The sequence below is a fragment of the Methylosinus sp. R-45379 genome (genome assembly GCF_001644125.1).
Classification (GTDB): domain Bacteria; phylum Pseudomonadota; class Alphaproteobacteria; order Rhizobiales; family Beijerinckiaceae; genus Methylosinus.
The window spans coordinates 112329-168546 of record NZ_LUUM01000309.1 but is presented as its reverse complement, the minus strand read 5'-3'; the positions used below and the strand labels follow the sequence as shown (position 1 = coordinate 168546).

The window sequence follows — 56218 nt, the reverse complement described above, 5'->3', positions numbered from 1 at the left end:
AGACCAAAGTTCTGTTCGAGACCGGCTACGGCCCCTCCGGCCTGCCGCATATCGGCACCTTCGGCGAGGTGGCGCGCACCTCCATGGTGCGCCACGCCTTCGAGGTGCTGACCGAGGGAAAGATCGAGACGCGCCTGCTCGCCTTTTCGGACGATATGGACGGGCTGCGCAAAGTGCCCGACAACATCCCCAATAAGGAGCTGGTCCGCGCCCATCTCGGCAAGCCGCTGACCAAGGTGCCGGACCCGTTCGGCACGCATGAGAGCTTCGGCGCGCACAACAATGCGCGGCTGCGCGCCTTTCTCGACGCTTTCGGCTTCCGATACGAATTCGCCTCCTCGACGGACTATTACACCTCCGGCCGCTTCGACGCGGCGCTGCTGCATATGCTGGCGCGCTATGAGGAGGTGATGAAGATCATGCTGCCGACGTTCCGCGAGGAGCGCGCGGCGACATATTCCCCCTTCCTGCCGGTTCACCCGCATACGGGAATCGTCATGCAGGTTCCGCTCGATTCCATCGACGCCGCGGCGGGGACGATCTCCTGGCGCGATCCCGAGAGCGGCGAAGCCTTCGTCACGCCCGTCACCGGCGGCCATTGCAAGCTGCAATGGAAGCCGGACTGGGCGATGCGCTGGTATGCGCTCTCTGTCGATTACGAAATGGCCGGCAAGGACCTCATCGACTCGGTGAAGTTGTCGAGCGCCATCGTGCGCGCGCTCGGCGGGCGGCCGCCGGAGGGCTTCAATTACGAGCTCTTCCTCGACGAGAAGGGCCAGAAGATTTCCAAGTCCAAGGGCAATGGTCTGACGATCGAGGAGTGGCTGACCTACGCCAGCCCCGAGAGCCTCGCGCAATTCATGTTTCAAAAGCCGAGCGCGGCGAAGAAGCTCTATTTCGACGTCATTCCGCGCAATGTCGACGATTACCTCTCCTTCCTCGAGGCCTATCAGCGACAGGCGTGGAAGGAGCGGCTCGGCAATCCGGCGTGGCACATTCACTTCGGCGCGCCGCCGGCGCCGGAGACGCTCGCCCATGACGGCGACGCCAAGGGGACGACGATCTCCTTCTCCATGCTGCTCAATCTGGCGACCGTCGCCAACGCCGAAGATTCGTCGGTGCTGTGGGGCTTTCTGCGCCGCTATGCGCCGAATGTGTCGCCGCAGAATCATCCGCGCCTCGATAAGCTCGTCGGCTATGCAGTCGCTTACTTTCGCGATTTCGTGCGGCCGGCGAAAAAATATCGCGCGGCCGACGATGTGGAGCGCGACGTGCTGACGACTCTTTCGGAGACGCTGGCGTCGCTGCCGAAGGACGCCAGCGCCGAGGATATTCAGACCGCGCTCTATGATGTCGCGCGCGCCGTGCCGCGCTATCAGGATTTGAAGGCGAAAGGCGCGACGCCGGAGCGGCCGGGCGTGTCGAACGACTTCTTCAACATGCTCTATGAGGTTCTTCTCGGCGAGAGCCGCGGCCCGCGCTTCGGCTCCTTCGTCGCGCTGTTCGGCGTGGAGGAGACGCGCTGCCTCATCGCCAAGGCGCTCGCCGGGGAGTTGACGAAGGCCGCTTAGGCCGCCGCTGGCTTCGGCCGTCATTGCGAGCGAAGCGAAGCAATCCAAAAGCCGTGAGGCGGCCCCTGGATCGCTTCGTCGCTTCGCTCCTCGCGATGACGATGTCCTAGAGCAATGGAACAGGAGCGACGAACATGCGCGCTGCGGATGCGGACATTCTGATCCTGCCGGGGCTCGGCGGCTCCGGCCTCGAGCATTGGCAGACGCGCTGGGCGAAGAAGCTCTCCACCGCGCGCTGCGTGGCGCAGGCGGATTTCGACGCGCCGCGTTTTCCCGAATGGATCGAGAGCATAGAGCGCGAGATCGCCGCGGCGACGCGCCCCGTGGTGCTGGTCACGCATTCGCTCGGCGGCATAGCGGCGCTGCATGTCGCCGCGCGCGCGAGCGACAAGATCGCCGCCGGCTTCCTCGTCGCGCCGCCCTCCGAGCGCGCGATTGCCGAGCTAACGGCGATCGATCCCGCCTTTCTGCCGATTCCGCGCGAGCGGCTGCGCTTTCCGACGCTTCTCGTCGCCAGCTCCGACGATCCTTATGCCGAGGCGGAGTTCTCGAGGACATTGGCGCAGGACATAGGCGCGGAACTGGTCGACGCCGGCGCAGCCGGGCATATCAACGCCGATAGCGGCCATGGGCCTTGGCCGGAGGGCTCGCTGCGTTTCGCGGGCTTTCTTTCCAAGCTGTAGAACGCGCGCCCCTCAGCGCCCGCGCATCGCCTCTATCTCCCTGCGCGCCCGCGCCTCCAGCGCATCGGCGGCCTCTCTCGTCATCAGCCGGCGCGGCGTCGCCACGTCGAGCGTCGCACCGACATGCGAGGGGCGCGGCGACAGAAGAAAAATCACATCGGCCAGCTCGATCGCCTCGCGCAGATCATGGGTGACGATCAGCGTCGTCACATGACGCTCGTCGATGAGCGCGGCGATGCGCGCGCGCAGATCGCGCGCCAGCGCATCGTCGAGCGAGACGAAAGGCTCGTCCAGCAGCAGCAGATCGGGCTCGATCGCCAGCGCCCGCGCAATGGCGACGCGGCGCGCGAGGCCGAGCGACAATTCGCCGGGAAAATGCTGCGCATGCTCCTCGAGCTCGAGCGCGGCGAGCAGAGCGGCGAGGGCCTCCTCGCTGGCCTGCGGCGCGGCGATGCGCAGATTGTCGATCACGCTGCGCCAGGGCAAGAGGCGCGGCTCCTGAAACACCATGCCGAGCCGCCCGCCGGCGGGAAGCGTCACCGCGCCGGAAAATTCCGTGTCGAGCCCGGCGATGATGCGCAGCAATGTCGTCTTGCCGCAGCCCGACGGACCGACCACCGCGCCGGCGCGGCCGACGGGGAGAGAGAAGCCGAGATTTTCGAGCGCGCGCTGCGGCCGGCCGCCGCCGGAGAGATAGTCCTTATGCGAAACCCTGACCTCGAGCAGGGCGGCGGCGCCATCGCGAGACATGTCGTTCAAAGGGCTGCACCAGGAGAGTTTCGACGGCGAGCATCAGCAGGACGAAGGGAATCGCATAGGCGAGCAGCAAACGCACGTCGAAAAGCTGAAACGCCATATTGATCTCGAAGCCGACGCCATTGGAGCGGCCGATCAGCTCCACCACCAGCACGATTTTCCACACCAGCGAAAGCCCCGAGCGCGTCGCCGCCGCGATATAGGGCGCGAGCTGCGGCAAGACGATATGCCGCAGCCGCGCCGCAGGGCGCAGGCGGAAGACCTCGGCCATCTCATCGAGCTCGTGATCGAGCGCGCGGACGCCCTCCCGCATCACGACGATGGCGTTGGGCAGCTTGTTGAGCGCCACCGCGCCCACCGCCGCCGCCTCGGTGAGGCCGGCCCAGAGATAGGCCAGCACGATGACGACCAGCGCCGGCAGATTGAGGAGGATGACCAGCCAGGGATCAAACAGCCGATCCAGCGCCGGCCGTCGTCCCATGGCGTAGCCGAGCGCCGCGCCCAGACTCATGGCCAGCAGAAAAGCGGCGACGACGCGCGCCAGTGTCGCCGCGAGATTGGTGAAGAGCGCGCCGCTCTCGGCCTCATGGGCGATCGCCTCGAAGACAGGGAGCGGCCCGGGCAAGCGGCGCGGATCGGAAAACAGCGCCGCGCCCTGCCAGAAAGCCAGCAGCAGCGCCAGCGACAGGAGGCGGATCACCGCACCGCGCTCGCCGCGGGCTCGTAGAAAGTGCCCGCGGGCAAGGTCTTCGCCGCGCCGACCAGCGCCGCGCCGCCGATCTCCGCGAGAGTGGCGTAGAGCCCGGCGGCGTCCTCCCGCTCCTCCGCGACGCTGCGGGCGGGAATGCCCTCCACATAGCTCTTGCGATAGAGCGCGAGCACGGCGGGGTCCTTGGCCGGAATGCGCTGCATGGCGACGCGCCAAGCGGCGTCGGAGGCGGCGATCAAATGGCGCGCCTTGTCGATCATGGCGAAGAAGCGCGCCAGCGGCGCGGGGCTTTTCGCGGCGAAGCCCTCGTCGAACACATAGCCGGTGACGACCGGCGCGCCCTTGGCGCCGAGCGCCGTTTCCACCTTGCGCAGATCGATGACGTGAGAGAGGCCGCGCGCCTCGAGATCGGCGGCGAAATTCCAGAATTCGAGCGCGGCGTCCAGCTCGCCCTCGGCGGCTTTCTCGGCGATGAGCGGCGGCGCGCCGTAAACGATGGTCGCCGATTTGGTGAGATCGACGCCCTGACGTTGCGCATAGGCGCGCAGCAGCAGCCAGCTCTTGTCGAGCGGGCCGCCGGCGACGCCGAGCTTCTTGCCGGCGAGATCGGCGACGCTCTTCACCGCTTTGTCGCGCGCCATCAACGCGCCTATGGCGGTGGAATGCGGATAGAAGGTGAGCTTGGCGCCGTCGGCGCGCTGGCGCGCCACCCACAGCCAGTCGGAGACCACGATATCGACGGAGCCGCTCTGAATGGCGATCTTGGCGGCGTCGGTATTGGCGAGCTCTGTGACCGCCAGCTCGAGCCCCGCCTCCTTGTCCAGGCCGAAGGCGGAAATGACGGCGAGCTCCCAAACGCCCGAGCCGGTCTTCTGCAGGCCGAGACGGAGCCGGTCGGCCGCGCGCGCCGGCGCGACGGCGAGAAGCGCGACCAGCGCCGCGAGCAGGAGCGTTTGGAAGATCGGTCGCAAGATGAATCCCGCCTCTGTGCAGGGCGATCGCGTGAACGACAAATCGGGCGCCTTCACCCTCCCCTTTACGGGGAGGGTCGGATGACGCAGCCATCCGGGGTGGGGTCGCACGGCAGAGACTCGGCGGAAACACCCCCACCCGATCGCCTTCGGCGCTCGACCTCCCCCCTCGTCGAGGGGGAGGTGGAAACGCCTCTTTAGGCGCCAATTCTCGTTCACCCCGCGCCTCTTTGATTATTTCTCACGAGGCAGGATAGCACAATTCCTGGAGCAGACGCGCAAAACGCCCGCGACGCTGCGTCGCTCACGCCGCCTTGCAGCGCCGCAGCCCCCGCCACGCCAGCACGGCGAGCAGCAGAGCCGGCAGCCCCACGCCGGCCGCGAGCGCGGAGGCGACGCCGGCCGAGGCGCTCGCCACATCCGCGCTCGCGGGGAAGCGCGGCAGAGCGGCGTAATCGGCCTGCGTCAACGACTGGCCCGCATGGGCGCGCGACCAGAAGAAATCGCGCCAACGCTTGTGGAAGTCGTCGAGCTGGGCGGAGAATTCCGCATAGCGGCGGTCGCCGGAGCCGGCGATATCGGCGACCGAGCGATACATCACCAGCGCCGGCGAGAGAAAGGACAGCTGGTCGGCGAGCGCGCGCTGGCGGGCGAGCTGCGCCTCGTGACGCGCCATCACCGCCTCGACCCGCGCATTGGCCGTCTCCAGCACGGCGAGGCGGCGAATGGTGCGCTCCTTGGCGTCGCCGAGCTTCATCTCTGCCGCCGCAGCGTCGGGATGCTCTTCGGCGTAACGGGCGAGCGCGGCGTCGCGCTCGCGATCGGCGTCGGTCGTGGCGGCGCGCGCGGCCAGCGTCATTTCCGAGCGCGAAGGCGCCGGATAGAGCGCGTCGGCGAGCGTGTTGACGGCGGCGGGCGCGATCATGGTGAGGCCTGCCCAGACGGCGATGAGCGCCAGCGCATTATAGGCGGAGCTTTTGCCGAAACTGTCGATGACGGCCGCGAGCAGCGCCCAAAAGGCGCCATAGGCGAAGATCGCCGCGATGAGCAGCGCGAAGGCGCCGGAGCCGAGCGGCTCGGCCCCGCGCAGAAGATAGACGCCGGCGCAGGTCGCCGCGATCATCGCCAATATCGGCAGGCCGGCTCGCGCCGCGAGCTTGCCGAGCAGAACGGCGGTCGGACTCTCCGCGCTGGCGAGGGTGAGGGCGAGCGTGCCCTTCTCGCGCTCGCCCGCCGAAAGATCGAAGCAGAGCGCGAGAATCGCCAGAGGAAAGACGAAGACCAGCACGAAGGCGAGATCGATCGAGCCGCTGGCGAGATGCGCCGGATTCTCGATCTCATCGGCGAAGAGGAAACTGTCCTTGGTCCCGCTCGTCACTTTGAGCGCGGCGGGGAAAAGATCACTCTGCCCTGTGGCGACGATCGCGAGCGGCGTCGGCTCCAGCGCCGCCACCGCCGCCGCAGAGCCGCCGCCGACGAAGACGGCGTTGCGCGGATCGCGAAAGGGCGGCGTCTCGCCCTTCACGCGGCCGGCGTCCAAATCGGCGAGCGTCTTGCGCAGCGAATCGAGACGCAGAGTCTCGTCGCGCCGCGCATCCTCGATCGCCGCTTTTTGCGCGGCGATGCGCTCGGCGCCGTCGAAAAAGGCGAGCGCGCTCATTGTCGCGATCGCCGCGAGCACGGCCCATGCCGCAGCATCGCGCCGCAGAAGCCGCCATTCGAACCGCCATGCGGCGAGAAACGCAGAGAATGTCATGGCGGGCCTCACAGGGGTCTGAGGCGTCGCGCGGCGAAGCCGGCGAGCGCTGCGGTCAGCACGGCCCAGAGCGCGAGCGCGACGAGATCGCCGCGCGCATGGGAGAGCGCGAAGGAAACGGCCGGCGCGGCGTAATCGAAGGAGGGAATGCGCTCCCACATGTCGCGTGAAGCGACATAGGCGGCGTCGCCATAGCGGGCGTTATGTATGAGGTCCTCGCTCGCCGCCGTCTGAATGCGACGCCGATGCGCCTCCGCCGCAGTGGCGAAATCATATTGGTGCCAGGAATCCGTTCCCGAGAAGCTCGTCGAGAAGGGCTGCATGGCGAGCGCGGGGAAGAGAAAGCCCGGCGCCGCGCGCAGCCTGTCCTGCGCGTCGAAGGCGGCCTGCAGCGCGCCGAAATGCTTGTCGAAAATGACGAAGCCGTTCTCGTCGTCCTTGCGCAGCGCGAGGCCGCGGAAATTGACCGGCAGATCCTCTATGCGCGAGACGCCATATTGCGCCAGCACGCCGTCGCGAAAGGCGACGAAGGCCGGATGAGATTCGTCATGGCCGAATGTCTTCTTCTTGTCCTCGGCGATGGCGTTGCGGAATTCGAGCGCCGTCGGCAGCATCGCGACGCGCTTGGCGACATCTGTCATCACGCGCGGCGCCAGAAAACAATTGGCGAGCCAGAAGGCGAGCAGGAGCACCAGCGCCGTGCGCGTGGATTTGGCGAAAGCCGACACGCCGAGCGCGAGAAAAACGAAGCCGGCGAGATAGAGGCCATAGCCGAAGGAGAGCGCCAAAAGACGCTCGAGCTGATCGACGACGGAGAAATCATGATCGGCGAGGAAGAGCGTCGCCAGCACGGCCGCGGCGAAAGCCGGAATGAGCAGGACCGAAAGAGCGCCGAGCGCGGCGAGCGCCTTGCCGGCGAGGATATCGACCGGCGAGGCGCCGAGGCTCATCAGCTGGCGCAATGTGCCGCGCTCGCGCTCGCCGGCGAAACCGGCGAAGCCGAGCAGCACGGCGACGAGCGGCATGATCGTCTGCAGCACGAAAGCGAAGGAGAGGCCCCCGAGCCGCGCGCCGACGCCGGCGTCGCGCGCCGCGCGAAATTGCGCCTCATTCTGCTTATGCGCCTCCAGCCAGACGGCCTCGCCGACATAGGCGTCGACGCCCGGATCGGCGAGCGCCAGCGGGCTCTGCGGCTTGAACGCGTATTGGCCGAAATGCGCGGCGGCGTGCGGGTTCTTCGCGCCTTGGCCAGTCCACAGCGCGCGATCGGTCGCGGCGGCGGCGGCGCGCTCGCGATCCAACCGCATATGCTGCGCGGCGCCGAAAGCGAGCGCGCCGAGCATCAGCAGGAAGACGAGGCCGAACAGCCAGGCGAGCCGGCTGTCGCGGCGCAGCTCCGTCCATTCCTTGAGGGCCACGGCGCGGGCGACGCGCCAACGGCCGGCGGGCGCCTGAGTCGCGGGCGCTTTCGCGACGACGATCTCGCTCATGCCGCCGCTCCTCTGAATTGCTCGAGATAGGCGCGCTCGAGGCCGAGATGATCGACGTCATCGGCGCCGAAAACGGAGACGAGCCGCCCCGCCTGCATCACGCCGATGCGCGTGCCGCATTGCTTGGCGAGGAAGAGGTCGTGCGTGACCATCAATATCGCCATGCCCTGCTTGCGCAGCTTCTCGACCAGAGCGGCGAATTCATTGGCGGCGAGCGGATCGAGGCCGGAGGTCGGCTCATCGAGCAGCAGCGCCTGCGCGCGCCGCGCCAGAGCGACGGCGACGCCGACCTTCTGCCGCATGCCCTTGGAATAGCCGGAGACGCGCCGGAAGGCCGCCTCCTCCGCGAGCCCGGCCTCGCCGAGCAGGGCGAGCAATTCCGCCCGCGCGAGGCGCCGGCCGCCGGAAATCTCGGTGAAATATTCGAGATTCTCGAGCCCGGTGAGCGCGCCATAGAGCATGACGGTCTCGGGGATATAGGCGAGACGACGCCGCGCCTCGAGCGGCTCGCGCGCCGAGTCGACGCCGCCGACGAGCGCCTGGCCGGAGGTCGGCGCGATGAAATTGAGGAAGAGATTGACAGTCGTCGTCTTGCCGGCGCCATTGGGGCCGAGCAGACAGAACGCCTCGCCGCCGGGAATATGCAGATTCAGCCGGTCGAGGGCGGGGCGATCCGCCTTGCCCTCATATCTCTTGGTCAGCTCGCGCGCTTCCAACATGCGAAATCGCCTCCCGACGCCGAGGGCTGTTTTCGCAGCTTTCCGCGCATAGCGTGGGAAGTCGTTTCGAAGCGCCCGTCCGACCCGGCATCACATCGGCGCGCGCTCGCACGATACGACAGCGCAGTCACGCCCGATCGGCAGTGCTGGCCTCTGTGCTGTCGTATGCAATTCGCGCGAGCTTTTCATGCTCGCGCCTTCCGTGTCAATGCGCATCGAGCGGACTAGCGCGATCAGAAAGTGAGCCACCGCTCGAAATCATTCATGTCGATGCAGAGCATCCCAGCGCGCCCCAGCGCCTCGCGTTCGAAAGGCGAGAAAATCGGCGCATACACCGCTTTTTCGATTCTCCAGTCGCGATAGGGCGCGCCGGTCTTCGTCGCCAAAAACCGCGAGACATGTTCCTCCAAGCTCGCGAGCGCTTGCGAGTCGTGCGCGCTGGCCGAACGCTTGCAGGAACCGAAACGGATACGACGATTGGCTTCGTCCAGCGCGATCATATCGATTTCGATGTCGCTGCCGTCGGCCTTGTTCCAATAGCCGGCGACGAGTTCTGTCAGCGGAAAATCGCCGACGCCTTTGCGGGAACATTCCTCGGTGATCTGGCGCACGAGCTTTTCGAAAGTGTAACCCTCGTGGGTTTGCAGAGAGACGTCGGCTTTGGCGACGGCCTCGTCGATCGGGCGAATTCGGGCGAGTCGCACATTGCGTTGAATTGCGGCGAGCCATGCGCTCAGAAAGTTATCTGTTATGACATAGCGGGCGTTTCGCTGCTTTTCGGACGAGAGGATTGGGTGGAGCTTTTCCACCATCCCGTATTTTTCATTGAGCACCTTCAGATAGCCGGCGAGCTGATTTTCCTGCGCGGGACCGGTGCGGTCATATTCCGCCCTCAACTGGCCATGCGACAACGGCCCGAGACGCGCCAGGAGAATCAGGACGGTGTCGTATCGCCCGCGCAGTTCTCGAAGAAACCAATTGTCGGCTTCATCCCTCAGCGGACTTGATCCCTCGAAAAACATGGTCCGAAGAGTCTCGGATCGATAGGAGGCTATCGACTTCAGCACGCCTTGATCGAAACAGTCACGGTAGAACTTGGGAACTCCTTCGAAGATCGACCACAGAAACAGGCGATGACGAGGATCGGTGATCCCATGAGCGCGAAACATCTCGAATAGGGTTTCGAAATCCCAATGGCCGATGTGCAAGCTGTCGGTGACACGGTTGAAGAGCGGAGAGGCGCGATCCTCGAGAATTGCCGTCATTTCTGTATGGATGGAGCCAAGTGTGAAGAGCCCCCCGCCAATGTCTGAACGCGAACGGGCGAAGTCGACTTCCGACTGCAAATATGACTGGAACTCGACCAGTGACGCCCGGTTGAAATATTGAAACTCGTCGAGCGCGATTATCCATCCCAACGCCCACGGGTCGCGCAACAATACGGCGATCGACTGAAAATCTTTGCAGACGCGCCGCGCATCGTCTTGCGGGGCTCCAACGTCTTCGATCGAATCCTCGAATGCTTGGATGACGCCGCGCGGGTCGCTATCGGGAACCTGCACATAGATGGCTTTGTCCGCGAGCCCCCGCCGCCGGATCGCCTCCTGAATCAGCGACGTCTTCCCGATCCGCCGCCGTCCGGAGATCGCGCAAAAGAAAAAGCGCCGGCGCGCCAAGATCTTATCGATCTCGGCGAGCTCGACACGCCTTCCGTAGAAGCCCCATTCCGCCATCGGCTCTCGCTAACATAAAAATTTTTATGTTAGCCTATATAGGGCCGATAGCGGCTTTTTGACAATGCGTTATCGCACGAGGCTCACTTCTTCCCCGCAGCCGCGATCACATCCTCGAGCGAGCGCAGGCCCGTGGTCGGGGCGTTGACCAGCACGGCCATATTGCCGGGGGCGTGCTCGTTCTTCCACATCTTCGTGTGCGCATGCGGGATCTTCGCCCAGGGGAAGACTTCCGACAGGCAGGGATCGACGCGGCGGTCCACGACGAAGCGATTGGCCGCGGCCGCCTGCTTCAGATGCGCGAAATGCGAACCCTGGATGCGCTTCTGACGCATCCACACATAGCGGGCGTCGAAGGTGAGGTTGAAGCCGGTCGTGCCGGCGCAGAACACCACCATGCCGCCGCGCTTCACCACCATGCAGGAGAGCGGGAAGGTCTGCTCACCCGGATGCTCGAAGACGATGTCGACGTCCTTCTTGCCGGTGATGTCCCAGATCGCCTTGCCGAAATTGCGGGCGGCCTTGGACCAGTCGTTGAACTCCGGCGTGTTGACGGTCGGCAGCTGGCCCCAGCAGCCCTTGAAGTCCTTGCGGTTGATGACGCCCTTGGCGCCGAGCGAGAGCACATAGTCGCGCTTGCTCTCGTCCGAGATCACGCCGATGGCGTTGGCGCCGGCCGCCGCGCAGAGCTGCACGCCGAACACGCCGAGACCGCCCGAGGCGCCCCAGATGAGGACATTGTCGCTGGGCTTCAGCCGGTGCGGCTCATGGCCAAACAGCATGCGATAGGCGGTGGCCAGCGTCAGCGTGTAGGAGGCCGACTCTTCCCAGGTGAGGTGCTTGGGGCGCTCCATGAGCTGGCGGTCCTGCACGCGGCAGAATTGGGCGAAGGAGCCGTCCGGCGTCTCATAGCCCCAAATGCGCTGCGAGGCGGAGAACATAGGATCGCCGCCGTTGCATTCCTCGTCGTCGCCATCGTCCTGGTTGCAGTGGACGACGACCTCGTCGCCGACCTTCCAGCGCTTCACCTTGGAGCCGACGGCCCAGACGATGCCGGCGGCGTCGGAGCCGGCGATGTGATAGGGGAGCTTGTGGACGTCGAGCACGGAGATCGGCTGGCCGAGCGCGGCCCAGACGCCATTGTAATTGACGCCCGCCGCCATCACCAGCACGAGCACGTCATGGCTGTCGAGCTCCCAGGTGGGAACCACCTCGAGCTGCATCGACTCCTCGGGCGGTCCGTGCCGCTCCTTGCGGACGACCCAGGCGTGCATCTTGGCGGGAACATGGCCGAGCGGCGGAATCTCGCCGATGTCGTAGAGGTCTTTCAGTTCGGTCAACGTCTGGCTCCTCGGGGAACTCTTATCGGGCCGGCGGCGGGGCCGAGGGCGCCATTGATATACGGCCCGCTTTCGCCTGAACAGAGGGATATTCGGCCGGGATGAAGGAGGGGGGCCGGCCGGCGATTTCGCCCGCTCACTCCACCGGCTTCCAATTCTCCGCGAAATAGCCTTCCGCATCCAGCGGGGCGACCTGCTTTCCCGGCCGCGCCTTTTTGCCCGCGCATTTCCATTCGTAGATCGTGTCATGGCCGGTCGCGGCCATGGGGATGAAGTCGGAACCCGGATTCTCGCGGCAATATTGCGCGGCGCCGGGCAGAGCGCGCGATCTGTTCGCCTTGAAGCAGGGGAGATTGGCGCCGGTCACGCAGGCGAGCGTCCGCCCGCCCGAGCAGCGGTAATAGGCTCCGCCAATGTCTCCAGAGAGGCCGAAAGCGCGGCGGATCGCCGGCGCGAGGGAGGCGGGAGCCGCGCGCGGGGCGGAACTCGCGCCCGATGCGCAGAGTGGCGCGGCGGCGGCAGGAGCGGCGAGCGTGAGAAGAGCGGAAATCAGAGCCGAGCGAAATGGAACAGACAGCGCCGTCATCGACCTTCTCCCTCGACGGGGCGCGTCCGGGACGGCGCCCTAATCCTCCATCTTCAGCGCAGCGATAAACGCCTCCTGCGGAATCTCCACGCGGCCGAACTGGCGCATCTTCTTTTTGCCTTCCTTCTGCTTCTCGAGCAGCTTGCGCTTGCGGGTGGCGTCGCCGCCGTAGCACTTGGCCGTCACATCCTTGCGGAAGGCGCGCACCGTCTCGCGGGCGATGATCTTGCCGCCGATCGCCGCCTGAATCGGCACTTGGAACATATGCGGCGGGATCAGCTCCTTGAGCTTCTCGCACATTTGCCGACCGCGCGAATCGGCGCGCGTGCGATGCACCAGCATCGACAGAGCGTCCACCGGCTCGGCGTTCACCAATATGCTCATCTTCACGAGATCGCCCACGCGATAATCGGTGATGTGATAGTCGAAGCTGGCGTAGCCCTTGGAGATCGACTTCAAGCGATCGTAGAAGTCGAACACCACTTCGTTGAGCGGCAGGTCATAGACCGCCATGGCGCGCTTGCCGACATAATTGAGATCGACCTGCACGCCGCGCCGATCCTGACAGAGCTTCAGCACCGCGCCGAGATAATCGTCCGGCGTCATGATCGTCGCGCGGATCCAGGGCTCGAGAATCTCGTCGATCTTCACCACATCCGGCATATCGGCCGGATTGTGCAGCTCGATCTCCTCGCCGTTGGTCAGCTTGATCTTATAGACGACCGAAGGCGCCGTCGCGATGAGATCGAGATCGAACTCGCGGCGCAGACGCTCCTGAATGATCTCGAGATGCAGCAGCCCCAAGAAGCCGCAGCGGAAGCCGAAGCCGAGCGCGGCGGAGGTCTCCATCTCATAGGAAAAGCTCGCGTCATTGAGGCGCAGCTTGCCGATGGCGGCGCGCAAATCCTCGAAATCGGCGGCGTCCACCGGGAAGAGGCCGCAGAACACCACCGGCTGCGCCGGCTTGAAGCCCGGCAGCGGCTCCGCGCATTGCTTTTTGTCTTCGGTGATGGTGTCGCCGACGCGCGTGTCGGCGACCTGCTTGATCTGCGCGGTGATGAAGCCGACCTCGCCCGGCCCGAGCGAGGCGACATCCTGCATCTTCGGCTTGAACACGCCGATCTTGTCGACCTCGTAATGGGCGTTGGTGCCCATCATGAGAATCTTCTGCCCCTTGCGCATGCGCCCGTCGATGACGCGCACCAGCACGACGACGCCGAGATAGGCGTCGTACCAAGAATCGACCAGCATCGCCTTGAGGGGCGCCTCATCGTCGCCCTGGGGCGGCGGCAGGCGGGTGACGATCGCCTCCAGCACATCGGGAATGCCGATGCCGGTCTTGGCGGAAATGAGCACGGCGTCGGCGGCGTCGAGGCCGATGACGTCCTCGATCTGTTGCCGGATGCGGTCGGGCTCCGCCGCCGGCAGATCGATCTTGTTCAGAACGGGCACGATCTCGTGACCGGCGTCGAGCGCCTGATAGACATTGGCGAGCGTCTGCGCCTCGACGCCCTGGCTGGCGTCGACGACGAGCAGCGAGCCTTCGCAGGCCTTCAGCGAGCGCGAGACCTCATAGGCGAAATCGACATGGCCGGGCGTGTCCATGAGGTTCAGGACGTAATCCTTGCCGTCCTGGGCCTTATAGTCGAGGCGCACCGTCTGCGCCTTGATGGTGATGCCGCGCTCGCGCTCGATATCCATCGAATCGAGCACCTGCTCGACCATATCGCGCGCGGCGACGGTCCCCGTCGCCTGGATCAGCCGGTCGGCGAGCGTCGACTTGCCGTGGTCGATATGCGCGACGATGGAGAAATTGCGGATATTGTCGATTTTGCGCGTCGTCATGCGGCGGGGATAGCAGCGCCGGGGTGGGAAGGGAAGCGGATTTGACAGGAGCGGGCGGGCTCTGCTCCTCTCGCGCCCCCGCTCCCCGAGACGTCAGGCGCCGCCATGATCCGGGTCCAATTCCGGCTTTTGCTTTCTCTCGCTCTTTCCATCCCTTCTTTTTCGGCCCTCGCCCAGAGCTTCGACTGCGCCAAGGCGACGACGGCGGTGGAGCGTCTCGTCTGCGCCGATCGCCGGCTCGGCGCGCTGGATGGCGAATTGGGCGCGGAGGTGAAGCGCAGCCTCGCGGCCGATCCGGCGCATCGGGCCGAAAAGCTCGGCGAGGCGCGCAAATGGCTCGGCGAGCGCGATCGCCTATGCGCCCTGCCGGCGGGGGAGCTTCGTGGAGAGGCGCGGGCGAAGGCGCTCGCCTGCCTCGCCGCCGCCTATGAGGCCCGGCTCGCCGCGCTGAAAGCGGCGCCCGCCGCGCCGGAGACCAGCGCGATCTGCCGCAAGCTCGCCGATCGTTACGCCGCCCTCCTCGCGAAGGACCCAGAGGCGCCCTACAAAGAATCCTTCTATGCCGAGAGCCCATTGCAGGTGCTCGCCGCCGCGCCGGACGCCGGCGTCATGGTCGCCGCGCCGGCGGCCAATATCGACGACGTCACGCGCGCCAAGCTCGCCGCCTGGGCGAAGGCGGAACCGCAGCCTTTCGTCTTTCCAGATACGCTCGCCGCCGAAATCGTCGCGCTGGGCGCCCATACGCGGCTCGTCATCGATCGGCTCCCCGGCGAGGCCTATTACGCCGCCGGCGTCACCGAGGGGACGATGCATTGCTATTCGGCGATCTATTTCAGCGTTTCCGGCGGCGCTGCGCGCAAAGCCGCGGAGCCGGACGGCGGCGAGGAGGGCTGCGGCGCTTCCCCCGACTTCGGCAAGCTCGATGGCGCTCCAGTCGCCTTTGAAGAGGGCCACGATTATTCGCCGTCGCTCTCCTCTTATGTCGCGGTCAAGCCCTGGCGCGCAGGTCGCTTCGGTCCGGCCTGCACGGCGCATTTCGAATTCGCGCCGAAATTCGCCGAGCATGCGACCTACAACCAATGGGAGGAGCATTGCGCCGGCGCCGATTGCGAGGCTTTGCGCAAAGAGGCGCTCTCCCTCGTCGAGGCGGCACAGAAGCAGCCGCTCGCCGCGCGTAAGGCGGCGCTCGCTCGGCTCTCGGCGACGCAGGCGGAGGAATTCGCGAAGATGGAAGAGGCGGCCGGCCCAGATTTCTCGGGCGAGCCCGACGATCCTGCGCAATATGGCGACGAAAATGGAAAGGCGCTGAGGCTTCCCTTCCTCCATGGCGGCCGGCTCTATCTCGCCGAGCTCGGTCATTTCACCATCGGCTGGCGGGTCTTTTCCGATTGGCGAGTCGCGTTGGAGCAGCTCGACAAGGGCAAGCTCGCAGAATCGTCGGTCTTCGCCATCGGCATGACCAAAGGCGCGCTGCGCGGCGCCTCGGCAAAATGAAAATGGCGCGCACATCGCAGGGACGCGCGCCATTTTGAATTCGAGGCGAAACGCTCAGCTCTGCTTCAAGCGGGTCTCGATCTCGCTCTTCGCCTTGGCGTAGAGCTCCAGCGCGCGGGGCTTGGCCCATTGATAGGCCTCGACCAGACGCGGCGCGAGCCAGCGCAGGAACTCGGCGCTCAGCCGGCCGGCCGTGGCCGCGCCCTCGACGATACGGTCGAACCAAGGCAGCGCCGCATGGCCCTCCGGGATTTTGGAGCGCGTCCAGGCGACGGCCAGCTTCAGCTTCTCCTGCGCATAATCGGCGAGCACGACGAGCGGATCGGGCGAGCCGGCGGCGGCGAGCCGGTCCTTCAAATGGGCGATCTCGGCGCTCGCCTGCGCGGCCAGCACGGCGGCTTTCTCCTTGGCGCCATGGGCGGCGGAGAGCTCGGCGCGCAGAGCGTCCAGCTCGGCGCTCAGCCGATCGCGATGCGCGACGACGCCCTCATGCTCGGCGATAGCGGCCGCGACGGCCTTCGCCTTCTCTTCCGCAGCGGCGGACAGCTCGGCGCGGGCGGTCTCCAGCTCCTTCGACAAGGCGCTCGCCTTGGTGATGAGCTCGATTTTGTCCTTGGCGTGACGATCGCGCTCGGCGGTCATCGCCTCGAGCTGCGCGTCCAGGCTCACGGCTTCGACGCCGTTCGACGCCTCCTCGGCGACGGGGGGCTGTTCGGACAGGTTCATCTCCTACCTCTCTTCGTGGCCTAGAGACGCATCCGGCGCGAAACATAGAGAATTTTGCCGATTCGGCAAAAGCCGAATCTGCCTCCCTACGCCCGCGCCCGCTCACGGCCGATCTCGTCGATCTGCCCGCGCCGAACCGCACCTAGGGTTCGGCGCAATGAGATCAACCGCTTGTGAAACTCACCTCGCTCGCTCCCGAATGCGAGGCCGATCGAGGTCCCGCCGCCGCGCGCTCAGCGCTCGGCGAAGAGGGGGCTGACGCCCTCCGTATCTATATAGACGACGCCGTCCTCGATCTTGACCGGATATTCGGCGAGCCGGCTTTCCTGGGGATGGATCGGATCGCCGGTGCGCAGATCCCACGTCCAATTATGGAGCGGGCAGGTCAGCACCTCGCCGTCGAAATCGGCCGTGTCCAGCGGCGCATTGGTGTGCGGACACACGCCCTGGAAGGCCTTGATCTCTCCGCCGAAGGCGAAGGCCAGGATAATGAAATGGGAATCTGCGATGACGAGCCGCATTTCCCCTTCGAAAACAGTGTCCTCCTTGCAGACCCTGGTGAACATGTCCTTGCTTCTCCGAATGCCCGCCGCAGCTTCGCGGCGGCCCGCGCAGGCCCAGCAAGAAAAGCGCCGACCCGCCCCGGCGCCGCGTTGATTTCGCCCGAAGGCGCGCCCATAGTCCCGCCCGTGAGCGCGAAAGAGCCGAAATTCTGCGTCGTCCAGACGACGATCGACAGCGAGGCGGGCGCTGAGCGCCTCGCCCGCGCCCTGCTCGCCGCCAAGCTCGCCGCCTGCGTTCAGATACTCCCCATCCACAGCTTCTACGTGTGGGAGGGCGAGACGCGCGCCGACGCCGAATTTCTGGTGCAGTCCAAAGCGCGCGCGCAGGATTATGACGCGCTCGCCGCCGCCATTCGCGCCGCGCATCCTTACGAGGTCCCGGAGATCATCCGCCTCGACATCGCCGCCGGCGATCCCGCCTATCTCGACTGGGCCGCGCGCGCCACCATGCGGGACGCCCCCTCCTCCTGAGCGGCGGGAAACGCCCAGCCCCACGCAAGCCTCGCTCGGCAAAGATCGTCGCGCCGGCCGCGGCCGCGCCGCCGCGCCGCCGCCGGCAGGAGAGAGCATGCGCGCGGAGCGGAGCCAGTCATGACGTCGGTCTACTCGTCGCTGACGACAGCGCAGATCGCCCGTCTGCCGACGACCATCATGCGCCAGCTCGACACCTCGGACATAGAGGCGCTCGACACGACGCAGATCGCCGTGCTGACGGCGACGCAGCTCAATAATCTCTCGACCACCAATCTTCAGGCGCTGGTGACGACGCAGGTCGCCTCTCTGTCCAAGGCGGCGTTGATCGGGCTCGATCTGTCGCAGTTTTCGGCGCTCGCCTCCAGCGATTTCGATTCCTTCACCACGACGCAGCTTTCCGCGCTCACCAGCACGGAGCTCAACGCGCTCGACACCAGCGAGCTCGGCAGCCTGAGCACGACGCGGCTGCAGGCGCTGACCGCCGCGCAGATCGCCGCGCTCTCGACGACCGAGGTCTCGCGCCTCACCACGACGCAGATCGCCAGCCTCTCCTCGACGCAGGTGCGCGGCCTCACCGCCACGCAGCTCGATGCGCTCAGCCTCGATCAGATCATCGCGCTGCAGGTGAGCAATCTGAGCGCGGCGCAGGCGCGCACGCTGAACGGAACCGAGCTCGGCGCGCTCACCACGACGCAGCTCGCCTCGCTGTCCTCGACGCAGATCGGCTCGCTGACGACCACGGCTTTCGACAGCCTCTCGCAGACGGCGGTGCAGAATTTGACGGCGACGCAGCTCGCCGGCGTCGCCGCGACGCAAATCGCGGCGCTGACGACTGCCGATCTCGGCGAGTTCGCCACGACGCAGCTCTCGGCGCTGACGCTCACGCAGACGCGCGCCCTCACCACGACGCAGCTGGCGGCGATGACCTCGACCGAGATTCAATCGCTCACTGTCGCCAATCTCTCCAATGCGCAGATCGCCGGGATGAACGCGACCGGCGTCGGCAATCTCTCCGACGCGCAGGTGGCGGCGCTGGTCCCGACGCAGATCGCCGCTCTCTCCACGACGACGCTCAACGGACTCACCACGACGCGGCTCGGCGCGCTCACCACGACGCAATTTGCCGGCCTCTCCGCCGCGCAGATCGCCGGCCTCTCCGATACGACGCTCGCCAATCTGACGGAGACGCGCCTCGTCGCGCTGACGACGACGCAGGCGCGCGGGCTGACGGCGACGCAGCTCGCCGATCTTTCGACGACGGGGCTGCAATCGCTCGACGTCACCGAGCTCGCCGCCGCGCAATTTGCGGCGATCGACGCGACCACATTCTCCGATCTCTCCACCACGCAATTCGCCGCGCTGTCCTCGACGCAGATTCGCGCGCTGACGACGACGCTGCTGAACGTGCTGTCCGCGACGATGATCGCGAGCCTGACGACGACGCAGGTCGATTGGCTGACCGCCGGGCAGATCGCCGGACTGACGACGACGCAGATCGGCAATCTGACGACGACGCAGACTTCCGCGCTCGCCGCCACGCAGGCGCGCAGCCTGACGACGACGCAGCTCGTCGCCATGACGACGACGGCGATCCAGTCGCTCGCCATCGGCAATCTCACTGCTGCGCAGATCGCCGCGCTCGTCACCAGCAACGACGGCGGATTGAGCGTCACGCAGGTCGGCGCGCTCGCTTCGACGCAAATGTCGGCGCTCTCCACCACATTCCTCAATCTGCTGACCACGACGGAGCTGCAGAGCCTCACCACCACGCAGGCCGCGGCGCTCACCTCGGCGCAGATCGGCGGACTTTCGGCCGACGCAATCGACAGGCTGACGACCGCGCAGCTCGCAGCGCTCACCTCGACGCAGGCGCGCGGGCTGACGACGACGCAGCTCGACGATATGACGACGGCGCAGATCCAATCGCTGACCATATCGCAGCTCTCGGCGGTACAGATCGCCGGTCTCGGCTCCGCCGCCTTCGGCAATCTCTCCACGAGCCAGCTCTCCAACCTCACCTCGGCGCAGATCGCTGGGCTGACGACGACGCAATTCGACGCTTTCAGCTCCACGCAGATCGCCGGCTTCACCACCACTCAGCTCGCCGGCCTCACCGCGACCGAGGTCAATTCGCTGGAGACGACGCAGATCGCCGCGCTGAGCGTGACGCAGATCGCCGCAATGCCGACGCGCGCCTTCGCCGGCCTCGCCGACACGCAGGTCGCCGCGCTGACGACGACGCAGCTCGCCGCTTTCGCCACGACGCAGATCGCCGCGCTCACCTCCACCGCCGCCACGGGGCTGACCAGCGCGCAGATCGCTTCGCTCGCCACGACGCAAATCTCCGCTCTGACGGCGGCGCAGACGCGCGCTCTCGCCGATTGGCAGATCGCGACGCTGAGCACGACGCAGCTCGGCGCCTTGACCACGACCGAGGCCGCCGCGCTCACCTCGACGCAGCTCGCCTCGCTGTCTCTGACGCAGATCGACACGCTGACCACGACGCAGGTGGCGGCGCTCTCGGCCGTGTCGATCGGCGGATTCTGGCAGAGCCAAATCGCCGAGCTGTCGACAACGCAGGTCACGGCGCTCACCTCGACGCAGGTCAAGGCGCTCGCCGACACGCAGGTCGGCGCGCTCTCGGCCGCGCAGCTCGGCGCGCTCACCTCGACGCAAGTCGCCGCGCTTTCGACGAGCGGCTTCGGCGCCCTCACCTCCACCGCCGTCGCCGCTCTCACCACGACGCAGATCGGCGCGATCGGCGCGCTGCTGACGGCCGCGCTGTCGGATGCGCAGATTGCGGCGCTGAGCGCGACGCAGATCGCCGCTCTCTCGGTCGCGGCCATGTCCGGCCTCGGCGCGGCGCAGGTCGCCGCCATGACGATGACGCAGCTCGCGACGCTCGCCACCACGCAGATCGCCGCGCTGGCGACGACCGCCGTGGCCTCGCTGTCGACGGCCAATGTCGCCATGCTGACGACGACGCAGGTCGCAGCGCTCACCTCGACGCAGATGCGCGCCATGTCGGATGCGCAGATCGCCGCTTTCTCCATCGCGCAGCTCGCCGCATTGCAGAAGGCGCAGCTCGCCGCGCTTTCGACGACCGGCGTCGGCGGATTATCGACCAGCGACATATCCTCTCTCACCACCACGCAGCTCGGCGCGCTGACCACGGCGCAGATGAGCGTGCTGGTCGACACGCAGCTCGCCGCTCTCACCGCGACGCAGATCGCCGCGCTGGCCGCGACGCAGATCGCGGGCCTTTCGGCGGATGCGGTCGCCAGCCTTTCCACCAGCGTCGTCTCCGCGCTCGCCACCACGCAGCTGCGCGGCTTCACCGCGCGTCAGCTCGGCGCGCTGACGCTCGGCCAATTGGGCGCGCTCACCACGACGCAGCTCGTCGCGATGACGACGACCGAGCTCGCCGGCCTCACCGACATTCAAGCGGCGGCGCTGTCGACGACGCAGCTCGGCGCACTCGCCGGCACGCAGATCGCCGCGCTCACCACCACCGCCGTCGCCGCACTGACGACCACCGAGGTCGCCGCGCTCAGCACGACGCAGATCGGCGCCCTCACATCGACTCAGGCCGGCGCGCTCTCCGCAACGCAGATCGCCGCCTTCGGCCTCGATCAGCTCGCGCGGCTGACCTCGACTCAGCTCTCCGGCCTGTCGACCGCGACGATCGCCGGCCTCACGCTCACCGAGCTGCAGGCGTTGACGACGACGCAGCTGCGCGGCCTCACCGCGGCGCTGATCGGCGCGCTGACGACCAGCGAGCTCGCCGCGCTGGCGACGACGCAGATCGCCGCTCTGACGACGCAAGAGCTGCAAGGCCTGACGCAGACACAGGCGGCGGCGCTCGCCGCGACGCAATTCGACGCGCTCGCCGCCACGCAGATCGCGGCGCTCTCCACTTCGGCGATCGGCGGGCTGACGACGACGCAGGTGCAAGCGCTGAATGCGACGCAATTCGGCGCGCTGGCGGCGACGCAGATTTCCGCGCTGAGCAGCGCGCAGCTCGCCGCGCTGACCACGACGCAAGTGGGCGCGCTCACCGCGACGCAGGCGCGCGGGCTGACCTCCACCGAAGTCTCGCAGCTCGACGCCACCAGGATCGGCGCGCTCTCGACCACGGCGATCAAATATCTCACCAGCACGGCGATCGGCGGCCTCACCGCCACGCAGATCGGCCTGCTGACGACGACGCAGCTCGCCAGCGTCGCCTCGACGCAGATCGCCGCTTTGTCCAGCACCGCCATCGCCGGGCTCAGCAGCGACGAGATCGGCGCGTTGACGACGACGCAGTTCCGCAGCTTCTCCTCCACGGGCGTGGCGGCGCTGACGACGACGCAGGTGCAGGCGCTCACCACGGCGCAGATCGGCCTGTTGACCAGCACGCAGATCGGCGGCCTCGCCGCGACGCAAGTGGCGGCGCTCACCGCGACGCAGCTCGGCCTGCTGGCCGCTTCGCAGATCGCCGCGCTGGCGACGACGGGCGTCGGCGGATTGACGCAGACGCAGGTCGGCGCGCTCACTGCCACGCAATTCTCCGCGCTGACCGCCGCGCAGATCGCCGCTCTGTCGACGAGCGGCGTCGGCGGGCTGACGACGACGGAGCTCGGCGCGCTCACCACGACGCAATTGCAGAGCTTTACCTCCACCGAGATCGGCGCGCTCTCGACCACGCAGCTCGCCACGCTCACCACGTCGCAGCTGAAGACTCTCACCGCGCAGGAAATCTACGGGCTGACCTCGGCGCAGGTCGCCGCGCTCGGCACGGATCGGCTGACGGCCTTGAGCGCGGCGCAAATCTCCTATCTCTCGACGACCGGCGTCGCTGGACTCAGCCAAACGCAGATCGCCGCCCTCGCCGACACGCAATCGGCCGCGCTCTCGGCCGATCAGATCGCCGCTCTCTCGCCCACCGCCGTCGCCGGGCTCAGCACGACGGAAATCGCCTCGCTGAGCTCCACGCAATTCGCCAGCCTCTCGGCCTCCGCCATAGCGGCACTGACCTCGTCGCAATTCTCGAGCCTCACCTCGACGCTGATCGCTCTCCTCTCTGCGACCGAGCTCGGCGGCCTCACCGCGACGCAGGCGGCCTCGCTCACCACGACGCAGCTCTCCGCATTGAGCGAGACGCAGATCGGCGCCGTCTCCTCGGACGGAATCTCCGGGCTCTCGGCGACGCAGATCGCCGATCTGACGACGACGCAATTTTCCGGCTTCCGATCCACGCAATTCGCGGCGCTGACGACGGCGCAGATGCAGGCGGTGACGACGACGGAGATCGCGGCGCTGACCAACGCCCAGCTCGGCGGCCTGCTGCGCCCGCAATTGCGCGCGCTGACGACGACGCAGGTCGGCGCGCTCACCACATCGCAGATTTCGGCGCTGGCGACGACGCAGGTCGTCAATCTCACCACCACCGAGATCGGCGCGCTCTCGTCCACGCAATTCAACGCGCTGACCTCGACGCAGATCGGCGCGCTCACCACGCAGCAGCTCGCCAATCTCGACGGCCCGGTCATCGCCTCCTTCAACGCGCTCCAGCTCACCGGCCTCACCACGACGCAGGTGGCCGCGCTGACCACATCCGCCATAGCGGCGTTGACGACGACGGAGCTGCTGGCGCTCAACGGCAATCAGATCGCCGCCTTCACCGCGACGCAGATCGCCGGCATGACCACGCAGCAGCAGGCGGCGCTGGCGCTGGCGGTCTCGTGATTTCACATTCGACCGGGAGGCGCCCCGATTCGCGCCTGACGCAAAAGGGAGCCCGCCGCGGGCAATGACCGACGAATTGAACGAGCCATTGGGCTTGAACGAGCCGCTGGAGCCACGCCCGGCGCGCCCTCGCGGCAAGCGGACGAAAAGCGTCGTCGCCGCATTGCTGCTCTGCGGAGCCGGCGGCGCCGCGCTTCTCCTGTCCTTGCGCGATCCGCAGGCGGGCCAGCCCGTCGCCGTCGCGCGCATCGAAATGGTCGAGCCGCCGCCGGCGCCGGCGAGCGTTCCCATGGAGCGCGCGTCGGTCACGGAAACGGACAAGCGCGCCGATGAGATCGCCGATATCGAAAAGCGCTCGGGCGTCAAGGTCACGCGCGTCGGCGGCGGCGAGCTTCCCGGCGCGCTCATCATAAGGCTCGACGAGCAGCATACGGCGCTCGCGCCGGCGCCGGACAAGCGCCTGGTGGAGAAAGGCCGCAGCGGCCCGCTGCCCAAGATCGGCGCCGATGGCGCGAAGCCGATGGAAGTCTACGCCCGCCCTGCGACGATCAGCGCGCGTCTGCCCGCTGGCGCGCCGCGCATCGCGCTCGTCGTCGGCGGCGTCGGCCTCAATGCGCAGCTCACGGCGAGCGCCATCGACGAATTGCCCGGCGCCGTCACGCTGGCGCTCGCGCCCTATGGCGCCGATCCGGAGAGCGTCGCCGCCAAGGCGCGCGACCGCGGCCATGAGATTTTGCTGCAGGCTCCGATGGAGCCTTATGATTATCCGCGCGAAAATCCCGGGCCGCATACGCTGCTGACGACGCGCGGCGCCGGGCTCGAGGATCTGCACTGGCTGATGAGCCGATTTTCGGGCTATATCGGCATGGTGAATTATCTCGGCGCGCAATTCACCGCCGACGAGACCGCGCTGACGCCCACGCTCACCGACATAGCCGGGCGCGGGCTGCTCTTTCTCGACGACGGCACCTCGCCGCGCTCGCTCGTTGCGACCCTCGCGCCGCGTCTCGCCTTGTCGGCGGCGCGGGCGGATGTGGCGATCGACGCCGGCGCCTCGGGCGAGGCGATGGAGAAGGCGCTGACGCAGATCGAGGCGCTCGCGCGCCGCAATGGTCAGGCGATCGTCACAGCCGGCGCGCTGCCGCAGACGATGACGCGCCTCGCACGTTTCGCGCGCGAGCTCGAGCGCAAGGGAATTGCGCTCGTGCCGCTGAGCGCGCTGGCGTCGCGGATCGAGGACAAAGAGGCGAGAGCCGGAAAGTGGAAATGAGCGAGCTGGCCTACAGACCCTGCGTCGGCGTCATGCTGATCAACGCCAAAGGCCTCGTCTTCCTCGGCCGGCGCCTCTCCAAGCGCGCCGATCCGCAGGTGATCGAGCATGAATGGCAAATGCCGCAAGGCGGCATAGACGCAGGCGAGGAGCCGCTCGCCGCCGCGCTGCGCGAATTGCACGAGGAGACCAATGTGACCAGCGTCTCCGTGCTCGCCGAGGCGCAGGATTGGTACAGCTACGATCTGCCGCCCGAGGCCTCGAAGCGCTGGAAAGGCAAATATCGCGGCCAGACGCAGAAATGGTTCGCTTTCCGCTTCGAGGGCGAGGAGGCGGAGATCGACATAGAGCGCCCCTGCGACGGCCAGCACGAGCCGGAATTCGACGCCTGGCGCTGGGAGCGGGCGGCGCTATTGCCGCAGCTGATCGTGCCTTTCAAGCGCGACGTCTATGAGCGCGTGGTTCGCGATTTCGCTCATCTCTCGGGAGACTGAGGCGCCGTCGTCGCGCCGAATATGGGCTCGAAGGCGCGGCGCAAAGCCGCGTCCACCGCCGCCATATCGGAGACCTTGCCGAGATCGGCGAGGCTCGTCACGCCAAGATGCGCCTGCCGCACGCCGCAAGGCGCTATGCCGGAAAAATGCGTGAGATCCGGCGCGACATTGAGCGCCAATCCGTGGAACGTCGTCCAGCGCCGCACGCGCACGCCGATCGCCGCGATCTTGTCCTCGGCCGGCTCGCCGAAAAGGCCCGCGGGCTTGTCCGGCCGGCGCGTCCATACGCCGACGCGATCCTCTCGCCGCTCGCCGGCGACGCCGAGCGAAGCGAGCGTTTCGATGAGCCAGGCCTCGAGCCCGGCCACATAGGCGCGCAGATCGCGCTTTCGCCGCGTGAGGTCCAGCATCACATAGGCGACCCGCTGTCCCGGCCCGTGATAGGTGAACTGCCCGCCCCGCCCGGTGCGATGCACGGGAAAGCGCGCATCGAGCAGATCGGCCTCCTTGGCCGAGGTTCCGGCGGTGTAGACGGGCGGATGCTCGAGCAGAAGGACGCGCTCGGGAGCGGCGCCATCGGCGATGCGTTCGACCAGCGATTCCATCTCGGCGACGGCGGCTTCATAAGGCGTGAGACCGGGAGCCACGACCCATTCTACCGGCGGCGAGCCGGGCCGGGGAAGCAGCGAAAGGGCGCAATCGTCGCGCAGCAATGGAGCGGTCATGAGAGGGAATGTATCGCGTCGCGCCGCGGCGCTCCAGCGGCGCGCGCGTCACGCTATCTGAACGATTCTATTTTTTCACCGCCGCATCGATCCGCCGCGGCAGAGGAAATTCCGCGCTTTCATACAAGCCGCGGATCGCCGCGCCCGTATAGGTCGCCTCGGCCACCTCGAGCGAGCAGGTTCCGAGCAAAGCGGCGGGCATATCCTCGACAGCATAGCGAATCGCCTCCGCGGCCTGGGCGAAACGCCGGAATTCGACGGAGTTCTGATAGGATCGCGACCGCTTGGCGAGCGTCTTGGATGAGAAAAGGCCGGCTTCCATGCCGTAATCGAATGCGCTCATCGCTCTTCTCCCTGTCGTCCGCGCTTTTCGGCGCGAAAATCGATCACGACGCCGCCGCGCAGCCGTGTGGACGAGACGACGCGAGCGACGCGCACAACCCTCCGAAGCGAGAAATTACCAGGCGAATTCCATTCCCGCTTCCGTCACGACACGTTCGAGACCGTCCCGGTCTCCTTTGATGACATATTGGAATCCGGCGCCGCTGTCGGGCAGCAGGCGCATGATCCGGAATGTCTCTTTTTCCGTTCGCGCGCCTAGGCGATGATAGATTTGCGCGCCGAGACGAAACTTATGCGTCGGCGCTTCTTTGCGAAGCCGCTGATAGCGGGAGAGCTCATTCGAATGCGCGCTCACAATGTCGGCCCTTTCGGATGGAGTGCGACGCGCCGATCCGCGAAGGAACGACGCGCCTCCACCGGGGGAGAAGACCCCGCGCTCGCCGCCGGTACATCCGCGGTCGGCGCGCAGGGCCTGATCGCTAAGGTCAGTCGACCTTCAGCTGATCCGCCGATGATTTGCCGCTGCGCCGGTCGACGACGATCTCATAGGAGAGCTTCTGGCCCTCGGCGAGGCCGTTAAGGCCCGCGCGCTCGACAGCGCTGATATGAACGAAGACGTCGGCTCCGCCGGACTCCGGCTGAATGAAGCCGAAACCCTTTTGCGCATTGAACCATTTCACGATGCCGGTCTGCATGACTTGTCCTTTCGAAGAACAGGGGGGATTGAGGCGTTCGCGACATGCGACGCCTCGCTTGATCGATGTTCTGGAGAGGAAGTCATAATGCCCGGGGCGCCGTTAGGCGCGAAGCAGGAGTCGACCGGCCGAAAACTCGATAGAACGTATGTGGGGCATTCGGGCGGATAATACAAGCGTGGCCGGCGAGAATTCGCGAAGCTCTCGCCTCGCGCGACCTTGCGCTCCCCGGCCCGCCCGCTATAGACCGCGCCATCGCCTCTCCCATTTAGTTGTCTCATGTCCGTGCTCGCCGTCTATCTCCGCGTCCTCGCGCAGCTGAAGCCCGAGAAACGTCTCGCGACGCTCCTCGTCGTCGCCAATCTCGCCGTGGCCATTGCGCAATTCGCCGAGCCCATGCTGTTCGGCCGCGTCATAGACGTGCTCACGCGCGCGCAGGCGGCGGGCGTCAAGCTCGCCTGGGGCGATCTCGTGCCGCTGCTGGCGGCCTGGGCCGGCTTCGGCCTCTTCTCCATCGCCGCGTCTGTGCTGGTCGCGCTGCACGCCGATCGTCTCGCGCATCGGAGCCGGCTCGCGGTGATGGCCGCCTATTTCGAGCATGTGCTCGATCTGCCGTCGAGCTTTCACGCCGGCGCGCATTCCGGCCGGCTGCTGAAGGTGATGCTGGAGGGCGCCTCGGGAATGGCGGGGCTGTGGCTCTCCTTCTTCCGCGAGAATTGCGCCTCCTTCGTCGCGCTCTTCGTGCTGCTGCCGGCGACGCTCTTCGTCAATTGGCGGCTCGCTCTGCCGCTCATCGTGCTCGTCATCGTCTTCGGCGCGCTCACCTCTTTCGTCCTGCGCCGCACAGAGCAATTGCAGAGCAAGGTGGAGCGTCACCATTCCTCGCTCGCCGAGCACGCCTCCGACGCGCTGGGCAATGTCGCCGTGGTGCAGAGCTTCACGCGCGTGCAGAGCGAGACCAATGCGCTTCGCCGCATCATCGACGAATTGCTCGCCGCGCAAATTCCCGTGCTCTCCTGGTGGGCGCTGGCGGCGGTAGCGAGCCGCGCCTCGGCGACACTCACTCTGCTCGTCATTTTTCTGCTCGGCGCCTGGCTGCATTTGCAGGGCCTCGCCTCCATCGGCGAGATCGTCGCCTTCATGAGCTTCGCGACCATGCTGATCGGCCGGCTCGAGCAAATGGTCGGCTTTTTGAACGTGCTGTTTCTGCTCGCACCCAAGATCGCCGAATTCTTCGCCATTCTCGACACGCGCCCGACGGTCGCCGATCGCGAGGATGCGCGCGATCTCGGCCGGCTCGCGGGCGCCGTCGCTTTCGAGAATGTGAGCTTTTCTTATGGCGGCGAACGTCTCGCGCTGCGCGACGTCTCCTTCTCGGCGCGGCAGGGCGAGACCATTGCGCTCGTCGGCGCGACGGGCTCGGGCAAATCGACGACGCTCGGCCTCTTGCATCGCGTCTTCGATCCCGCGCAGGGCCGGGTGACGATCGACGGAATCGACATTCGCGACATGACGCTGACCTCGCTCCGCCGCAACATAGGCGTCGTGTTTCAGGAGCCTATGCTGTTCGCCCGCTCGATCGAGGAGAATCTGCGCGTCGGCAAGCCGGACGCCAGCGAGGAGGAGATCGCCCGCGCGGTGGAGCTGGCGCAGGCGCGCGATCTCGTCGCGCGCCAGAGCGAGGGGCTTTCGACGCTGGTCGGCGAGCGCGGCCGCACGCTCTCTGGCGGCGAGCGCCAGCGCCTCTCCATCGCGCGCGCGCTGCTGAAGGACCCGCCGATCATGATTTTCGACGAGGCGACCAGCGCGCTGGACGCGACCACAGAGCGTCAGTTGCAAAAAGCGCTGGAGGCGGCGACCGCCGGCCGCACCACTTTCATCATCGCCCATCGCCTGGCGACGGTGCGCCATGCGGACCGCATATTGGTGCTGGATCGCGGCGAGATCGTCGAGAGTGGGACCTTCGACGGACTGGTGGCGAAAGGCGGCCTGTTCGCCGAGCTCGCCAAGGCGCAGTTCATCACCACCGGGGCGTGACCCCTCTCCGCGAGACCCAGAGCGGCGGTTGCGCATTCGGCGGCTCCGACGCTTAAGCGATTGTTTCCTATAGGGGCAGAACCGCGCCATGCGCTCTGGCTCTCGCTCGTCGTCGCGCCTATCCTCAATGAAACGGCGCGAGCGATCCATGCTGACCAAATACCTGCAACGCTTTTCGCGGCGTTCGGACGAGCTTCCGGACGCTGCATTGATCGAGCTCGTGGATGTCGTCTACAGGGCTCTTCCTCCCATCGCCATCATGGGCGTCACCATGGTCGGCATCGGCGCCCTGCTGACAATCCGGACAGGCGACGGCCTGCTTTTGCTCGTGACCCTCGCCGGCGCGATCGTCTCCGCCGCTCGCATCGCTCTCATGCTGCTCTATCGCCGCCGGCGGGCCGCCGCGCGCCCCACGGCGAGCGAAGCCAGGCAATGGGACCAGCGCTACGCCGTCGGCAGCTTCGCCTTCGCCGCCTTGCTCGGCGCGCTCGACGCGCGGGCGCTCACGGTGGAGGCCGCCGTGTCCGACCTCATATTGAGCCCGATGCTGGTCACGACGCTGATCCTCGCCTATGGGGCGGGCGTCGTCACCCGCCTGTCCGCCCGCCCGCAGATCTGCTGGGGGAGCGTGGCTCTGGCGACCATACCGACAGTCGCGGGTTTCGGCATGCGCGCGATCGCCGCAGACGGCTGGTACGCGCAGACGGTCTTCGCCACTCAGGCGGTCGTCGTCGGCGTTTTCGCTCTGGCCGGCCTCGGGCTGGTCGAGGATTTCTATGACACGGTGCGACAGCAGATCATCGCGAAGCTGGATCTCGCGGCGCTGGCCGGCAGAGACCATCTGACAGGCCTCGCCAATCGCATTCTCCTGCAAGAGAAGCTGGAAGAGGCCGGCGCGCGCATCGAGCAGGCCGGCGGCCTGTTCGCGCTCCATTATCTCGATCTCGACCGCTTCAAAGAGGTCAATGACAGTTTCGGCCATATCACGGGAGACGCCCTCCTCCGGGCCGTCGCCGAACGGCTGACGCAAACCGTGCGCCAGGGAGACACTGTCGCTCGCCTCGGAGGCGACGAATTCGTCGTCATCCAGCTCGGGATCCAGCTCTCCGACGAGGCGGAGCTTCTGGCGCGCCGCATCGTCCAGGCGGTCGGCGCGCCTTACGATCTCCTCGGAGGGACAATTCAGATCGGCGTCAGCATCGGCGTCGCCTTGGCTCCGCGAGACGGAGCCGGGCTCGAGCAGCTCGTGTCCTGCGCCGACGCCGCCCTCTACCGAATGAAGCGCAAGGGACGCGGCGGCGGCTTTTGGGCAGAGGAGGACGCGCCTCTCGCCAGGAACGTCGCCTGACCGAAGCCAACCGGGATGCGGGGGCGAAACCGCGCATTCCCACAACATATCGCGCCCTATTTCTTGCCTTCCCCGCTATTTTGTGGCGCTCTGGCGCGCATGAAATTCCAGCGGCTCCGACTTCTCGGCTTCAAGAGCTTCTGCGAGGCCACAGATTTTCTGATCGAGCCGGGCCTGACCGGCGTCGTCGGGCCGAATGGCTGCGGCAAGTCCAATCTCGTCGAGGCCCTGCGCTGGGTCATGGGCGAGAGTTCCTACAAAAACATGCGCGGCTCGGGGATGGACGACGTCATCTTCTCCGGCGGCGGCTCGCGCCCGGCCCGCAATGTCGCGGAAGTCGGCCTCGTGCTGGACAATAGCTCCCGCACCGCCCCGGCTGCCTTCAACGACGCCGAGACTTTGGAAGTCACCCGCCGCATCGAGCGCGAGGCGGGCTCTACCTATAGGATCAATGGCCGCGAGGTGCGCGCCAAAGATGTGCAGCTGCTCTTCGCCGACGCCGCCACCGGCGCGCGCTCGCCGGCGCTGGTGCGCCAGGGGCAGATCGGCGAGATCATCTCGGCCAAGCCGCAGGCGCGCCGCCGCATTTTGGAGGACGCCGCCGGCGTCGCCGGCCTCCACTCCCGCCGTCACGAGGCCGAGCTGCGGCTGACCGCGGCCGCCGATAATCTCACCCGCCTCGAGGATGTGTTGAAGCAGGTCGACGGCCAGACCGAGAGCCTGCGCCGCCAGGCGCGGCAGGCGCAGCGCTATCGCGCCGTGGCGGCGGAAATCCGCAAGAATGAGGCGCTCGCCGCCTATATCGCGCATCGCCAGGCGAGCGAGCAGCTGAAGCTCGCCGAGCGCAAGCTGGAAGAGGATTTGAAGCTCGTCGAGGAGCGCACGCTGCAGCAGGCAGAGGCCGCGCGATTGCAGGCCATCGCCGCCTTCGAGCTGCCCAAGCTCCGCGACAAGGAGGCCGAGGCCGGCGCCGCGCTGCATCGGCTGATCATGGCCCGCGACGCGCTGGACGGCGAGGAGAAGCGCGCCAAGGAGCGCATCGCCGAGCTGACCCGCCACGCCGAGCAATTCGCCCGCGACGTCGAGCGCGAGCGCGCGCTGATCGACGACGCCGCCGAGGTGACGCAGCGGCTCGAGGACGAACGCGGCGAGCTCGCCGAGCAGGACGCCATCGGCGCCGAGCGCGAAGCGGAAGCGCGGGAGCGTCTCGCCGAGATAGAGGAGGCGCTGGCCCGCACCGAGGCCGAACTCTCCGAGGCGCAGCAATCGCTGGCCGGCGTCAACGCCCAGCGCGGAGCGCTGGAGGCGGCGCTGCGCGAGGAGACGCAGCGCGTCTCGCGTTTCGAGGCCGAGCTGACCCGCGTCGAGACGGAATTCGCGCTGATCGCCGGCCAGGGCGGCGCGGCGGAGGAGGTGGAGCGCCTCGCCGAATCGCTCGAAATGGCGAGCGAGCAGGCGCGCGAAGCCGACGAGACCGCTCTGATGGCCGAAGAGGCGGCGATCGAGGCGCGCGAGGCGGAGAGCCTATCGCGCCAGCCGCTGGCCGAGGCCGAGAAGCGCGCCGGACGTCTCGAGACCGAGGCGCGCACGCTGGAAAAGCTGCTCGAATCGGGCGGCGGCGATCTCTGGGCGCCGATCGTGGAGAGCGTCAGCGTCGAGAAGGGCTATGAGACCGCGCTCGGCGCCGCGCTCGGCGACGATCTCGACGCCTCCATCGAGACCTCCGCCCCGGCCCATTGGGCGCTCACCTCCGGCGCCGGCGATCCCTCGCTGCCGCCGGGCGTGCGCACGCTCGCCGAGATGGTGCAGGCTCCGCCGGCGCTGGCGCGGCGCCTCGCGCAGATCGGCGTCGTGCTGCGCAGCGAGGGCGCAGCATTGCGCTCCATGCTGAAGCCTGGCCAGCGCCTCGTCTCCAAGGAAGGCGACCTCTGGCGCTGGGACGGATTCACCCAGGCCGCCGAGGCGCCGACGCCGGCCGCCCGCCGTTTGGCCGAGAAGAATCGCCTCGCCGATCTGCGCCTCGAGGCCGCAGCCGCCCGCGAGGCCGCCGACGCGCTCGCCGACGAGGCGCAGACGGCGCAGGAGCAGGCGCGCGCTGCCGCCCTTGCCGAGAGCGCCGCCCGCGAGGGTCAGCGCCGCGCCCGCGCCGCGCTGGAAGAAGCGCGCGAGCGCCATGTCGTGGCGGAGCGCCGCCTGGGCCAGATCGCGCAGCGCCTGTCGGCGCTCGAGGAGGCCAAGGCGCAAATCCTCGCCAATCGCGACGAGGCGGCGATGAAGCGCGAGGGCGCCGCGCGTGCGCTGGACGCGCTGGACGAGCCAGCCTCGCTCGCCGGCGCGGTGGAGCATGTGCGTTCCCGCGCCGCCGCCGAGCGCGCTCAGGCCGGCGAGGCGCGCGCCGCGCTCACCTCGCTGCGCCATCAGGCCGAGACGCGCGCCGCGCGCAAATCGGCGATCCTGCGCGAGAACGCCTCCTGGATGGAGCGGCGCGACCGCGCGCAGGACCGCATATCGGAATTGGAGCGCCGCCTCGAGGATTCGCGTGACGAGCAGGAGCGGCTGATCGATTCGCCGGAGACCTTCCTGCTCCAGCGCCGCAATCTTCTCTCGGCGATCGAGGAGGCCGAGGCCGCCCGCCGCGCCGCCGCCGATGCGCGCACGACCGGCGAGACGGCGCAGGCGGAATCCGATCGCGCCGCCCGCATGGCGCTGGAGGCGATGAGCGCCGCGCGCGAGGAGAAAGCCCGCAGCGAGGCGCAGCTCGAGGCCGCGCGCCGCCGCTCGGCCGATGTGGAGCACGCCATCGCCATGGAATTGGAGAGCGAGGAGCATACGCTCGCCGAGCTCGCCGGCGTCACCGGAGAGGAGACGCAGCTGCCCGCCATTCCCGACATAGAGCGCAAGCTGGAAGGGCTGAAGGCGGATCGCGAAAGATTGGGCGCGGTGAACCTGCGCGCCGAGGAGGAGCTCGGCGAGATCGAGACGCAGCGCGACAAGATGATGGCCGAGCGCGAAGACCTCGCCGAGGCGATCAAGAAATTGCGCGGCGCCATCGCCAGCCTCAACAAGGAAGGCCGCGAGCGCCTGCTCGTCGCCTTCGAGCAGGTGAACGCGCATTTCAAGGAGCTGTTCAGCCTGCTGTTCGGCGGCGGCACGGCGGAATTGCAGCTCATAGAGAGCGACGATCCGCTGGAGGCCGGCCTCGACATTCTCGCCCGCCCGCCCGGCAAGAAGCCGCAGACGATGACGCTGCTCTCCGGCGGCGAGCAAGCGCTGACCGCAATGTCGCTGATCTTCGCGGTCTTCCTCACCAATCCGTCGCCGATCTGCGTGCTCGACGAGGTGGACGCGCCGCTCGACGATTACAATGTCGAGCGCTTCTGCGCTCTGCTCGAGGATATGCGCAAGAAGACCGACACGCGCTTCGTCGCCATCACGCACAACCCGATCACAATGGCGCGCATGGATCGCCTGTTCGGCGTGACGCAGGCGGAGCGCGGCATTTCGCAGCTCGTCTCCGTCGATCTCGAGCAGGCCGAGAGATACGCGCAGGCGGTCTGAGGCCGCGCCGTCGCGCTCACGGAATGAACGACGGTTTTCCTCGCGTCATTCCGCCGCCTCCTCGCGCGCCGTCTCGACGAGGCGCTTCAAATCGGAGAGGCCCTGCTCGAATGCGCCGCCGACCATCTTCTCCGGCTTCATGACGAGGCTGAACAGCTTGCCGAGGAAGGGCTGTCGGCCCTTCATGTCCCAGGTGACGAGCGAGCCGTCCTCCTGCGGCGCAATGGTGAATTCGACGCGATTCTCGCATCTCATCGGTCGATCCATGCGCAAGGCGACGACCACTTTCGACGGCGCGACGGATTCGACGATCTCGACACGTCCGGCGCCGAGCGTGGCGTCGCCCTCGAAATCGCAGGCCGCGCCGACGCCGCGCTCCGGGCCGGCATAGGAGAGCTTCACGCTCTTGTCCTTCACGAAAGGACTCCATTCATTGGTGGCGCGCGGATCGTCGACGAGCGGGAAAACGCGCTCCGGCGGCGCGGCGACGAAGATGGAGCGCGCAATGTGGCAGACGTCCGGCTGGCGCGCCGCCAGCACGAGAATGACGGCGATGATGAGGGCGACGCCAGCGCCGATAATTTCCAACATGTCCAACCTCGTGAAGGGGCGGAGCGGCGCCCGCTTCCACGCGGGCGCCGCGCGCCGTCATTGCGGCACGACCACCATCCAGGGAACGCCGAAGCGATCGGTGAGTATGCCGAAAGCGGGTGAGAAGAAGGTCTTGGTCAAGCGCATCTGCGTCTCGCCGCCATCGGCGAGCGCCGCGAAGACGCGTTCGGCCTCCTCGGGAGTCTTGGCGCCGTAGGAGAGCGAGAAGCCTTTGAAGCCGCCGCTCTCGGCGCCGTCGCCATCCGAGCCGAAGACGACGGCGTCGCCGATCTGCAGCGCCATATGCATCACCTTGGCGTTCCAGCCCGGCGGCATCATGTCCGCCGGCGGCGCCAGAGGCGAATCCTTGTAGCGCATCAGCATCTGAACCTGCGCCCCGAGCGCTTTCTCATAAAAGGCCGCGGCTTCCTCGGCGCGGCCATCGAAGATGAGATAGGGTTGAATTGTCATCACATGTCTCCCCGCGAGCGCCGCGGAAGGGCGCTCGTTTCGTGGGGGAGATCATGTCCGCGCGAGGCGTTTCGTCAACAGGCGCGAATCGTCCAGCGCTCTCGTCGCCGTTATTTTGGGACGACTATCATCCACAGCACGCCGAAGCGATCGACCGCCATGCCGAAGCTCGTCGCGAAAAAGGTCTCGCCCAAGGGCATGCGCGCTTCGCCGCCGTCGAGGAGCGCGGCATAGAAGCCTTCTGCCTGCGCTGCGTTCTTCGCCTCGAGCGAGACGGCGAAGCCCTCGAAGTGAGCGGCGTCTGTGCCGCAGCCATCCGATAGGAAAATTTCCGAATCGCCGATCCGAAGGCAGGAATGCATGATCTTCGCGCCCCAATCGGGCGCGAGCGCTCCGGGCGGCGGCGGCTCGGGACTCTCGTCGAAGCGCAGCAGGAAATTCACCTCGGCGCCGAGCGCCTTTTGGTAGAAGGCGATGGCTTCATCGGCGCGGCCGGAGAAGAAGAGATAAGGCTTCATCGTCATCGAATGCTCCTTTGCTTTTAAAAGATTGTGGAGGCGGGTCAGCCCTGGACGAGATAGCTCTCCAGCTCATCGAATGTTCCGGCCCAGCCATTGCTCAGCGCCTCGAGCGCGCCGGCGAAGGTCGCGATCTCTTCGGCGCTCGCCTCGAAGGGCCGCGCGACGAGCGTCAGCTCGCCGGCGCCGTCCTTTTCGGTGAAAACATAAGTCGTCTCGACCTTCAGCGGCCAGGTCTCGCTCAGCGGATGCCGTGCGAGCCCGCGATTCGCGTCGGAGAAGGAGGCGATGAGCGTGATGCGCGTCGGCGCCTCGATCTCGCGATATTCGAAGAGCCCCCACATGGGGCCGCCGTCCGGCGCCCGCAGGCCATAGTGATAGGAGCCGCCCGGACGGAAATCCATTTCCGAGGCGATCACCGGAACGCCCTTCGGCCCGAACCATTGCGCCATTCGCTCGGGCTCGGTGAGGGCCTTCCACAGAAGGTCGCGCGGAACAGCGAAGCGGCGCGACGTGGAGAAGACAGGACCGGCCGATTCCTCGACGAAATCGCCGAGGCGATCGAGATTTTCGGCGAGGCCGATCGCGACGCCATATTCACGCTCGGCGCGATCGCGCTCGACGAGCGTCGGGAAGCGCATCCGCCAGTCGATGCGCGTCTTCTCGCCTTCTTGCGAGAAGGAGATGGTCGTCTCCTTTCTCACAGGATCCGCGTCGTCGTCGCCCGGATGGACATAGGCGATGCGCTCGGGCCGCTGTATCTCGCGAAAGACGATCTTGTTCTCGTAATCGCGCCCGTCCGGGCCGTGCATGACGAAGCGCCAGACGCCGCCCGGCGCGAATTCGAAAGCTTGCGTCGTGAGCGAAAAACCCTTCGGCCCGAACCAGCGCGCCAGTCGATCGGGCGCGGCGAAAGCGTCGAAAACAAGCGCGCGCGGCGCATCGAAGAGGCGCGTCCCGGAAATCTCGGGTGCGTCCGGTGGAACCGAAATTCGTAAGTCGTCGGACATGACGCCTCCTCAATGATCGCTTGTCGCCAGCTCGCGCGCGAGCTCGGCGAGATAGTCGAATGCGCCGGTCCAGCCATGCTGGTGCGAGGCGGCGGATTCGGCCGTGGCGAGGCCGCTCTGCACGAAGATCATCTCGGTCTTGCCGCCCTGCTCCGTGAGCTCCACCTCGATCGTCGTCAGCGCTTTCGGCTCGAGATGATTGCGCTCCCATTCATGGGTCAGCACGAGCCGCGCCGGCGCCTCGATCTCGAGATATTCGCCATGATGGATGAACTCCTCGCCCTCCGGCGAGCGCATTCCGGCGCGCCATTTGCCGCCGATGCGCAGATCATTCTCGACAAACAGCACGTTGAATGTCGCGGGGCAGAGCCAGCGCATCATATGCTGCGGCTCCGTCCAGCATTTGAAAACGAGCGCGCGCGGCGCCTCGAATGTGCGCAGCAGAATGAGCCGATGCGGCGCATCCGCTTCGCCGGTCTGGCGCGCGAGGCCCTCGAGAATTCCAGCCCAGCCGGCGCGGATGGCGAAGGATTTGGCGAGCGCTTCCGTCGTCATATGATGCGTCAGCGTCAACAGGCTGCCGGCGCCGTCCGGGCGAATGTCGATCTCGATCCGCGTGGATGGGCCTTCGCGCTGCAATCCCAGAGTGAAGACGAGACGGCTCGGGCGTTCGATCTCGATATATTCGCCGAAATGCGTCGCGAGACTCTCGCCGCGCTGCTCATGGATGGCGAAACCGCCGCCGATGCGCGCGTCGATCTCGACATGAGCGGATTGTCCCGAGGGCGTGCGGAACAGCCAGCTTTCGACGGCTTTGGGATCGAGCCATGCGTCGAAGAGGACCGCCGGCGGCGCGGCGAAGCGCCGCGTGATCGTGAGCGGCGGGATGGCGTCGTCAATTCTTTGGAGCATCGGGGTCGCCCTTCTGCAATTCGGCGAGATAGGCGTCGAGCCGATCGAAGCTCTCCTCCCAGAAACGCCGATAGGTCTCGAGCCAATCGGAAACTTCGCGCAGCCGCGCCGCGTCCAGCTTGCAGGGACGCGATTGCGCAGCGCGGCCGCGGGTGATGAGGCCGGCCTGCTCAAGCACTTTCAGATGTTTCGAGACCGCAGGCTGGCTGATGGAAAAAGGCGCTGCGAGCTCGCCGACCGAGGCTTCACCCTGCGCGAGCCGGGCGAGGATCGCGCGGCGCGTAGGGTCCGCGAGTGCGGCGAAGGTGGCGCTGAGGGGGTCCGGCATCTATTACCTGTTAGATATTTAACTTATTAGTTATATAACTGACTCGGAAATAGACTGTCAAGCTTCCCGCTTCGAAAAGGCGCGGCTCCGTTTGGGATTTCACGGCGGCCGGCGCTGCATGGCGCGCGGCGCGCAGACGATCGATCGTCTCCCCGCTCAGCTCTTGCGAAGGATCTTGTCGAGCGCCTTCCCGCGCGCCAGCTCGTCGATCAATTTGTCCAAATATCTTATTTCCCGCATGATCGGCTCCGCGATTTCCTCGACTCGAACGCCGCAGACGACGCCCTTGATGGAGGCGCGCAATGGATTGAGCTCTGGAGCGAGCGCAAAAAATGTCTCGAAGTCGGTCTGCTCGTCCAGCCGAGACTGAAGCCCCGCTCGATCATAGCCGGTCAGCCAAGAGATGATCTGATCGACCTCCTCCTTCGTGCGTCCCTTCTTCTCGGCTTTTGCGACATAGAGAGGATAGACGCTCGCAAAGCTCGTCGTATAAATTCGGTGTTTCGTCATGGGTTTGGTCTCCGAAAATCATCGACGGCGCGCGGCGCGACGGCCATTCGCCGCCCGCCCCGAGCCTTGCCTCTGAAATTGCGCTCGCCTATAAGCCGCAGCAGCGCGTCGGCATCCGACACCCCTGGAGGCGAAAGGCGCGCTTTCTCTTTGAAAAAAGGACACCGAAATGGCCGAGATCAAGAAGCTCGCGGCCACGGTGCGCAGCGGGACAGGCAAGGGGGCCGCCCGCAGCGTTCGCCGTGAGGGCCGTATACCAGGAGTCATCTATGGCGGCGGCGAGGCGCCGACGCCGCTGTCGCTCGACAAGAAAGAGCTGACCAAGCTCATCTACGCCGGGCATTTCCTCACGACGATCTTCGAGCTCGACATCGACGGCAAGCCCGAGCGCGTCATTCCGCGCGACTATCAGCTCGATGTGGTCAAGGACTTCCCGCTGCATGTCGACTTCCTGCGGCTGAAGGCGGGCTCGCGCCTGCGCGTCGACGTTCCGGTGCATTTCATCAATCATGAAGCGGCGCCCGGCATCAAGCGCGGCGGCTCGCTCAACATCGTCTTCCACGCGATCGAGATGTGGGTGCCGGCCGACAATATTCCGGACGCCATCACCGGCGATCTCACCGGCCTCGACTTCAACGATTCGCTGCAGATCTCGGCTTTCACCCTGCCGGCGAACTGCAAGCCGACCAATCCCGACAAGAACTTCACGGTGGCGTCGATCGCGCCGCCGGTCGTCTCGGCCGAGGAGATCGCGGCCGCTGCGGCCGCCGCCGCGGCTCCGGCCAAGGGCAAGGGCGGCAAGGCGGCCCCGGCGGCCAAGGCCGCTCCGGCCGCCAAGGCTCCCGAGAAAAAGAAATAAAGGAGACGGGCGATCGGCGCTGGCCGCCGATCGCCCTCCTTCGGCTCGGAGCCCATAGGCCATGCTGCTCTTCGTCGGCCTCGGCAATCCCGGCCGCGAATATGCCGGGAACAGGCACAATATCGGCTTCATGGCGGTCGAGAAGATCGCCGACGCCCATGGCTTCTCTGCGTCGCGCGCGCGCTTTCAGGGCCTCGTCCGCGAGGGGACGATCGCCGGCGAGCGCGTGCTCGCGCTGCTGCCGCAGACCTATATGAACGAATCCGGTCGCTCGGTCGGCGAGGCGCTGCGCTTTCACAAGATCGCGCTGTCGGATGTCGTCGTCTTTCATGACGAGCTCGATCTCGCCCCCGCCAAATGCCGCGTGAAGATCGGCGGCGGCGCGGCCGGGCACAATGGCCTGCGCTCCATCGGGGCCCATATCGGGCAGGATTTCAAGCGCATGCGGCTCGGCATCGGCCATCCGGGCGACAAGGCGCGCGTGCATTCGTACGTTTTGGGCGATTTCGCCAAGAGCGAGGAGCCCTGGGTGAAGGCGCTCTGCGGCGCGCTGGCCGACAATGCCGCGCTGATCGTCAAGGGCGACGACCCCGGCCTGCAGAACAAGATTCATCTCGCCATGGACGCCGCCGGCTTCGCCGCGCCCAAGCGCGTGGGCGAGGCGTGATCGCGCGCGCGGCCTTCGCCCTCGCGCTGCTCTGCGCGAGCATGGCCCTCGCCGCGGAGGAAAAGCCGGCCCAGGCCTATGGCGAGGATCATCCCGCCTGCCTCGAATGGACCGACGGCTGCCTCGTCTGCGCCCGCCTCGAGGATGGCTCGGCCGGCTGCTCCATGGTGGGCGCGGCTTGCCTGCCGGCCGCCGTCTCCTGCCTGAAGAGCAAATGAAGCCCGGGCTCGGCGGCTGAATTTCAGGTGAACGCCGCATTCAAAACGGGTTCAGCGCGAGCACGGCATGATGCGCAAGTCGATCGGGGAAATGTCCCCGTCCAAGGAGACAGCCATCATGAAGACCAACGCCATTCTCGCCATCGCCCTTTTCGCTTCCGCTCCGGCTTTCGCCCAGACCGCGACCGTCCCCGGCGCGAAGCCCCCGGCCGGCCCCGCCGCCGCCGCGACCACCGCGACTGCGCCGGTCAAGCAGGTCGTCGCCGTCTCCGCGCCGCTCGACATCAATTCCGCGACGGTGGAGCAGCTCTCCGGCGTGAAGGGCCTCACCCACACTCTGGCCGAGGCGATCGTGAAGGGCCGGCCCTATAAGGCCACGGACGAGCTGGTGAAGAACCGCATTCTCACCGATGCGCTGTTCGCCCAGGTCAAGGACGGGCTCACCGTCAAGGACGGCCAGGCCGTCAAGCACAACTGATCCGAGGCCGGCCGCTCCTCCCCGTAGGCCGCTCGCGAAACGCCCGTCGATCCTCGGCGGGCGTTTTCGCGCGTTTTAAAAAAAAACAATACGTAAATTCAATTTGTTACAGCGCTCGCGCGGATGCGGCGCGTCCGCATGCGCTCAATCTGCGCGAGAAAGTCGGGGAGATCGGCGCCGCTTTGCCCCGCAGCCCCTTTCCGCATCGGCCCTTAATGCGTATATTGTGAGCTGCCGACCTTCGGGACGGCTATGGCGATAAACGAACTCCGTAATAAACCTATCGGACCCGGGGGCGGTACCCGGCGCCTCCACCAGAGGCCGTCACGCGAGACATGCATGTTTGGCGCGGCGGCTTGTGGCGGGGGCGAAATAGGATCGACGAGGGCGTAAAGGGTGCTTTTTCGCTCGGCATGATACCGCCGTTATCGGGTCAAACCTTATAGTTGCCAACGACAACTATGCTCCGGTGGCCGTCGCTGCGTAATGCAGTGAAGGTACTGGGATTCAAGCCCTAGGGGGTAGCACTTCTAGGCGGGGCTCGGAGGCGCCTGGCAACAGAAGCCTCCACTTTCGTCCCGACGGGGCAGAGCGAACAGGGGTTCTCGGCGAGCGTCATGTCCACCGACCTCATCAGATACGATCTTCTCGTCCAGGACGCGCTTCGCGGCGTTATGCGCAAGGTTCTCGCCGATGCATCGGCCGCGGGCCGGTTGCCGGGCGACCATCATTTCACCATCAGCTTTCGCACCAAGGCGCCGGGGGTCCGAATCTCCAAGCGCCTCGCGGAGCAATGGCCGCAGGAGATGACCATCATCCTGCAGCATCAATATTCTAATCTCATCGTCGATGAGCGCGGCTTCTCGGTGGGCCTGTCCTTCCGCAGCATTCCCGAGCAGCTCTATGTGCCCTTCGAGGCGGTGACGGTCTTCTCCGATCCGTCTGTCGATTTCGGCCTCAAATGGGAGGTCGACGAGCTCGCCCCCGCCCGCGAGGAAGAGGAGCCGGCCCGTTTCCCGACGCGGCCGCAGCCCGCCGCCGGCGAGACGACGCCTGTCCGGCCCGGCCCGCGCCCCGCCCGCAGCGAGAAGCGCCCCGATTCCGCGCCGCCCGCGACAGAGGAGAGCGGCGGCGAGGCCGCCAAGATCGTCTCCATCGACGCCTTCCGCAAGAAGACCTGATCGCTATGGGCGAGATCGTCAATCTGCGACGCGCCCGCAAGGTCAGGGACAAGCGCTCCAAGGAGACGGAAGCGGAAGCCAATCGCATAGCGCATGGCCGCACGAAAGCCGAGCGAGAGCTCGGTGAAGCGACGGCCCGCCTCGAGACGGAAAAGCTCGACGCGCATCGGCTAGAGGCGCCGCAATCCGAGCCGGAGTGACAAAAGCGAGCCTGAAGGCTCGCGATCCAATGTGCGGCCTGGACCGCGAGCCTTCAGGCTCGCTCCTTCAGGCGAACAGCCATTGCTTGAGCGAGAAGCCCGAGCTCAGCGCTTTCCGATAATTCTCATAGAGCGCCAAATGACCGGTCGCGGGCTTGGGCAGCTCGCTCTTCTTCAGCTTGCGGAAGAAGGGGCCGAGAATATCCTCGAAATTCTGCGTGGTGTAGCGCCCGCCATAACGGTCCGAGACGCGCTCGGCGACATTGGCGAAGAGCAGGATCAGCGCCTTGAACAGCGCCGGATTGGCGATATTCGCCTCGGCGCCATGATAGCGCAGCCCGTTGAGGCAGGCGCGCAGATAGGCGTTGAGCACCTGATAGACATCCTCCGCCGAGGCGTCGACGAAAGCGCCATCGATGGATTTCAGCGCGGCGTTGAAGGTCACGCGCGAGATCTTGCCTTTGCGCCGCTCTGAGGGGCTCAGCAGGCCGGAGAGCACGCTCTTCTCGTCATTAGAGAAGAGGTCGAAGACATTGTGCAGCAGCGCCTCGGCCTCGGTCTCCGATTCGGAGAGACGGCGAATGTCCAGCAGCAGCTCCGGCGGCACCGGACGCTGCTTGGTGTTGATATCCATGAACAGCTGACATTCCTGCGATCGCGTCAGCCTATTGTAGACGACGACCGGCACTTTCACGCTCTTGGCCGCCAGATTGAAGCCATAGACGCGATGCTGCCCGTCGATGATGAGGAAGGAGCGCGGGTCCTTGCGGAAGGTCAGCTCGCCGCTCTTGCGGTCGAATTGCAGTTGCGCGCGCGGCTGCGCGGAGAGAATGATCGCGCTCGGCACGCTGCCGAAGCCGCTGTCGATATAATCGGCGATCTCGCGCGCGCGTTTTTTGTCGAGCAGGCGCTGAAAGCCGTCGATCGGATTGTCGAGCCGCGCCTCCACCGTGCAAGTGGCGGCCAGCAGATCGCTCGGCAAAACCAGCGTGTAGAAACGATGCTTGCCCTGGGTGACGAGCAGCGCCGGCGCGGCGGCGAAGCCGGCGCCCGTCCGCCGCGGCGCATCCGACGTCTCGTCCGGCTCGCCGGGAAGCGCGGCTTCGAGCGCAGGCTCGACCTCGCTCGGCTCGGCATGATCGGAAGGCGGCGCGTCGATCGGATTTTCCATGTTCAGATCCTTCGGGAAAGCGCGCCGGAAGGGCCGGCGAATCGTCGCATTGAACCGAATCGAACACGTAACCGGCCGAATCCTAGCGGCGAGGCGGCAAAGAACAAGGCGAATCGCAATCGGGTCGACAAAAAAACCGGCCCCTTTCGGAGCCGGCTTGTTTTTCTTTCAGCTTTGCGCGCCGCTCAATATTTGGCGAGCACGGGCTGCAGCAGGCCGCCGCCGAAGCGATAGGTGACGCCCGCCGAGACGACGATCGGGTTGATCGGCAGCGACACTTTGACCGGAACGAAGATCGGGCCGAGCGCCGCCGCCCCCGGCACGAAAGCGACGGCCGTCGCGTGAACCATCGGATGAATGCCGATATATTTGACGTCGACGTTCACGCCCCAATGCTCGTTGAACATATAGTCGAAGCCGGCTTGGCCGACCACGCCCCAAGAGGGAGCGACAGTCGCCCATTGGAAGGTGGCGAGCGCTCCGGGCAGGCCGAGACCGGCCAGCGTCGAGCCCGCCGCGAAGGGGATGCCCCAGACATCGTTGTTGACGCGCGTGCCCCAGAAGGCCGTGAAATTCGCGCCGACGCCGAGATAGGGCTGGAACTGGCCGAAATTGGTGAAGTGATACTGCGCCATCAGGGACGGCGGGAACACCCAGGAGCGCGCGAAGTCGCTGGCGATGGTGCCCGTGCCCTGAATGTGATGCGGCGCGACGCAGCAGATCGCCTCGATCGCCCAGTTCTTGGTCAGGTAATAGGCGACGTCGAGCATGGGAACGATCGACGTCGAGGTGTTGGTGCTGGCGCCGGAGATCACGCCATTCGCGCCGGTGAGGCCCGAGAGGCGGCCGATGGAGCCGAGCGCCGGATGGGCGATGCCCTGATCATAGACAGTGCCATGGCCGTCCAGCGGAATGACGCTGCCGACCTTCAGGCGAACCTGGAAGGGCTGATAGCTGTCGACGAAGGCCGGCGGCGGCGGCTCCTTGAGCGACGAAAGGCCGTCGGCGCGCGAGACGAGGCCGGGCGCGAAGGGGTCGAAGTGCCAGTTGAGGCCGACGCGGACATTGTGGAAACGGGTCGGCGAATTCTGCGTCGCGGCGAAGACAGGCGTCGTCGCGCCGAGGATCGCCGCCGTGCCGCCGTTTAGAGAGACGGAATTGGCGTTGGTCGAGCCGAGATCGACATAGAGATATTCCGCCTTGACCGACCAATTCGGGATGGGCGACCATTCGACGCCGCCGCCCGCCGTCCAGCCGGTGCGCGTGTCGTCGGAATAGCCATGGCCGACTGCGGCTCCGGCGAAACCGGCGCCCACGGCGGCGAAATTATCCGCGAAGCCGACATTGTGGATCACCTGGCCATAGGCGAAGCCGCCCGTGCCATAGATCATCAGATTGGGAATGGACGGAAGCACGAAGCCGACGCGGCCGCGTACAGTGCCGAACCAGTCGACGCCCTTGGTCGAATCGGCGCTCTGCAGATGCGCGCCATTGCCGTCGAAGACGCCGACCGCCGATTTCGCCTTGCTCTCCACGTCTGTGGCCTGAATATCGGCCTCGAGGCCGAGAACTAGCCAGGGGTTGACCTGATGATTATAGCCGACCTGTCCGCCGCCGATGACGCCGTGCAAATCCTGCGAGGCGCCCCAGGCGGAGCCCAGCGGCGTGACCGGCGCGAGCGAGCCCGCCGAAATATAGCCGAGACCACCCGTCTCCCGGCTGGAATCGCCGAAGCCATAGCCGATGTTGATGCCGCCGTAGAGGCCGGTCCAGCTGAAAGCCGGGGGAGGAGGCGGCAACGGCGCGCTCTTCATCGAAGGAAGATCGGCCGCCTGAACCGTAGCGCTCGCTGCGGTCAACACGGATGCGGCGAGCGCGCCGCGCAAAACACTTCTCATCAGGCTCCCCCGTCGATTGATCTTAGGACGGCGCGCAAGGCGGCCGTCCGAGTCGGCGCTCAAATTGCTCCGATTTTCGACAGGAGGACTTGATCTAGATCAAGGACTGCCTCGTCTCACAATTCTTTCTCTACAGCTGTGACTCTTTGGCAACAGCTCGCGACAGTTGCCATTGCGCGGCGATCCTATTAATCGGGGGGCGAACCGCCGGATTCTGCGGCCTTTCTGGGGCGAAACGGCAGAATAGCGGGAGATTCGTCGGCGCCGCCCGCTCGGAAAGCTCGGTCGCGGCTGCGACAATTCGACTTACCCGAAACACGAGCCGAAGTCCGCGGCGAGGCCGCGTCCGGCGGGGGAGACACAATGCTCGAAGCGGCCTTGGCGCATGGGCTGAAGACAGAGGAATATGAGCGCATCGTCGCGCTGATCGGCCGCGCGCCGAGCCTCACCGAGCTCGGAATATTCTCGGCCATGTGGAACGAGCATTGTTCCTACAAGTCTTCGCGCATTCATCTGCGCAAGCTGCCCACCAAAGCGCCCTGGGTCATCAAAGGGCCGGGCGAGAACGCCGGCGTCATCGACATTGGCGGGGGCGACGCCTGCGTCTTCAAGATGGAGAGCCATAACCACCCGTCCTTCATCGAGCCTTATCAAGGCGCGGCGACGGGCGTGGGCGGCATATTGCGCGATGTCTTCACAATGGGCGCGCGGCCGATCGCCTGTTTGAATCTCCTGCGCTTCGGCAAGCCGGCGCATCCAAAGACGCGGCGGCTGGTCGCCGGAGTGGTCGCCGGCGTCGGCGGCTATGGCAATTCCTTCGGCGTGCCGACGGTCGGCGGCTCGACCGAATTCGACGAATCCTATGACGGCAATATTCTCGTCAACGCCATGGCGGTCGGCCTCGCCCGCACGGATTCGATTTTCTATTCGGCGGCGGCCGGCGTCGGCAATCCGATCGTCTATCTCGGCTCCAAGACCGGCCGCGACGGCATTCACGGCGCCAGCATGGCCTCCGCCTCCTTCGAGGCCGACGCCGAGGAGAAACGTCCGACCGTGCAGGTCGGCGACCCCTTCTCGGAAAAGCTTCTGCTCGAAGCCTGTCTCGAGCTGATGGCCTCGGGCGCCGTCATCGCGATCCAGGACATGGGCGCGGCCGGCCTCACTTCTTCAGCCGTGGAAATGGGCGCCAAGGGCAATCTCGGCATAGAACTCGATCTCGACGCCCTGCCCTGCCGCGAAGAAGGCATGACCGCCTATGAGATGATGCTCTCGGAGAGCCAGGAGCGCATGCTCATGGTGCTGAAGCCCGAGCAGGAGAAAGAGGCCGAGGCCATTTTCGTGAAATGGGGCCTCGATTTCGCGATCATCGGCAAGACCACCGATAATCTGCGTTTCGTGGTCAAGCATAAGGGCGTCGTCGAGGCCGATCTGCCGATCAAGGAACTGGGCGACGAGGCTCCGCTCTACGACCGCCCCCATGTCCCGACGCCAAAGCCGCCGGTTCTCGATGCGGCTTCGATCGCGCCGCTCGGCTCCAATGCGCGCGCGCTGCTCGCCCTGCTGGCGACGCCGGACCTCTGCTCCAAGCGCTGGGTGTGGGAGCAATATGACCATCTGATCCTCGGCAATACGGTGCGCGCGCCGGGCGGCGACGCCGCCGTCGTGCGCATCCGCGAGGGGCGCAAGGGATTGGTTCTGACCACCGACGTAACGGCGCGCTATTGCGCGGCCGATCCGGCGGAGGGCGGCCGCCAAGCTGTCGCGGAGGCCTGGCGCAATATTTCGGCGCGCGGCGGCCAGCCTTTGGCGCTCACCGACAATCTCAATTTCGGCAATCCCGAAAAGCCCGAGATCATGGGCCAGTTCGTCGGCTGCCTGCAAGGCATTGGCGAGGCGGCGCGGGCGCTCGACTTCCCGATCGTCTCCGGCAATGTCTCGCTCTACAATGAGACGCAGGGTACGGGCATTCTGCCGACCCCGGCGATCGGCGGCGTCGGCGTGATATCGGATGTCGCGCTCGCCTCCACCATCGCTTTGCCCGAGGGCGGCAAGACCATTCTGCTCATCGGCGAGACGACAGGCTGGCTCGGCCAGTCGCTCTATCTGCGCGATCTCGCCGGCCGCCGCGACGGCGCGCCGCCGCCGGTCGATCTCGAGGCCGAGAAGCGCAATGGCGATTTCGTGCGCGCGCTCGTGCTCGAGCAGCGGGCGCTCGCCGTCCATGATCTCTCGGACGGCGGCCTCGCCGTGGCGCTCGCCGAAATGGCGATCGCCGGCGGCGTCGGCGCGACCATAGACCGCCTGCCGGAAGGCCCGGCCCATGCGGTCCTCTTCGGCGAGGATCAGGCGCGCTATCTGGTCGTGGCCGAGCCGGCGGAAGCGGCGGCGATCGAGGTCGATGCGAAGGCCGCGGGCGTGGCGGTTCTCGCTCTCGGCGCGACCGGCGGAAACGAGTTGCATCTTCCCGGCGAGGCGCCGATATTGCTTTGCGACGTGCAACATGCGCAGCAGGCGCCGTTGCCGGCCTATATGGCCGGGGACGACAGCGTCTTCGCTCTAGGCTTTTAGGAGGTCGAAGCGCAATGGCGATGGAAAGAACTGAAATCGAGCGTCTCATCAAGGCGGCCATTCCGGACGCCGTGATCGAGATCACCGCGCTCGCCGACGACGGCGATCATTGGGCCGCCTCGGTGAAGTCGGAGACCTTTCGCGGCAAGAGCCGCGTGCAGCAGCATCAGATGGTCAACAAGGCTTTCGGCGAGCGCCTCGGCGGCGAGCTGCATGCTCTGGCGCTGACCACGATCGCTCTCTAAAATCGTTTCTACGCCCGGCGGCGCTCGCCGGGCCGCCTGCAACGGAACCTTGAATTCCGCTAGACGAGGTAATCCCAATGTCCGAATCCACCACTACCGCGATCAAGAACGAGATCGACAGCGCCGATGTCGTGCTGTTCATGAAGGGCACGCCCGCCGCGCCGCAGTGCGGCTTCTCCATGCAGGTCTGCCAGATTCTCGGCCATGTCGGCGTTCCCTTCAAGAGCGTCAATGTGCTGGCCGATCCCTTCATTCGCGACGGCATCAAAGCCTATTCGCAATGGCCGACGATTCCCCAGCTCTATGTGAAGGGCGAGTTCATCGGCGGCTGCGACATCACCCGCGAGATGTTCCAGTCCGGCGAGCTGACCGCGCTCTTCGATAAGGAAGGCATTCCGCACGGGCAGACGGCCAAGGCGTAAGAAACCGGCGCCAGCCATTCTATCCGCCGGTCCGCTCTGTTTTTGCACGGCGGCCGCTCGCCGCGGACGCGTAATTGCGTCCGCGGCTCGATTCGCTGGATTTCATTTGCACCGTGAGGGCCGGCTTCCGGCCCACGAGATTTGCTGTCGATGCGGCAAAGCGTGCGCTCGCACCACACCTACGGACTCTCTCCGATAGCCAGCCCTGCCCGCGGTATGGAATATCCTGCGCACGCCAGATCGCGCCGCGCAGTTTTTCGCCGATCGGCGCATGTTTGCTGGATCGGAGCCGATGATGGATATCTCCTATTGCGTTCACGCTGAGAAAGCGATCGACGATTTCACAGCGCAGGATGGAACGATCCGGTTCTACAATTTCGTGAAGGCCATCATGTTGCGCGAAAAAGTCGAAAATGTCCTCGACTTCGGCGCTGGGCGCGGCGCGTTCTGGTCGGACACGCAATCCGCCTACCGTCGCCACCTTCGGGACTTGCGCACGACGGGCGCACGAGTCACGGCGGCCGACATAGACGAAGCTGTCTTGAGCCATCCTTGCTCGCATGAGCAGGCGCTGCTCGTACCCGACGCGCCATTGCCCTTCCCGGATGGAGCTTTCGATCTCATCGTGTCTGATACGACTTTCGAGCACCTCGAACATCCCGAGGTCGTCGCCAAGGAGCTCTTGAGAGTTCTAAAGCCGGAAGGCTATATCTGCGCGCGGACGCCGAACCGGTGGGGCTACGTCAGGCTGGCGAGCAATCTTCTACCGAACAGATTCCACGTCGGGGTGCTGAAGTCGGTTCAGCCCGGCCGCGATGCGTCAGATATTTTCCCGACATTCTACCGATTGAACAGCCCACAACAAGCAAAGCGGGTCTTTCGCGGGAAGCCGGTCTATCACTACTACGACAGCGGCGAGCCCTCCTATTATTTTGGAAGTCCCTGGCTCTATCGAGCCTTCAACCTGCTCCACAGAATTCTTCCGGCCCCGCTCTCGACCTCGGTCTGCCTGTTCATCCGCCAGCAGTGACGCAGCCGCCGCTGATCGTCACCCGCCGATTGTCACGCCCTTCATGCGGGCGAAAGTGATCGCCAGCAAGGCTACATGCTGCGCATTAACGATGGCCCCGCCGAGCGCGAGATCGAGCGCCTCGCGCCAGGGGACGCGCTCGACGCGAATATCCTCGCCGCTGTCGAGATTCAGAGGCGCCACCTCTTTCGCGCCCTCGCCATAGAGGACGTGAATCCAATTGGTGTGGGTCGCCGGATTGGGCGAAAGACGCGCCAAATGTCGCAATGATGGCGCGGCGTGTCCGGTTTCTTCCAGCAGCTCGCGCGCCCCGGCGGCGACGGGATCGCTCTCATGCGGGTCCATTCTGCCGCCCGGCAGCTCCAGCGACGCCACGCCGGCGCCATGGCGATATTGGCGCACCATGAGCAGACGGTCCTCCTCGTCCAGCGCGACGACATGGACCCAATCGGAATATTCCAGCACGTAATAGGGATCGAGCGAGACGCCGCGCTGCGTCACGCAATGATCCGCGCGCAGCGTGAGCCAAGAATCCTGCACGAGCGTCTGCGAGGAGCGGACCTTCCAGGGCCGCAATATGTCGTCGGTCAAAGCGCCATCCTCAGGGCGTCGGCCGCGAGGAGAGCTCCGCCGTGCGCGTCACCAGAGAGCGGCCCTCTTCCGAATCCCAATTGGCCGGACCCTGCATCAGGCCGATCTGGCAGCCGGAGCCGTCGATCAAAAAGGTCGTCGGCAGGCCCAGCGCCTGACCGCTCTGGCGCAGCTGGAAGAAGATTTCCGCTTTGGGATCGGCGTAATAGGCGAGATTCTTCGCGCCGATCTCGCCGAGGAAGGCCTTGGGCCGTTCGAGCCTGGAGGTGTCGACATTGATCGTCACCACCTCGAACTTGTCCGAGCCGGCCGCCGCCTGCAGACGGTCCAGCGCGGCCATTTCGCCGCGGCAGGGCACGCACCATGTGGCCCAGAGGTTGAGCAGCACGGTCTTGCCCTTGAAGTCCTCGAGCTTGCGCTTCTGGCCGTCCGGCCCGGTGAAGGTCACCTCCGGCATGGGCTCGGGCGCGCTCGCTATGGCCATGGCCGCGACCTCGCCCTTGGCGAGCGCCGACACGCGCTGCGAGGTGTCGCGGGAGGCGGCGCAGGCCTGGCTCATCGCGCTCGTCTTGCCGCTAGAGCCGCCGTTCACGTATAGAACGCCGGCGACGGCGGCGACGACGAGAGTCGCGCCCGCGATTTTCGGCAGATTGCCTCGGCTGGAGCTTTCCATCTGGTCGGTCATCGATCCTGTTCCGCGAGGAGTTATGACGAGCAAAATATGGGGCGGCCGCTTTCAAAGCGCAACCGACGCGATTCTGGAGGCGATCAACGTCTCCATCGATTTCGATAAGCGCCTCGGTCCACAGGACGTGAGAGGCTCGCTCGCGCATGTCGCCATGCTGGCCGAAACCGGCATAGTCGCGCCCGAGGACGCCACCGCCATCACGCGTGGTCTAGAACAAATCCGCGGCGAAATCGAGGAGGGGCGCTTTACCTTCTCGCGCGCGCTCGAGGACATTCATATGAATGTCGAGTCCCGCCTCGCCGAGCTCATCGGCCCGGCGGCCGGACGGCTGCATACGGCGCGCTCGCGCAACGACCAGGTGGCGACCGACTTCCGCCTCTATGTCCGCGACGCGATCGACGACATAGACGCGCAATTGGCCGATCTCCAGCTCGCCCTCGCCGAGAAGGCGCTGGAGGAGGCCGGCAGCGTCATGCCGGGCTTCACCCATCTGCAATCGGCGCAGCCCGTCACTTTCGGCCATCATCTGCTGGCCTATGTCGAAATGCTGGCGCGCGACCGCGGCCGCTTTGCCGACGCCCGCGCGCGGCTCAACGAATCGCCGCTGGGCGCGGCGGCGCTGGCCGGCACCTCCTTCCCCATCGATCGCGAGAAGACGGCGAAAGCGCTCGGCTTCGCGCGGCCGACGGCCAATTCCTTGGACAGCGTCTCCGATCGCGATTTCGTGCTGGAGACGCTTTCCGCAATGGCGATCTCGGCGACGCATCTCTCGCGTTTCGCGGAGGAAATCGTGTTGTGGACGACCTCGCAATTCGCCTTTGTCGCGCTCTCCGACAAATTCACCACCGGCTCCTCAATCATGCCGCAGAAGCGCAATCCCGACGCCGCCGAGCTGGTGCGCGGCAAGACGGGACGCATCATCGGCGCGCTGCAGGCGATGCTTGTCGTGATGAAGGGCCTGCCGCTCGCCTATTCCAAGGATATGCAGGAGGATAAGGAAGGCACATTCGACGCGCTCGACAATTTCACGCTCTGCGTGGCGGCGATGGCCGGCATGATTCGCGACATGAGCGTCGATCGCCCCCGAATGCGCAAGGCGGCGGGCGCCGGCTACGCCACGGCGACCGACCTCGCCGATTGGCTGGTGCGCGCGCTGAATCTGCCGTTCCGCGAGGCGCATCATGTGACGGGCCGCATCGTCGGCATCGCCGCCGAGCGCAATGTCGGCCTCGAGAAGCTGCCGCTGGAGACGATGCAGGAGGTCGAGCCGCGCATCACTGAGGATGTGTTCAGCGTGCTCGGCGTCGAGAAATCGGTGAAGAGCCGCGTGAGCTACGGCGGCACGGCGCCGGAGAATGTGCGCAAGCAGGCGCGCCGCTGGCTGAAGCAATTGGCGAAGAAGTGAGAGTGAGCAGGGCGATCGGGTGAAGGGCCGCCACCCTCGCCCTCATGCTGAGGAGGCTCCGCAGGAGCCGTCTCGAAGCACGAGGGCGAGCTCCAGAAGGCGGCGCACGAAGGTTCCTCGTCCTTCGAGACGCCCGCTACGCGGGCTCCTCAGGATGAGGAAACCTTCACCCGATCACCCTGTGAGAGTGAGCGCGCGGTCTCGTCATCCGCGCGCTTTCGTCTATAGTGCCGGCCCGATCCGGCTCCGATGGATGAGACATATGGCTGATCTGCTCCGGCCGCGTTCGGCGGCGACGCTTCTGATTCTCGCGCTTGCGCTCTCCGGCTGCGGACGGCGCGGCCCGCTCGACTATCCGCCGGAGGTCGCGGCGCGGCCCAAGGCCGTGGTCGTGCAGAAGACGACGCTGACGCCTGTCGGCGGCAAGACGCCGGTCGCCGAGGATGTGAAGGCGGTGGAATATATCCCCGGCACGCCGGGCTATCGGCCGCCCGAGCAATATCCTTTCATCCTCGATCCCCTGCTGGACTGAAACGAGCGACATGCATCACTTCGACTATCGCGCCGGCGCGCTGCACGCCGACGATGTTCCGTTGGCGAAAATCGCCGAGCAGGTCGGAACGCCCTTCTACTGCTATTCGGCGACGACGATCCGCCGGCATTTCCAGGTCTTCTCGGCGGCCTTCGCCGGGCTCGACGCTCTGGTCTGCTATGCGCTGAAGGCCAATTCCAATCAGGCCGTGCTGACGCTGCTCGCCGGCCTCGGCGCGGGGATGGACGTCGTCTCCGGCGGCGAGCTGAAGCGCGCCCGCGCCGCTGGCGTTCCCGCGAGCAAGATCACATTTTCTGGCGTCGGCAAGACGCAGGCCGAGATCGCGCTCGCCATCGACGAGGGCATTTTCTGCTTCAATGTGGAGTCGGAGCCCGAGCTCGCCGAGATTTCCCGCATCGCCTCCGCTAAGGCCAAGCGCGCGCATGTCTCGCTACGCGTCAATCCCGACGTCGACGCCAAGACCCACGCCAAAATTTCGACCGGCCTCGCCGAGAATAAATTCGGCGTGCCTTTGTCGCGCGCGCGCGAAATCTACGCCCATGCGGCGAAGCTGCCCGGCCTCGAGGTCACGGGCGTCGATATGCATATCGGCTCGCAGATCACCGATCTTTCGCCCTTCGACGAGGCTTTCTCTTTGCTCGCCGAGCTGGTCGCGGGGCTGCGCGCCGATGGGCACAAAATCTCCCATGTCGATCTCGGCGGCGGGCTCGGCATTCCCTATCACGAGGGCGAGGACCCGGCCTCTTATCACCCGGATCGCTACGCCGAAATCGTGCGCCGACATATCGCCGGGCTCGGGTGCAAATTGCTGTTCGAGCCGGGACGGCTCATCGTCGGCAATTCGGGAATATTGGTCACGCGCGTGCTCTATGTGAAGCAGGGCGAGGCCAAATCATTCGTCATCGTCGATGCTGGCATGAATGATCTCGTGCGCCCGACGCTCTATGACGCCTGGCACGAGCTGATCCCGGTCGCGCAGGCTGCGCCGTCGCATCCGCGCATTATTGCCGATGTCGTCGGGCCGGTGTGCGAGACCGGCGATTACATCGCGCTCGGCCGCTCCATCCCGGAGCCGGCGCAGGGCGATCTCTTGGCCATTCTGACGGCCGGCGCCTATGGCGCGGTGCAGGCGGGCACCTACAACAGCCGCCCGCTCGTGCCGGAGGTTCTCGTCGATGGCGACAAATGGGCCGTGGTGCGCGAGCGCCCGAGCGTGGAGCAGCTGATCGCGCTGGACGCTGTGCCGGAGTGGCTGCGGAAGTAAGGGGCTTCGCGTCGTATTTTTGAAAGGCGTATACATGCGGAGTTTTTCGTCTTTTGAATTGCCGGCGTCGGCGCTGCTCCTGGCTGTTTGCGCGCTCCTCCTTACGGGAACGCCGGCGCTGACGGAGGAGGCCACTTGGTTCTTCGAGGCGAAAAACGACGCTAGTCCCGCCAAATTCGGCTTTACGAGCGGTTCTTCAGGCGAGTCGGTATTCGTCTCCGGCGCCTGCGAGAAGAATGTCCATCTCGACGTCGCCTTCAAGCTCTCCGCCTTGGCGGAACTGGTCAAATCCGGGGCCTATCCTTCGATCAATTTCGTGATGGACGGCGCGGCCGAGAAATTCGCCATCGATCGACTGAATATGAACGAAAGCGGACCGTCGATGTGGACGCCGACGATCGAAGGCCTTCCGAAGGAATTCTTCGAGAAATGGGCCAAAGCGAAGAAGGTGTCGGTTCAATTGCTGGCCGACGAAAAGGTGCTGGACATTTATCAGGCGTCGACCGACCGCGGCCGCTCGAAAGCCATCGCGAAGGTGGCAAAGGAATGTTTTTGACGGGTCTTTCGGCCCAGGCCCGGCTCAGCTCAAGAACTTCAGCGCCGCGAGCAGAAATCCGCCGAGCGCCATTTGCGTGACGACGAGCCAGCGGAAAATATCGACCTTGAGGTTGGCGGAGGAGGTCTCGATCTTGGCCTCGACCTCGCGAATATCCGATTTGGTGGCGAGAAGGCCGGCGTCGATCTCGCGAAACGCCTCGACGACGCCGATGGCCTGCTCTTCCGAGAAGCCTCTCTTGCGTAAAACCTGCACGATGGCGAGGGTGTCGATCGTCAGAGCGGTCATAGACGCAAAGATAGCATGTCGGCGGCTCCGTTCAACTTTCCCGCGACGACATTCGTCCTGACGATTCTGCTGGCCCCCTCCCTCACCCTCCCCCGCTTTGCGGGAGAGGGGCGGCCGGCGTTGCCCAAACCGTTGTCTTGGGCGGAGTCTGCTCCCTCTCCCGCAAAGCGGGGGAGGGCTGGGGAGGGGGCTTACGCCCGCCCCTCGACGCTCTTCTCGATGATCTGCGCGAGATCGGTCATGATCGCGTTGAGATCATAGTTCTTCGGCGTGTAGACCGCCGCCACGCCATTCTCGCGCAGCAGCTTCTCGTCCGCCGGCGGGATGATGCCGCCGACGACCAGCGGCACCTCGCTGAGGCCCTTCTCCTTCATCAGCCGCAGCACCTCATGCGCCAGCGTGACATGCGAGCCGGAGAGGATGGAGAGGCCGACGCAATGCGCGCCTTCCTTCTGCGCCGTCTCGACCAGTTCCGCGGGCGTCGAGCGAATGCCGGCATAGATCACGTCGAAGCCGGCGTCGCGGGCGCGCACGGCGATCTGCTCGGCGCCGTTGGAATGGCCGTCGAGACCCGGCTTGCCGACCAGGAATTTGGCGCGCTGGCCGATCTTGGTGGAGACGCGCTGCACCTCCTCGCGCACCGCGTCGAGCTGGCCGCCGACCTGCCGCGCCGTGGCGGAGACGCCGGTCGGCGCGCGATATTCGCCGAACACGCCGCGCAGCACGGTTCCCCATTCGCCCGTCGTGACGCCGGCCTTGGCGGCGGCGATCGAGGGCTCGACCATATTGCGGCCTTCCTTCGCCGCGCGGACCAGCTCGTCGAGCGCCGCCTGCGCGGCCTTGGCGTCGCGCTGCTCGCGCCAGGCGTTCAGCCGCGCGATCTGCTCGGCCTCGACATGCTCCGGCACGACCATGATCTGATTGTCGCCCGCAGTGAGCGGCGAAGGCTCGCCCTCGGTGAACTTATTGACGCCGACGACGATCTGCTCGCCGGCCTCGATCGACTCGAGCCGCGCGGTATTGGATTCGACCAGCTTCGACTTCATATAGCCGAGCTCGACCGCCGCGGCGGCGCCGCCCAGCTCGTCGATCTTCTTCAGCTCGGCGACGGCCTCTTCCTTCAGCGCCGCGACCTTTTTGGCGATCACCGGATTGCCGTCGAAAATATCGCCAAATTCCAGAAGGTCGGTCTCATAGGCCATGATCTGCTGCATGCGCAGCGACCATTGCTGATCGAAGGGCCGCGGCAGGCCGAGCGCCTCGTTCCACGCCGGCAGCTGCACGGCGCGGGCGCGCGCATTCTTGGACAGCACGACGGCCAGCGACTCGATCAATATGCGATAGACGTTGTTCTCCGGCTGCTGCTCGGTGAGGCCGAGAGAATTCACCTGCACGCCATAGCGGAAGCGGCGGGATTTCTCGTCCGTGACGCCATAGCGATCGCGGGTGATCTCGTCCCACAGCTCGACGAAAGCGCGCATCTTGCACAGCTCGGTGACGAAGCGCATTCCGGCATTGACGAAGAAGGAGATGCGTCCGACGACCTCGGCGAAATCCTTTTCCGAAAGGCCGGCGGTCCTCACCCCGTCGAGAATGGCGCAAGCGGTGGCGAGCGCATAGGCCAGCTCCTGCGCCGGCGTCGCGCCGGCCTCCTGCAGATGGTAGGAGCAGACATTCATCGGGTTGAACTTCGGACACTCTTTCGTCGTGAAGAGAATGAGGTCCTGCGTCAGCCGCAGCGACTGCGCCGGCGGAAACACATAAGAGCCGCGCGAAAGATATTCCTTGATGATGTCGTTCTGCGTCGTGCCTTGCAGCTTTCCGCGCGGCGCGCCTTGCTCGTCCGCCGCGGCGATATAGAGCGCGAACAGCCAGACGGCGGTGGCGTTGATGGTCATCGACGTGTTCATATCCGCGATCGGAATGCCGTCGAACAGCGTGCGCATGTCGCCGAGATGCGACACCGGCACGCCGACCTTGC

53 protein-coding genes and 1 other RNA gene (2 of these 54 only partly in view) are annotated in these 56218 nt (G+C 66.1%); 25 read left to right on the top strand and 29 right to left on the bottom strand.

Translation table 11 applies throughout. The annotated features are described in order from the left end of the window. Both A1351_RS22975 and A1351_RS22970 read left to right on the top strand, forming a co-directional pair. A protein-coding gene (locus A1351_RS22975) for a lysine--tRNA ligase (protein WP_064034019.1) crosses the window boundary here: on the top strand, positions 1-1571 show its 3' portion. It extends 112 nt beyond the left edge of the window; the window shows 1571 of its 1683 coding nt (coding positions 113-1683); its start codon lies off the left edge, out of view; it ends in the stop codon at positions 1569-1571. 134 nt (positions 1572-1705) lie between these two features. Further along, positions 1706-2254, top strand: a complete 549-nt coding sequence (locus A1351_RS22970; protein WP_024878455.1) for an alpha/beta hydrolase — start codon at positions 1706-1708, stop codon at positions 2252-2254. Between the two features lie 12 nt (positions 2255-2266). On the opposite strand, the gene A1351_RS22965 is transcribed toward A1351_RS22970, so the two are convergent. The 10 genes from A1351_RS22965 to lepA all read right to left on the bottom strand — a co-directional run bounded on the left by A1351_RS22965 (position 2267) and on the right by lepA (position 14159). Continuing rightward, a complete protein-coding gene (locus A1351_RS22965; protein ID WP_024878454.1) occupies positions 2267-3004 on the bottom strand; it encodes an ABC transporter ATP-binding protein in 738 nt (245 codons plus the stop codon). After that, positions 2955-3710: an ABC transporter permease gene (locus A1351_RS22960; RefSeq protein ID WP_064034018.1), complete on the bottom strand. Its 756-nt coding sequence runs from the start codon at positions 3708-3710 to the stop codon at positions 2955-2957. The genes A1351_RS22965 and A1351_RS22960 overlap by 50 nt, the downstream gene beginning before the upstream one ends. After that, complete coding sequence (locus A1351_RS22955) at positions 3707-4693, bottom strand: ABC transporter substrate-binding protein (RefSeq protein WP_064034042.1); 987 nt, start codon at positions 4691-4693, stop codon at positions 3707-3709. The genes A1351_RS22960 and A1351_RS22955 overlap by 4 nt, the downstream gene beginning before the upstream one ends. A gap of 301 nt (positions 4694-4994) precedes the next feature. Beyond that, positions 4995-6446: a DUF3526 domain-containing protein gene (locus A1351_RS22950; protein ID WP_064034017.1), complete on the bottom strand. Its 1452-nt coding sequence runs from the start codon at positions 6444-6446 to the stop codon at positions 4995-4997. Between the two features lie 8 nt (positions 6447-6454). Further along, on the bottom strand, positions 6455-7936 hold the full coding sequence (locus A1351_RS22945; RefSeq protein ID WP_064034016.1) for a DUF3526 domain-containing protein: 1482 nt from the start codon (positions 7934-7936) through the stop codon (positions 6455-6457). After that, positions 7933-8655 (bottom strand): ABC transporter ATP-binding protein, encoded by a 723-nt coding sequence (locus A1351_RS22940; RefSeq protein ID WP_018266982.1) that lies wholly within the window; start codon positions 8653-8655, stop codon positions 7933-7935. Before A1351_RS22940 ends, A1351_RS22945 begins: the two co-directional genes overlap by 4 nt. Before the next feature lie 233 nt (positions 8656-8888). Continuing rightward, positions 8889-10388 (bottom strand): DUF234 domain-containing protein, encoded by a 1500-nt coding sequence (locus A1351_RS22935; protein WP_036308585.1) that lies wholly within the window; start codon positions 10386-10388, stop codon positions 8889-8891. Between the two features lie 83 nt (positions 10389-10471). Further along, a complete protein-coding gene (ccrA, locus tag A1351_RS22930; RefSeq protein ID WP_024878448.1) occupies positions 10472-11728 on the bottom strand; it encodes a crotonyl-CoA carboxylase/reductase in 1257 nt (418 codons plus the stop codon). A gap of 136 nt (positions 11729-11864) precedes the next feature. Further along, a complete protein-coding gene (locus tag A1351_RS22925) occupies positions 11865-12314 on the bottom strand; it encodes a hypothetical protein (RefSeq protein ID WP_024878447.1) in 450 nt (149 codons plus the stop codon). A gap of 39 nt (positions 12315-12353) precedes the next feature. After that, the gene (gene lepA / locus A1351_RS22920) at positions 12354-14159 is read right to left on the bottom strand and encodes a translation elongation factor 4 (protein ID WP_026599982.1); all 1806 of its coding nucleotides are present in this window, start codon (positions 14157-14159) and stop codon (positions 12354-12356) included. Between the two features lie 105 nt (positions 14160-14264). Between lepA and A1351_RS22915 the strand changes: the two genes are divergently transcribed. Next, on the top strand, positions 14265-15653 hold the full coding sequence (locus A1351_RS22915; RefSeq protein ID WP_064034015.1) for a lysozyme inhibitor LprI family protein: 1389 nt from the start codon (positions 14265-14267) through the stop codon (positions 15651-15653). A 54-nt stretch (positions 15654-15707) separates the two neighbouring features. On the opposite strand, the gene A1351_RS22910 is transcribed toward A1351_RS22915, so the two are convergent. Both A1351_RS22910 and A1351_RS22905 read right to left on the bottom strand, forming a co-directional pair. Then, a complete protein-coding gene (locus tag A1351_RS22910) occupies positions 15708-16379 on the bottom strand; it encodes a hypothetical protein (RefSeq protein ID WP_026599980.1) in 672 nt (223 codons plus the stop codon). 233 nt (positions 16380-16612) lie between these two features. Further along, positions 16613-16945 (bottom strand): Rieske 2Fe-2S domain-containing protein, encoded by a 333-nt coding sequence (locus A1351_RS22905; protein WP_036296158.1) that lies wholly within the window; start codon positions 16943-16945, stop codon positions 16613-16615. Between the two features lie 123 nt (positions 16946-17068). Between A1351_RS22905 and cutA the strand changes: the two genes are divergently transcribed. The 4 genes from cutA to A1351_RS22885 all read left to right on the top strand — a co-directional run bounded on the left by cutA (position 17069) and on the right by A1351_RS22885 (position 24910). Beyond that, positions 17069-17413 (top strand): divalent-cation tolerance protein CutA, encoded by a 345-nt coding sequence (cutA, locus tag A1351_RS22900; RefSeq protein ID WP_064034041.1) that lies wholly within the window; start codon positions 17069-17071, stop codon positions 17411-17413. 120 nt (positions 17414-17533) lie between these two features. Continuing rightward, the gene (locus A1351_RS22895; protein WP_064034014.1) at positions 17534-23146 is read left to right on the top strand and encodes a hypothetical protein; all 5613 of its coding nucleotides are present in this window, start codon (positions 17534-17536) and stop codon (positions 23144-23146) included. Between the two features lie 64 nt (positions 23147-23210). Beyond that, on the top strand, positions 23211-24416 hold the full coding sequence (locus A1351_RS22890) for a divergent polysaccharide deacetylase family protein (protein ID WP_064034013.1): 1206 nt from the start codon (positions 23211-23213) through the stop codon (positions 24414-24416). After that, a complete protein-coding gene (locus tag A1351_RS22885; RefSeq protein ID WP_024878439.1) occupies positions 24413-24910 on the top strand; it encodes an RNA pyrophosphohydrolase in 498 nt (165 codons plus the stop codon). The genes A1351_RS22890 and A1351_RS22885 overlap by 4 nt, the downstream gene beginning before the upstream one ends. Here A1351_RS22885 and lipB read toward each other — a convergent pair. The 4 genes from lipB to A1351_RS22865 all read right to left on the bottom strand — a co-directional run bounded on the left by lipB (position 24892) and on the right by A1351_RS22865 (position 26672). After that, positions 24892-25635, bottom strand: a complete 744-nt coding sequence (gene lipB, locus A1351_RS22880) for a lipoyl(octanoyl) transferase LipB (protein ID WP_036291334.1) — start codon at positions 25633-25635, stop codon at positions 24892-24894. The two genes, A1351_RS22885 and lipB, sit on opposite strands and share 19 nt — an antisense overlap. A 67-nt stretch (positions 25636-25702) precedes the next feature. Further along, a complete protein-coding gene (locus A1351_RS22875; RefSeq protein WP_024878437.1) occupies positions 25703-25978 on the bottom strand; it encodes a hypothetical protein in 276 nt (91 codons plus the stop codon). Positions 25979-26092: 114 nt separating this feature from the next. Next, positions 26093-26332 (bottom strand): hypothetical protein, encoded by a 240-nt coding sequence (locus A1351_RS22870; RefSeq protein ID WP_024878436.1) that lies wholly within the window; start codon positions 26330-26332, stop codon positions 26093-26095. Between the two features lie 130 nt (positions 26333-26462). Beyond that, positions 26463-26672 (bottom strand): cold-shock protein, encoded by a 210-nt coding sequence (locus A1351_RS22865; RefSeq protein WP_024878435.1) that lies wholly within the window; start codon positions 26670-26672, stop codon positions 26463-26465. Positions 26673-26951: 279 nt separating this feature from the next. On the opposite strand from A1351_RS22865, the gene A1351_RS22860 reads away from it, so the two are divergent. The 3 genes from A1351_RS22860 to smc all read left to right on the top strand — a co-directional run bounded on the left by A1351_RS22860 (position 26952) and on the right by smc (position 33615). Then, the gene (locus A1351_RS22860; protein WP_064034012.1) at positions 26952-28709 is read left to right on the top strand and encodes a glucan ABC transporter ATP-binding protein/ permease; all 1758 of its coding nucleotides are present in this window, start codon (positions 26952-26954) and stop codon (positions 28707-28709) included. Between the two features lie 148 nt (positions 28710-28857). Next, positions 28858-30057 carry a GGDEF domain-containing protein gene (locus tag A1351_RS22855; protein WP_064034040.1) on the top strand — a complete coding sequence of 400 codons (1200 nt, stop codon included), beginning with the start codon at positions 28858-28860 and terminating at the stop codon, positions 30055-30057. 99 nt (positions 30058-30156) lie between these two features. Continuing rightward, positions 30157-33615 carry a chromosome segregation protein SMC gene (gene smc / locus A1351_RS22850; RefSeq protein ID WP_064034011.1) on the top strand — a complete coding sequence of 1153 codons (3459 nt, stop codon included), beginning with the start codon at positions 30157-30159 and terminating at the stop codon, positions 33613-33615. A gap of 45 nt (positions 33616-33660) precedes the next feature. Here the strand turns inward: smc and A1351_RS22845 are convergent, their stop codons facing one another. From A1351_RS22845 to A1351_RS22815, 7 genes are all read right to left on the bottom strand, one after another. Next, positions 33661-34206 carry an SRPBCC family protein gene (locus A1351_RS22845; protein WP_064034010.1) on the bottom strand — a complete coding sequence of 182 codons (546 nt, stop codon included), beginning with the start codon at positions 34204-34206 and terminating at the stop codon, positions 33661-33663. Between the two features lie 57 nt (positions 34207-34263). Beyond that, positions 34264-34677 carry a VOC family protein gene (locus A1351_RS22840; RefSeq protein WP_064034009.1) on the bottom strand — a complete coding sequence of 138 codons (414 nt, stop codon included), beginning with the start codon at positions 34675-34677 and terminating at the stop codon, positions 34264-34266. 110 nt (positions 34678-34787) lie between these two features. Next, positions 34788-35201, bottom strand: a complete 414-nt coding sequence (locus tag A1351_RS22835) for a VOC family protein (protein ID WP_024878429.1) — start codon at positions 35199-35201, stop codon at positions 34788-34790. Between the two features lie 38 nt (positions 35202-35239). Further along, complete coding sequence (locus tag A1351_RS24220) at positions 35240-36205, bottom strand: SRPBCC family protein (RefSeq protein ID WP_083967471.1); 966 nt, start codon at positions 36203-36205, stop codon at positions 35240-35242. Positions 36206-36214: 9 nt separating this feature from the next. Next, a complete protein-coding gene (locus A1351_RS24215; RefSeq protein ID WP_026599973.1) occupies positions 36215-37117 on the bottom strand; it encodes an SRPBCC domain-containing protein in 903 nt (300 codons plus the stop codon). Beyond that, on the bottom strand, positions 37101-37445 hold the full coding sequence (locus A1351_RS22820) for a helix-turn-helix transcriptional regulator (protein WP_026599972.1): 345 nt from the start codon (positions 37443-37445) through the stop codon (positions 37101-37103). Before A1351_RS22820 ends, A1351_RS24215 begins: the two co-directional genes overlap by 17 nt. 156 nt (positions 37446-37601) lie before the next feature. Then, positions 37602-37955 carry a DUF2200 domain-containing protein gene (locus A1351_RS22815; RefSeq protein WP_026599971.1) on the bottom strand — a complete coding sequence of 118 codons (354 nt, stop codon included), beginning with the start codon at positions 37953-37955 and terminating at the stop codon, positions 37602-37604. A 169-nt stretch (positions 37956-38124) separates the two neighbouring features. On the opposite strand from A1351_RS22815, the gene A1351_RS22810 reads away from it, so the two are divergent. The 7 genes from A1351_RS22810 (at position 38125) to A1351_RS22780 (ending at position 41558) form a co-directional block, all read left to right on the top strand. Continuing rightward, positions 38125-38814 carry a 50S ribosomal protein L25/general stress protein Ctc gene (locus A1351_RS22810; protein WP_024878424.1) on the top strand — a complete coding sequence of 230 codons (690 nt, stop codon included), beginning with the start codon at positions 38125-38127 and terminating at the stop codon, positions 38812-38814. Positions 38815-38875: 61 nt separating this feature from the next. Then, the gene (gene pth, locus A1351_RS22805; protein WP_064034008.1) at positions 38876-39481 is read left to right on the top strand and encodes an aminoacyl-tRNA hydrolase; all 606 of its coding nucleotides are present in this window, start codon (positions 38876-38878) and stop codon (positions 39479-39481) included. Beyond that, positions 39478-39699 carry a hypothetical protein gene (locus A1351_RS22800; protein WP_064034007.1) on the top strand — a complete coding sequence of 74 codons (222 nt, stop codon included), beginning with the start codon at positions 39478-39480 and terminating at the stop codon, positions 39697-39699. The genes pth and A1351_RS22800 overlap by 4 nt, the downstream gene beginning before the upstream one ends. Positions 39700-39817: 118 nt before the next feature. Beyond that, complete coding sequence (locus tag A1351_RS22795; RefSeq protein ID WP_024878422.1) at positions 39818-40177, top strand: helix-hairpin-helix domain-containing protein; 360 nt, start codon at positions 39818-39820, stop codon at positions 40175-40177. 193 nt (positions 40178-40370) lie between these two features. After that, positions 40371-40749: a transfer-messenger RNA gene (gene ssrA, locus A1351_RS22790) on the top strand. Positions 40750-40794: 45 nt separating this feature from the next. Continuing rightward, positions 40795-41358, top strand: a complete 564-nt coding sequence (locus A1351_RS22785) for an SspB family protein (RefSeq protein ID WP_026599969.1) — start codon at positions 40795-40797, stop codon at positions 41356-41358. A 5-nt stretch (positions 41359-41363) separates the two neighbouring features. Then, positions 41364-41558: a DUF4169 family protein gene (locus A1351_RS22780; RefSeq protein WP_024878420.1), complete on the top strand. Its 195-nt coding sequence runs from the start codon at positions 41364-41366 to the stop codon at positions 41556-41558. A 67-nt stretch (positions 41559-41625) separates the two neighbouring features. On the opposite strand, the gene A1351_RS22775 is transcribed toward A1351_RS22780, so the two are convergent. Both A1351_RS22775 and A1351_RS22770 read right to left on the bottom strand, forming a co-directional pair. Next, positions 41626-42729, bottom strand: a complete 1104-nt coding sequence (locus tag A1351_RS22775; RefSeq protein WP_024878419.1) for a DGQHR domain-containing protein — start codon at positions 42727-42729, stop codon at positions 41626-41628. A 185-nt stretch (positions 42730-42914) separates the two neighbouring features. Beyond that, complete coding sequence (locus A1351_RS22770) at positions 42915-44627, bottom strand: OmpW family outer membrane protein (RefSeq protein ID WP_024878418.1); 1713 nt, start codon at positions 44625-44627, stop codon at positions 42915-42917. Between the two features lie 363 nt (positions 44628-44990). Here A1351_RS22770 and purL point away from each other — a divergent pair, with 363 nt between their 5' ends. The 4 genes from purL (at position 44991) to A1351_RS22750 (ending at position 48892) form a co-directional block, all read left to right on the top strand. After that, positions 44991-47195 (top strand): phosphoribosylformylglycinamidine synthase subunit PurL, encoded by a 2205-nt coding sequence (gene purL, locus A1351_RS22765; RefSeq protein WP_064034006.1) that lies wholly within the window; start codon positions 44991-44993, stop codon positions 47193-47195. Positions 47196-47209: 14 nt separating this feature from the next. Further along, the gene (locus A1351_RS22760) at positions 47210-47440 is read left to right on the top strand and encodes a BolA/IbaG family iron-sulfur metabolism protein (protein ID WP_064034005.1); all 231 of its coding nucleotides are present in this window, start codon (positions 47210-47212) and stop codon (positions 47438-47440) included. A gap of 77 nt (positions 47441-47517) precedes the next feature. Beyond that, the gene (grxD, locus tag A1351_RS22755; protein ID WP_024878415.1) at positions 47518-47862 is read left to right on the top strand and encodes a Grx4 family monothiol glutaredoxin; all 345 of its coding nucleotides are present in this window, start codon (positions 47518-47520) and stop codon (positions 47860-47862) included. A 271-nt stretch (positions 47863-48133) separates the two neighbouring features. Next, positions 48134-48892, top strand: coding sequence for a class I SAM-dependent methyltransferase (locus A1351_RS22750; protein WP_083967469.1), 759 nt, complete (start codon positions 48134-48136; stop codon positions 48890-48892). Between the two features lie 18 nt (positions 48893-48910). Here the strand turns inward: A1351_RS22750 and A1351_RS22745 are convergent, their stop codons facing one another. Continuing rightward, positions 48911-49483, bottom strand: a complete 573-nt coding sequence (locus A1351_RS22745) for an NUDIX hydrolase (RefSeq protein WP_064034004.1) — start codon at positions 49481-49483, stop codon at positions 48911-48913. 10 nt (positions 49484-49493) lie between these two features. Continuing rightward, complete coding sequence (locus A1351_RS22740; protein WP_064034003.1) at positions 49494-50168, bottom strand: TlpA disulfide reductase family protein; 675 nt, start codon at positions 50166-50168, stop codon at positions 49494-49496. Positions 50169-50190: 22 nt separating this feature from the next. Here A1351_RS22740 and argH point away from each other — a divergent pair, with 22 nt between their 5' ends. The 4 genes from argH to A1351_RS22720 all read left to right on the top strand — a co-directional run bounded on the left by argH (position 50191) and on the right by A1351_RS22720 (position 53949). Beyond that, on the top strand, positions 50191-51576 hold the full coding sequence (argH, locus tag A1351_RS22735) for an argininosuccinate lyase (protein WP_064034002.1): 1386 nt from the start codon (positions 50191-50193) through the stop codon (positions 51574-51576). Positions 51577-51838: 262 nt separating this feature from the next. After that, complete coding sequence (locus A1351_RS22730) at positions 51839-52108, top strand: lipoprotein (protein WP_024878410.1); 270 nt, start codon at positions 51839-51841, stop codon at positions 52106-52108. 10 nt (positions 52109-52118) lie between these two features. Next, the gene (gene lysA / locus A1351_RS22725) at positions 52119-53393 is read left to right on the top strand and encodes a diaminopimelate decarboxylase (RefSeq protein ID WP_064034001.1); all 1275 of its coding nucleotides are present in this window, start codon (positions 52119-52121) and stop codon (positions 53391-53393) included. A gap of 34 nt (positions 53394-53427) precedes the next feature. Then, on the top strand, positions 53428-53949 hold the full coding sequence (locus A1351_RS22720; protein WP_064034000.1) for a hypothetical protein: 522 nt from the start codon (positions 53428-53430) through the stop codon (positions 53947-53949). Positions 53950-53973: 24 nt separating this feature from the next. On the opposite strand, the gene A1351_RS22715 is transcribed toward A1351_RS22720, so the two are convergent. Continuing rightward, positions 53974-54237 carry a hypothetical protein gene (locus A1351_RS22715; protein ID WP_064033999.1) on the bottom strand — a complete coding sequence of 88 codons (264 nt, stop codon included), beginning with the start codon at positions 54235-54237 and terminating at the stop codon, positions 53974-53976. A 191-nt stretch (positions 54238-54428) separates the two neighbouring features. After that, positions 54429-56218, bottom strand: partial view of a protein meaA gene (locus A1351_RS22710; RefSeq protein WP_064033998.1) — the 3' portion only. 193 nt of this gene lie beyond the right edge of the window; the window shows 1790 of its 1983 coding nt (coding positions 194-1983); the start codon falls outside the window, past its right edge; its stop codon occupies positions 54429-54431.

What these genes read in the sequence shown, in the direction of transcription:
- A1351_RS22970 (WP_024878455.1), top strand. Translation starts at nt 1,706, where the DNA reads ATGCGCGCTGCGGATGCGGACATTCTGATCCTGCCGGGGCTCGGCGGC.
- A1351_RS22965 (WP_024878454.1), bottom strand. Translation starts at nt 3,004, where the DNA reads ATGTCTCGCGATGGCGCCGCCGCCCTGCTCGAGGTCAGGGTTTCGCAT.
- A1351_RS22950 (WP_064034017.1), bottom strand. Translation starts at nt 6,446, where the DNA reads ATGACATTCTCTGCGTTTCTCGCCGCATGGCGGTTCGAATGGCGGCTT.
- A1351_RS22945 (WP_064034016.1), bottom strand. Translation starts at nt 7,936, where the DNA reads ATGAGCGAGATCGTCGTCGCGAAAGCGCCCGCGACTCAGGCGCCCGCC.
- A1351_RS22940 (WP_018266982.1), bottom strand. Translation starts at nt 8,655, where the DNA reads ATGTTGGAAGCGCGCGAGCTGACCAAGAGATATGAGGGCAAGGCGGAT.
- A1351_RS22935 (WP_036308585.1), bottom strand. Translation starts at nt 10,388, where the DNA reads ATGGCGGAATGGGGCTTCTACGGAAGGCGTGTCGAGCTCGCCGAGATC.
- A1351_RS22925 (WP_024878447.1), bottom strand. Translation starts at nt 12,314, where the DNA reads ATGACGGCGCTGTCTGTTCCATTTCGCTCGGCTCTGATTTCCGCTCTT.
- lepA (WP_026599982.1), bottom strand. Translation starts at nt 14,159, where the DNA reads ATGACGACGCGCAAAATCGACAATATCCGCAATTTCTCCATCGTCGCG.
- A1351_RS22915 (WP_064034015.1), top strand. Translation starts at nt 14,265, where the DNA reads ATGATCCGGGTCCAATTCCGGCTTTTGCTTTCTCTCGCTCTTTCCATC.
- A1351_RS22910 (WP_026599980.1), bottom strand. Translation starts at nt 16,379, where the DNA reads ATGAACCTGTCCGAACAGCCCCCCGTCGCCGAGGAGGCGTCGAACGGC.
- A1351_RS22905 (WP_036296158.1), bottom strand. Translation starts at nt 16,945, where the DNA reads ATGTTCACCAGGGTCTGCAAGGAGGACACTGTTTTCGAAGGGGAAATG.
- A1351_RS22895 (WP_064034014.1), top strand. Translation starts at nt 17,534, where the DNA reads ATGACGTCGGTCTACTCGTCGCTGACGACAGCGCAGATCGCCCGTCTG.
- A1351_RS22890 (WP_064034013.1), top strand. Translation starts at nt 23,211, where the DNA reads ATGACCGACGAATTGAACGAGCCATTGGGCTTGAACGAGCCGCTGGAG.
- A1351_RS22885 (WP_024878439.1), top strand. Translation starts at nt 24,413, where the DNA reads ATGAGCGAGCTGGCCTACAGACCCTGCGTCGGCGTCATGCTGATCAAC.
- lipB (WP_036291334.1), bottom strand. Translation starts at nt 25,635, where the DNA reads ATGACCGCTCCATTGCTGCGCGACGATTGCGCCCTTTCGCTGCTTCCC.
- A1351_RS22875 (WP_024878437.1), bottom strand. Translation starts at nt 25,978, where the DNA reads ATGAGCGCATTCGATTACGGCATGGAAGCCGGCCTTTTCTCATCCAAG.
- A1351_RS22865 (WP_024878435.1), bottom strand. Translation starts at nt 26,672, where the DNA reads ATGCAGACCGGCATCGTGAAATGGTTCAATGCGCAAAAGGGTTTCGGC.
- A1351_RS22860 (WP_064034012.1), top strand. Translation starts at nt 26,952, where the DNA reads ATGTCCGTGCTCGCCGTCTATCTCCGCGTCCTCGCGCAGCTGAAGCCC.
- A1351_RS22855 (WP_064034040.1), top strand. Translation starts at nt 28,858, where the DNA reads ATGCTGACCAAATACCTGCAACGCTTTTCGCGGCGTTCGGACGAGCTT.
- smc (WP_064034011.1), top strand. Translation starts at nt 30,157, where the DNA reads ATGAAATTCCAGCGGCTCCGACTTCTCGGCTTCAAGAGCTTCTGCGAG.
- A1351_RS22845 (WP_064034010.1), bottom strand. Translation starts at nt 34,206, where the DNA reads ATGTTGGAAATTATCGGCGCTGGCGTCGCCCTCATCATCGCCGTCATT.
- A1351_RS22840 (WP_064034009.1), bottom strand. Translation starts at nt 34,677, where the DNA reads ATGACAATTCAACCCTATCTCATCTTCGATGGCCGCGCCGAGGAAGCC.
- A1351_RS22835 (WP_024878429.1), bottom strand. Translation starts at nt 35,201, where the DNA reads ATGACGATGAAGCCTTATCTCTTCTTCTCCGGCCGCGCCGATGAAGCC.
- A1351_RS24220 (WP_083967471.1), bottom strand. Translation starts at nt 36,205, where the DNA reads ATGTCCGACGACTTACGAATTTCGGTTCCACCGGACGCACCCGAGATT.
- A1351_RS24215 (WP_026599973.1), bottom strand. Translation starts at nt 37,117, where the DNA reads ATGCTCCAAAGAATTGACGACGCCATCCCGCCGCTCACGATCACGCGG.
- A1351_RS22820 (WP_026599972.1), bottom strand. Translation starts at nt 37,445, where the DNA reads ATGCCGGACCCCCTCAGCGCCACCTTCGCCGCACTCGCGGACCCTACG.
- A1351_RS22815 (WP_026599971.1), bottom strand. Translation starts at nt 37,955, where the DNA reads ATGACGAAACACCGAATTTATACGACGAGCTTTGCGAGCGTCTATCCT.
- A1351_RS22810 (WP_024878424.1), top strand. Translation starts at nt 38,125, where the DNA reads ATGGCCGAGATCAAGAAGCTCGCGGCCACGGTGCGCAGCGGGACAGGC.
- pth (WP_064034008.1), top strand. Translation starts at nt 38,876, where the DNA reads ATGCTGCTCTTCGTCGGCCTCGGCAATCCCGGCCGCGAATATGCCGGG.
- A1351_RS22795 (WP_024878422.1), top strand. Translation starts at nt 39,818, where the DNA reads ATGAAGACCAACGCCATTCTCGCCATCGCCCTTTTCGCTTCCGCTCCG.
- A1351_RS22785 (WP_026599969.1), top strand. Translation starts at nt 40,795, where the DNA reads ATGTCCACCGACCTCATCAGATACGATCTTCTCGTCCAGGACGCGCTT.
- A1351_RS22780 (WP_024878420.1), top strand. Translation starts at nt 41,364, where the DNA reads ATGGGCGAGATCGTCAATCTGCGACGCGCCCGCAAGGTCAGGGACAAG.
- A1351_RS22775 (WP_024878419.1), bottom strand. Translation starts at nt 42,729, where the DNA reads ATGGAAAATCCGATCGACGCGCCGCCTTCCGATCATGCCGAGCCGAGC.
- A1351_RS22770 (WP_024878418.1), bottom strand. Translation starts at nt 44,627, where the DNA reads ATGAGAAGTGTTTTGCGCGGCGCGCTCGCCGCATCCGTGTTGACCGCA.
- purL (WP_064034006.1), top strand. Translation starts at nt 44,991, where the DNA reads ATGCTCGAAGCGGCCTTGGCGCATGGGCTGAAGACAGAGGAATATGAG.
- A1351_RS22760 (WP_064034005.1), top strand. Translation starts at nt 47,210, where the DNA reads ATGGCGATGGAAAGAACTGAAATCGAGCGTCTCATCAAGGCGGCCATT.
- grxD (WP_024878415.1), top strand. Translation starts at nt 47,518, where the DNA reads ATGTCCGAATCCACCACTACCGCGATCAAGAACGAGATCGACAGCGCC.
- A1351_RS22750 (WP_083967469.1), top strand. Translation starts at nt 48,134, where the DNA reads ATGTTTGCTGGATCGGAGCCGATGATGGATATCTCCTATTGCGTTCAC.
- A1351_RS22740 (WP_064034003.1), bottom strand. Translation starts at nt 50,168, where the DNA reads ATGACCGACCAGATGGAAAGCTCCAGCCGAGGCAATCTGCCGAAAATC.
- argH (WP_064034002.1), top strand. Translation starts at nt 50,191, where the DNA reads ATGACGAGCAAAATATGGGGCGGCCGCTTTCAAAGCGCAACCGACGCG.
- A1351_RS22730 (WP_024878410.1), top strand. Translation starts at nt 51,839, where the DNA reads ATGGCTGATCTGCTCCGGCCGCGTTCGGCGGCGACGCTTCTGATTCTC.
- lysA (WP_064034001.1), top strand. Translation starts at nt 52,119, where the DNA reads ATGCATCACTTCGACTATCGCGCCGGCGCGCTGCACGCCGACGATGTT.
- A1351_RS22720 (WP_064034000.1), top strand. Translation starts at nt 53,428, where the DNA reads ATGCGGAGTTTTTCGTCTTTTGAATTGCCGGCGTCGGCGCTGCTCCTG.
- A1351_RS22715 (WP_064033999.1), bottom strand. Translation starts at nt 54,237, where the DNA reads ATGACCGCTCTGACGATCGACACCCTCGCCATCGTGCAGGTTTTACGC.